The organism is Sporosarcina sp. CAU 1771, assembly GCF_054482775.1.
This window is the reverse complement of sequence record NZ_JBTLRN010000003.1, coordinates 1-57671: the sequence shown is the minus strand read 5'-3', so window position 1 is coordinate 57671 and position 57671 is coordinate 1. Positions and strand designations below refer to the sequence as shown.

Below are 57671 nucleotides of genomic sequence, written 5' to 3'. Positions count from 1 at the left end.
GCTGTCACAACGGCCTGCATACCCGAACCACATAATCGATTTAATGTAAGCGCCGGAACTTCTTGTGGAATTCCTGCATTCAATCCAATATGTCTTGAAAGATAGGATGCATTCTTACCTGTATGAATGACGTTCCCATAAACAACCTGATCTACTTGTTCAGGTTGTACATTGGACCGTTTCATTGCCTCAATAGCTGTCACTGTTCCTAACTCCGTTGCGTCAACCTTTGCAAACGACCCTCCGAATTCAGCGAATGCTGTCCGTGCGCCGTCAATAATATATACATTTTTCATAAACTAATCTCTCCTCCAATTTCACTTTATAAATCTCCCATTTATGAATCGATCCACTAGCTAACTAGTCAAAACTAACTTAATCTACAAACCCTTCTGTGAAAATAGAGCCAGTTTAACAGGGCTCTATTGAAACTCGACTCCTCTCTTATTGTTCTAGTATTAAGGTTTTATTTCATCAAATATGGTTCTACTCTTTGATGACTTTGAAGTCGCGGGACCCTAGTCAATGCACATTTCAGATTCTCGTCGAAACAATTACCTTAATATTCTAAAATTATAGCACATTTCCTATTTTGACACTATTCATCTTCTATTACAATATATGTAGCCTCTACAGGTCCATGTACACCCACAATTAGGTTCATTTCAATATCCGCGCTGTTACTCGGTCCAGAAATAAAGCTAATACAAGAGGGAACGGCTTCTCCTTGTTGGTTCGCATCGTGAATTTGTTTAACAGCTTGTGTCATCCTTGGAACGATTGTGCTTTTCGGGATAATGACTACGTGTACTCTTGGCAATAAACTAATGGAGCGCCCATTGTCTTTATCGTTAAATAAAGTCACAGTCCCTGATTCAGCCAAAGTAACATCGCTAAACGTGATACCGATGTCTGCTCGTTCAGCAAATACTTGGTTCGCCTTACCGATTGATGCATCCCACTGGCGAATGTCAACACCACTCGATTGGAGTTCTTTGTAGATCAAATCGAGTCCAAACTTTGCATTGCGTTGATCGTTCGCTGCAATTACTTTGTTTCCGTCATGCGCTTGAATTACTTCTTTCAGCAGCACAGATAAGTTGGCTAGTGTTGTCCGTTTGAAGTGGGTATGGATAACTTTGCACTGCTTTTCTAGTACGTCTACCAATTCATCTTGGGAGTAATCTTTGTATACATCCCACTGCGGAGACAAACTCCAGGTTGGTCGTTTAACAGGTTCCGTAATCCTGGGACGTCCAAGCCTGCTTGCTAATTTATCCAAAAAAGGATCTCGGTTTTGAATGCTCATTGTGATCCCCCCTCTTTTTGGCGTTCCTTAAACCATGAACGAAAACTTTGCTTGCTAGGTGCTGGAAAATCACGCTGCGCAGTCCACCCTTTTAATGGACCTGGACCGTTTGAAATTGTTTCATTTTTCGTCCAAGGTTTAAGTGCAGTGCGGGCCAATTTTGTGCTTAATTTATAGGCAGCTGGATGTGAGGACCATTTCACAAATCCATCCATCGCAACTTTTTCCATCGACGGCGTAATCTTTTGTTCAACCATAATTTCACGATGGCGAATCAAATGATTATGTAACGGTATTTTCACAGGACAAACGTCTGTGCAAGCAGCACACAAGGTCGATGCATGCGGAAGTTCTTTATGATTTTCATAGCCATCGAGTAACGGAGTGAGCACTGCGCCAATCGGACCCGGATATATGGAACCGTACGCATGGCCACCAATATGCCGATAGACCGGACATACATTTATGCACGCTGCACATCGGATGCAGTGAAGGGCTGATTCGAATTCCGTTCCTAAAATTTTCGAGCGCCCATTGTCTACAATGACTAAATGATACTCCTCTGGACCATCGACTTCCCCTTCCAACCGTGTTCCTGTAATTGCCGTGACGTAGCTTGTTAATTTTTGTCCAACTGCAGCTCGTGTTAATAAACTAACAAGTACGTCGAGTTCTTCCCATGTTGGAACAATGCGTTCCATTCCCATTACTGTAATTTGTGTATCCGGTAACGAAGTTGTTAACCTCGCGTTTCCTTCATTCGTCACAAAAGTGACCGCCCCTGATTCAGCGACCGCAAAGTTGCAGCCCGTAATGCCAATATCAGCCGATAAGAAGTCTTTTCGTAGTTGTTCGCGAGCGAATAAACCCAATTCTTCAGGGGAATTGGATTTCGTATACCCTCTTTCATCTATGAATGTCTGCCGAATTTGGTCTTTATTCAAATGCAAAGCGGGCGTAACAATATGAGATGGTACATCGCCGTCCAATTGCAATATCCATTCGCCTAAATCGGTTTCCACTACTTCAGCGCCGGCTTCTTGCAGGGCTTTATTCAGACCAATTTCTTCAGTTACCATCGATTTCGACTTCACAACTTTTTTTGCATTTTTACTTTTTACAACAGCTTGAATATACGCATTGGCATCCGCGGCTGTTTCCGCAAAATAGACCTTGCCCCCACGTTTAGAAAGGTTATCGCTTAATTGTTGCAAATAATAGTCAAGATGTTGAAGTGTATGTGTACGAATTTCTTCCCCTAATGTACGCCACTCTTCCCAGTTCCCTAATTCTTCCGTTGCAACTTCTTTTCTAGTTCTAAATCGGCCTTGTGCTGAGGCAACCGATTGAAGCATGAAGTCATTTTCGATTGCATCTTGCACTCGGTTATCAAACGAACCGTCTTTAATTTTGATGCTCATCAAGTTCCCTCCTTTTTAACGATGATTTAGGATTTCCGCAAGATGGACTACTTTAATAGTTTGACCTTCCCTCGACAAGCGCCCTCCTATATTCATTAGGCAAGCCATATCTCCACCGACCAAATACTCTGCTTCTGTTTCAACAACATGATTCACTTTTTCTTGTACCATTTCCCCGGAAATAACAGAATTTTGCACCGAAAAGGTTCCACCAAATCCGCAACAATCTTCACTTTGTGGAAGATTGACCAGTTCCACGCCTTTGATTGCTTCCAACAGTTTGCGAGGTGCATCTTTTACACCTAAAAGACGAGTCATGTGACATGATGGATGGTACGTTACCTTACCTTTAAAAGTAGATCCAACATCTACAAGTCCCATCACTTCAACTAAGAACTGAGTAAGTTCAAATGATTTTCTAGCTAACTTTTTTGCTTCTTCTTCCCATACCGGATCGCCCCGAAAAATCGTTTCGTATTCTCTCAACATGGCCACACAAGATCCCGACGGTCCAACGACATATTCTGCATCCTTAAATGTTTTCATCATATGTTGCATCGTCTTTTTCGTGTTTTCTAAATAGCCGCTATTGTATGCCGGCTGGCCACAGCAAGTCTGGGCTTCTGGAAAATCAACCTCACATCCAACTCGCTCTAAAACTTCTACCGTATCTTTTCCGACATTTGATGCAAAAATATCACACATACAAGTGATGAATAAAGAGACTTTCAAATCGATTACCCCCTTCTATTGCAAAACAAAAAAACCTTCGAAGCAGCACTTTTTACAAGTGTACCACTTCGAAGGCCATAAATTATGTTTCAAATCAGTTTATTTCATCATTCTCTTTCAATTGGCATTGTACAGCATCGAAATGAGCCTCCTGATTTGATAATCTCAGAAAAATCGACTTCGATAACGGTGAATCCATGTGCACGCATCGCGTTGTTCACCTTTTTGTTCTGTGGCAGGCTGAATACTTTTTTATTGCCAATCGATAATACATTTGTACCCATCGTAAACTGTTCTTCTTCCGTGACTTCGATAAGCGTGTATTTTGACAGGAGGCTGTCGAGCGTTTTCTGATCAAATGCCTTTGGAAAAATAAGCCCGATTTCTGGTGATAAGATGTTAAAGACACAATCCAAATGAAGGTATTTTTCATCAAAAGGTACTTGGATAACTTCATGTGCAGTTAAATCATCCTTTAATTTACGAACCGCTTCTTTTGAGGTTCGGCTACTGATTCCAACGAATAATTTATCACTGTCTACGATGACATCTCCGCCTTCCACACGATTTGTTGTCGCATGAAAGGGTATTTCTTTTTCTTCTAACCATTCCTCTAGTGCCTTTTCTTCACCTTTACGAATATCACTTGCCATTTCAGCAACAAACATAGATTTCCCAACAGAAAATCCAATGTCCCTAGTGAAAACTTGTTCCGGAAACTGTTCAGATGACGAAAGCTTGATTACTTCTACACCTTGCTCTTTCAGCTTTTTTTCAAATTCTTCATGTTGTGCCATGGCCAATTCGACATTTATATTTTCATCTTCATACTTTTTTTGTACATCATTGATTACTTCTTCAATCGCCATAAATTTAGGTTGGCATAAAATGACGCGTTGCAGCGTATCATACTCTGTGTTGCATTGATTTGTAGCTACTTCTTGTGATGATGCATTCATTCTTTAATATCCTCCCAAAAATTACGTTCTGTTATATGGTATTCCCTAGTCGTTGTTCTTTAAACGTGGAATTTTTGTTAGTATAGAATAGAGGTGATTCTAATGACGCAAAAAGGAATAACTTTATTCACGAAAGAGGATTTATTGGAACGTACGGATTTACCTAATTGGTTATTAAATGAATACAAAACATTTCATGAAATCGTAACGTTGAAAACCTTTCCTTGCTACTTTGGTATGGCAGCAGAATTAGGTGGAGAACTGCGATATGCTTATATAACACAAAAGGATTGGACGAATTTACCTATTGCTTTAGAAGAGTTTTTGAAGCTATTTGACGCTCCTAAACTAAAGAGGCATGGCTTATTTGTATTTGTTGAACCTTTTAAAGAAGAAGGTTCAATTGAAGAGTATCGCGCACAGTTTTGGAATATTTTACAGTATTTACATGATAAAGATCCCATCGAATGGCCCGAAGATAGTCCACGTGATCCGGATCATTATTTATGGGATTTCAGATTTAATGGTGAACCTATTTTTGCTTTCGGGAATGCCCCCGCTTATAAACAACGAAAGACACGTCATTTGGGAAATTCAATGGTTCTTGGCTTTCAACCGCGAAGAATTTTTGAAGGACTATTAGGCACAGAAAAAGGTGGCATTATGTCACGGGAAAAGGTACGTGAACGCGTTGAATTATGGGATGGGTTGCCGAAACATCCTGACATCAGTCATTTTGGTGATCCGACACACAATGAGTGGAAGCAATTTTTCATCGGCGATGATAGTGAGCCCATCGTTGGAAAATGTCCCTTTACACATAAGGAAATGAAGCCAAAAATCGACTAAGAGGTCGATTTTTTTGTTTTCTAGGTGAAGTTATTGGCGTTGTTCTCGTTGCGCTGCGTGTTGCTCCCGTACTGAGTGAGTTGCACCCGCAACCCTCGAGTTTATTGCCGTAACGTGTGAGTTTGCTCCCGCATTGAACGGTTTTATTCCCACAACGCAGATTTTGTCGATTTCCCGGGAAATATAGCACGAAATATCTGAACATATAGTTCGCGAAGGATTAGTTAAGTACATACTGCTCAATTAGATCTCTCGTTACATTAAACCTAGGACTCGTCCTATCTTCACCGTCTGCATTTACACCAATAACAACCGACACGATCCGTTTACCATTAAATACTCCGGTACTCGCAAAACAGGAACCTGCTTCTTTCGTATAGCCCGTTTTTAATCCGTCGATTCCAGGCATAGCATGTGGCATCCCGGCCAACATTTGGTTGGTGCTCCAAAGCCGAATCCCTTCACTCGTTGTGAAGTCCGTCATTTTCGTAAACTCTAGTATTTCGGGGTGATTCAACAGTAGTTGCTGCGCAATCGTTGCTACATCCCTTGCAGAAGAAATATTTGTATACTCTTTTCCTTTACCGATGTAGTTTCCATCAAGACCACTCGCTGTGAAAAACGTAGTATCCATCATACCGAAAGCTTTCGCTTGCTCATTCATCATAGAGACAAAAGATTCTTCAGTCCCACCAACCATTTCAGCTAGCGCACTTGCCGCATCATTTGCTGAGATTACAGTCATAGCAGTGAACATTTCACTTACCGAGTAAGCTTTACTTGGAGACATTCCCAACTTAACAACAGAAGTATTCTGTGTCATTTCTAGAACATGATCACTCGGTCTATACGTTTGCTCCCAAGATAATGCCCCTTTTTCTAAGGCATTTAAAACTAGATATTGCGTCATCAACTTCGACATGCTCGCAATAGGCAACAACTTTTGGCTATCTTCTTCATAAAGTACAGTTCCCGTTTCAGTGTCCATGACGATAGCTGCTCTTACTTCTTTATTCGTGTCGGCTAATTTAGTAACCATTCCTTTATCTTTTACAACGTATGTTACAGCGAACATGCAAACTACCATAATTAATATCCATCTCTTCATTCCTATCACACCTTCTTTAAAATCAATATCGCACTATACCTATCATGCCAGATAGGTATGAAGAATTTCCTAGGATATTTATGAAGGTTTTCTGAAGGTTTTAGTTCTCAAATAAAGAAAAGCCCTTCCAAGTGAATGGAAAGGCATAAGCTATCATTAAAGTTGTGTTCGAACATCCCATAGTTCCGGGAAAAAACGGTGATCCAATACCGACTTTAAATAATCGACACCCGACGAACCACCCGTACCTTTTTTAAATCCGATAATCCGCTCGACCGTCTTCATATGTCGGAAACGCCACTGTTGGTGACTGTCCTCAATATCCACTAACTTTTCGGCTAGTTGATATAAGTCCCAATACGTATCGATATTACGATATACGTTTAGCCAAGCATCGGCGACGGTTTGATCGCCTGTATAGGTTACTGAAAAATCACGCGTCAACAGGTCTGGATTAATCGGTAGCCCTGCTTTTGAGAGTGCGCGGATAGCTACATCGTATATACTTGGTGATTTATAAGCTGCCTCAAGCTCTTTGGACAATTCTTCGTCTTTCTCATAAATCTTCAAAATATGCGGTTGCTTATACCCAAGACCGAACTCGATCATTCGGTTTTGGTACGACTGAAAACCAGAAGACCTGCCCAATTCTTCACGGAACTCCATGTATTCAGCAGGTGTGAGCGTTGCAAGGACATCCCAAGCTTGAATAATCTGGGTTTGAACTCGAGACACACGCGCCAGCATTTTGAACGCTTCTGGCAATTCGCCTTGTTCAATCGCTACGATTGCTGAGTTTACCTCATGCAAAATTAGTTTCATCCAAAGCTCACTCACTTGGTGAATGATGATGAATAGCATTTCGTCATGATGTCCAGATAACCGTGTTTGGCTCGTCAATACTTTATCGAGATTCAAGTATTCACCGTACGTCATTTGTTCTTTAAAGTCTGTGTAAATTCCTTTGTCATCCATTTAGTTCACTCCTTTAATCGGTCGCAACACTGCGCGCACTGGACTTCCATCGCTATCCGCAAGTGCTAAAGGCAGTGCAATTAATTCATAATCACCGGCCTCTATTTCATCCAGAACTAGGTTTTCTAATATATGGACACCATTCGCATGCAATGCATGATGTGCATCCAATGTTTTGCTTTGTTCTGGGTCAACTGACGGTGTATCCACCCCAATTAAGCGAACACCTCGTTCGTTCAATAAAGGTCCAATATCCGCGCGTAAAAATGGAAACACTTCCGGAAAAACAGTCAAATCCGCACGTTTTCCTGTTTTAAGTAAAACACGCTCCGCTCCGCCAAAATCGAGGGCTTCAAGTTCCGCACGGCCGATGCTTTCCTTTCCCGTAACATCAACGACGCGTGCCTTTCCGATATACAAATCAATCGGTAAATCAAGCACCTTCAACCCATCGTTATCGAAATGAAACGGTGCATCAATGTGCGTGCCCATATGTGTACTCGTCGTAATTTTTCCGATATTTACGGATCCGGTCTCTTCTTTACTAAATGCGACTTCATAGGAAAACGGTGTATCTCCAGGCCATTCGGCAATCCCATTTCGCAGAGGTTGTGAAATATCTATCCATGTCATGCGACGACACCTCGCTTATTTTCAAATTGTTCATAGCGTTTTTCATCCATAATGAGTTTCAACTTTTGTACCGTATGCCAAACATCTTCAAATGAATTATACAGTGCAACGGGCGCCAGTCGAACTCCGTTTGGTGCACGAAAGTCTGGAATAACGCCATCTGTTTTAAGCGCTTTACAAATTCGTGCCGCCTCTTGATGTTCAAGTAAGATATGCCCGCCACGTGACTCATCCATTGGATTTCCGATTGAGAATCCACAGTCTGGCAATTCATGTTGAATTAATTCCAAAAAGTAGCTTGTTAGTTGAAGTGACTTTTTACGGATGCGTGCCATACCTGCTTCTTCGAACATTTTGAGCGATCCGATAACAGGTGCTAAACTTAGTAAATTCGGTGTTCCGATTTGATAGGCACCCGCGTCTGAAGCAGGATCCATCGAATGGTCCATATCAAATTGTGTTTCCTTTTTTGAACCAAACCATCCTGCAAGCCCTGGCGCTGTTCCGAAATGTTGTTCATGAACAAACAAGCCACCAACCGAACCGGGTCCTCCGTTCAAATGCTTATACGTACACCAAAATGCGAAATCCACATTCCAATCATGAAGTGCATGTTCAACTGAACCGACCGAATGACATAAGTCGAATCCGATCAAGATCCCACGTTCATGTGCTGCCTTTGTTAACCGCTCCATATCAAGCACTTGACCACTTCGGTACAGAACCCCTGGCAATACAATCAACGCAATATCGTCTGTCATTGCTTCGATCAGGTCTTCTTCTGTTAAACAACTGCCATCGCGACTTTTCACACGAACAAGATGCTCTGCGGGATCATACCCTTTGAGTGCCAATTGGCTCTTCAGCGCATATATATCTGAAGGGAAATTTAGTTCATCCGCAAGGATTTTTGTTCTATTCCCAGCAGGTTTGTAAAATGTCGCAACCAACTGGTGTAAATTCCCCGTTGTCGATCCTGCAGCTATAACTTCCCCTTTTTTACCTCCTACAATTGGAGCCATTTGTTCCCCAACCGACTCCGACAAATAAAACCATGGATTGTCCCCTTCCGTCCAGCCATCAATTCCGAGCGTTTTCCAGGAATTCAACATATCTAACAATGTCTCTTCCGCACGTTTCGATAGCAAACCTAGTGAATTCCCATCCATATATATACTGTTTCCCTTGAGATAAAACTCATTTCTAAAGTCCGAGAGTTCGTCGGTTTCATCTAATTTCTTTGCATAACCCAGTGAATTTTTATTCATCATTCATTCCCCCTTGTACATGTTGAACCGATTCAAGTCAGAAAAAAAGCAAACAGGATTTGGTTAAAATCCTATTTGCCTTTTTATTTAAACCAACCTTTTTCTTTAAAGCGAGAAATTGCTTCGATTCGATTACCAACACCTAGTTTATCAAGAATTGTAGAAATGTAATTCCTGACCGTGCCTGGTGTTAGATAAAGTTCGCCTGCGATTTCCTTCGTCGTTCTTCCTTCGGCAATTAATTCAAGTACTTGGCTTTCACGATCCGTCAGTGGATTTTCAGTAATATCCCCATCTCCATACGCAATATCGACCAATTCAGGTGCATAGATACGTCGTCCATCCATAATCGTTCGTATCGAATTGACAAGATCTTCAATCGGGCTATCTTTTAATAAGTAACCACGGACACCGGCTTTCCGTGCACGTTCAAAATAACCTGCACGTGCGAAGGTTGTTAAAATTATAATTTTGCAGGCAGACGACTGCAACTCTTCAGCCGCATCGAGTCCTGTTTTGACAGGCATTTCAATATCCATAATGCACACATCTGGTTCATGTTCGTTCACTAAATCTACTGCTTCTTGGCCATTTTTTGCACGACCAACGACTTGCATATCATCTTCCATATTCAGCAATGATCCCAGTGCTCCTAGCATCATCCCTTGGTCTTCTGCTATCACAATGCGTATCATATCAATCACTCTCCACAATATGTTTAATAACTGCAGGCACTCGAATCGAAAGTTTTGTTCCTTTCCCACCTTCTACGGTTAAACTTCCGTTGACAAATTCAAGTCGTTCTCGCATTCCTTTTAATCCACTACCCGGCATCGTCTCGCCGCCTCTAGTAATTCCAATTCCATTATCTTCGACGTCTATAACGAATTCATTTGCCAATTGTTCGAATTTCACATGGCAAGTTGTTCCGTAACTATGTTTCACAACATTGGTCACGGCTTCTTTTAAGCACATACTTAGTACATTTTCAACAATTGCCGGTATTTGAGTAAACGAAGGATCTCCCTCTATCGTTACATCCATTTCAGCAGCCTTCAGCATTTGTTTGATTCGTATTAGTTCGTCTTCCAACTTCGTTGCGCGCATGTCTGCAACGAGTTCTCTCACTTCTTTTAGTGCTGTACTTGCTGTCTGTCGAATATCGTGCAACTCTTTTTCGGCTGCTCTCGGATCACGTGATACCAACTTTCCAGCTAAATCACTTTTCAAGCCGATGAGGGATAGTTTTTGCCCTAATGTGTCATGTAAATCTCGAGAAATTCGTTCCCGTTCCTCTAAAATGATCAATTCAGAAATGCGCTCTTCTGCAAACTCCAATTGGCCCTCCAACTTCTCTCTTTTATTTCGATTGTACAAGTTAAACGGTAAAAGGATCGTCCCGATAATCGAAATAATGATGAAGTGAACTTGAGGCAGAAACAAATTTATATCTATAAAAAATCCTGTTACAATTGCACCAATCGAAAAAGCAATGTGCAGCCCATACATTATGAAAAAACCAACTGAATTTCGTATGTTTCCAATAAAAAATGCGGTAAAGATTGATAAGTACACATAGCCAAAAAGCAGCGTCATAATTACGTTAATAACCATTTCGAAACTAAGCCACATATAAACAAGGCCACTTTTTGAGCGAAAGGAAAAAATAAAAGAAAGAAAATATAATAATAATAACGAAATGCCTATAAAAATTTCTAATGGTGAGGATGATCTGAAGATGAAAAAGAACGGCAATAAGCAAAACACGACCCATGCGTAAATACTTAACCATGGATTTTTCGGAAAAATACTGTACCAACTTTGCACGCTATTCATTCACCGCCTATCTGATTGTTCCATTATAACCCTAATTATAGATAAAGGAAAAGCCATTCAACTAGTGTCGAATGGCTTTTCTTTTCCTATTTATAAAGACTTTGACATCCTTGAAGCTCAATTCCAGCTTAGGAACTGGAACTTGCCAGATGCGTATTTTTTCTACGAATTATTTAACATCAAAACTCGTACGCTTTGGTTTCAAATCAATTGAAGTTTTCGGCAGTTTCAAACGGTCCTTAACTTCTTTAAAACTGATGAATCTCTTCTTGTCTTCATCATACAAACGATACTTTAACGATGCTAAACTTGTTTTAATCGTAATTGTCGTTGTGTTGTGAAGTGGTGGCACAGATTCATGTGCTAATTCTAAATTATAGTTTGGCACACGAGGTGATAAGTGATGAACGTGATGGTACCCAATATTACCAGTTGCCCATTGCAATACTTTTGGAAGTTTGTAATATGAACTTCCGTCAATCGCAGCTTTTACATAATCCCACTCGGACTCTTCTTCAAAATACGAATCTTCAAACGTATGTTGAATGTAGAATAACCAAATTCCTAGAGAACCTGCTACAAACATAATCGATCCTTGAACGATTACAAATGCCTGCCATCCAACAAGTAGAATCATTACTGTATAAAGTACAACCAAAATTGCATTGATTAAATGCGTATTGTTGCGCTCTTTTTTACGTGCATCTTTTCTATTAAATCGGCTTGTTATTAAAATAAGGTAAATCGGTCCAAATCCAAAAAGAACGATTGGGCTACGATACACGCGGTAAGCGAAACGTTGCCATTTTGTAGCTGCTACATATTCTTCAACTGTCATAACCCAAATGTCACCAATTCCGCGCTTATCAAGATTTGAACTTGATGCATGGTGAATCGCGTGCTCACGCTTCCACTTTTCATAAGCAAAAAGTGTAAGTACTCCAGTCATTGTACCAACGATATCGTTCAACTTTCTATTTCTGAAAAACGAACCATGTGTACAGTCATGAAAGATAATGAATGTTCGAATTACAAAACCTGCGGCGATAACTGCGAAACCAAGTGTTAGCCAGATGGAGATTGACAAACTTTGATACGCCAGAAACCATAGGATTAGAAATGGTGGAATTGTGTTTATAAGTTGTATTACGCTCTTTTTATTGTCTGACTTTGCAAATGGGGCAACATCTTTGTGCAACTGCTTTGTTTTTTCTTTACTCATGTTATCCTCCCTAGTGGTTGTTCTTATTTTTTATTCATTCGTTATATCTAATAATAGTACCTAGTCACATTTTGCAATAGAGATAAGTGTCATGACTTTCATATGATAACTGTCATGTATTGTGAAGTATTTCACATGCTTACTTATTAGTTTGAGTAAATTTACGATAAAAAAATAAGACTTCCCTTATTTACTAAGGAAAGTCCTATCCACATGTGCATAGTTGAATTAAAGAGTTGTTTACATGTGCATAACTTTTAAATCAAGTTGTCCACATGTTAAGCGAGGTTGTTTTCTGCTAATCCTCTGTTGATTTCAGAAGCTAAGATAACGGTGTGAGATGCATTCCATACTTGTTCACCGTTATTAATGATAAATAGTTGTGGAGATTGATGTTCAACATCTAGTTTTTCGGCCATTTCATTGGAAACTGGACGACTATCTTGTACTGTCAAAAAGTATTTCGGCATTTCAGTCTCATAAGCTTCCACACGGTCATAGGCTCCCGTACTAATCGGACATGTAGTACTATGCTTAAGCACTAGTAAAGGTCCCTTTTTTGATTCTTCTAAAACGTTATTCCATTCTTCGATCGACTGTAGTTCTTTCATTATTAACATCTCTCCTTATTTTATATGTGTGCTTGACAATATTCGTAATACACTAAGCATATTGTACAAATCTTTTTCTGTCACGTGATTGAGACAGGCGATTTGGAATAAATTCCTCTTTTTCAAATAATCGCTTTCATAATGAACATGGAAACCATTCATAAATAAATTATCGCCCAATTTTTTTACTGACATATTTTCAGGCATTTGAATCGTAAGAATAGCTGGTGTTGCAACTTTTTCATCCGCAAGCACAGAAAAACTTATTTCTTCCAAACTTGTACGTATTTTTTTAGCGCGTTCAAAAACTAAATCATAGATTTCACTAGGGTTCCCGTATTTTTGAAGGGCTGTATCTAGTGCTGATAGTAGGTTGGACGATTGCGAGTAAGGGATTCCGTTTGCTTTGACATACGTTCCAAGATCCAAATAACGCGGTAACGTCTCATTTGGAAGTACTTCTTCATTATGAAAAACAAATGAAATTCCCGTATAGCTCATTAACCCTTTCCCACTCACTCCGGATGCAAATAAAACACCTTGAAGATTAACAGGTACGACTCCAATTGCACTTATGCAATCGACAACTAGCGCGATATTGTCCTCTGAACAAGCCTCTTTCAACATCTCTATATCATTCAGTACACCTGTTGACGTTTCGCTTTGAACCGCCCATAGCCAATCATAGGAATTTGTTGAAAGTTGAATTCCAAGTTGTTGCTTATCGAATCCCTTTCCCCATTCAGCTTCTAGTGTTTCAAAATCCAAACCAAAACGAGTTGCGTGATCCGTGAGCCTAGAACCAAATTCGCCATTCACTAAAATTAACCCTTTACCGCCACGAACTTTTAATTGTCCCGCGATTACGTCGTTAGCTAACGTACCTGTTCCATGAAGAATCTGCACGTCTTTTGCCAGGGTTAGTGAAGTCAATTTTGCTTTCACTCGGTTCAATATACTGTTGAACTGGGAAGAACGATGTGAGAAAGGTTGCATCATTATTGTTTGTTGTACTTCTTTTGAAATCGTAACAGGTCCTGGCAAAAAGTTAATAAGCGGTTTTGCAAGTTTTCCAGCAATGCCTTCATCAAATGTTTTTCTAGTTAAATACATCGGTTGGAATGCCGCTTCTTCATTGCCTGTGAGTTCGGCAAATGGTACAAATCCTAAATGATTGTATAGCTTTTGTTCTCGGACAGTACCCGATATGAAAGCTGCGTCATACCCAGCTTTCAAACAGTACTGCACCAATGCTTGTGCAAGCCCCATAAATGCCCGCCCATTTCGATAGTTCTTTTCAATAGAAAGAAGTCGAATTTCAACCGGGTTTTCAATAGTGTGAGTAAAGTAGCTTTCTACCTTCCCAATCTTTCCGTCGAGTGAGAATGGGCGTTGACTTCGAACTGCGGACATCCCTATAACCTTTTCATCTTTTAAACAAATAATATATGTATTTTCATCGTGAAATTTATCCACGAGCGAATGCAATTCATTTTTACCGTGTTGCGGAATTTCTTCAACAAAAGTCTCATAATTTAATCGATGAATTTGTTCGAATTCTGAAGTTGTTTCTGCAATTTTGTATACAAAACCCATAGATCTCACGCCTTTCCTAAACTACGTTTTTCTTTTATGTTCGTACGATGCGCAAAAAGGATGAGCCCTATTAGTACACAAGCTATGAGTACAGTAGGAAGTCCATACGACAATAGAAGTAAACAAATCGGTACGATTGATATTGCCCCCAATCCAGCAATCGTAAAGCTTTTCACAAACGGATAAAGAAGTAAAAATGCTCCAATGAGCGGTCCTATAATGAATGGGTTAATGACAAGAAGCCCCCCAAGAAATGTCGAAACACCTTTCCCACCACGAAATGAAAAGAGAACCGGATAGATATGGCCAACTACTACGGCCAGTAGCACGATAAATTCTAGTAGAGATTCGAATCCTGCTAATCTAACGACGATAATAGGAAGCGCACCTTTTACTGCATCTCCAATGAACGTTAGTATAAAAGCTTTTTTTCCAAACAGTCGCCCAATGTTTCGTGCACCCGGATTACCACTGCCTTCTTCCGTTATTCCTTTTCCCTGAAACAATTGACTTACAAGAGAACCCGTAAGTAGATTGCCTAGAAAATAAGAACCGACAATTAATAGAAAGATCATACGTATCCATTCCTTTTGAAAAACACTTGTTTTGTCCATTTTACCATTACTTGTTTGTGTTCGGTATTCTTTATTATGCCCGCTTTTCGTAATTTACTATATAATTGATACGTATTGGAAAGAGGGAGACAATGAAGAAGTTAAGTACTGTTTTTAGTATTTGTATTGCTTTGGGGATATCCTTTAGTTATTTAGCTATTTCCATTAGCACCCCGACGATAAAAAGGTTTGATTCAACGATCATCAGTTTTGTACAAGCCCTTGAGACGCCATGGTTAACATCTTTACTGAAGTTTTTCACATGGATTGGATCTGGGTTTATTGCTGTTTTATTAGCTTGTATAGTTTCACTCATACTATTTTTTGTCTTCCAATATAAAAACCAGGCTGCTTTACTTCTAGTAGGTATTGCGGGTACCGGTTTGCTCAATATAATTCTCAAACTGTTCTTCAAGCGAGAGCGACCAGAAATTTATAGATTGGCAGATGCAAGTGGATATAGTTTCCCAAGCGGACATACGATGCTAGCTTTTAGCTTGTATATACTTCTTGGCTTCATCGTTTGGAGAAACGTGACAACTCGAGCAAGTCGTGTTCTGTTAGTCATAAGTATTGGCATGATGATAACGCTCATCGCCGGCAGTCGTATTTATTTGGGTGTTCATTATCCAAGTGATATTGCCGGTGGAATTTTAGCAAGTGCCTTGTGGATCGTACCTCTGCTAGTAGCTTATCGAACTTATATAGCTCGCAAGATCGATCGTGTTTAATCTTTTTATAATCAATTCCTATTAGTGAGGTGGCCATTTATTGAACCCGTTTACTGAACGAGTCATTCAAATTATTAAAGGTATTCCAACTGGACATGTAATGTCATACGGACAAATTGCCGCTGCGGCAGGAAGTCCACGTGCAGCGAGACAAGTTGTACGTATACTCCATTCAATGAGTGACAAGTACGAACTCCCTTGGCATCGGGTTATTAATGCACAAGGTGAGATTTCATTTACAGGAAAAGACCAACATGCTTTGCTTGTAGCCGAAGGAATTATATTCAAAGCGAATGGGAAAGTCGATTTCGGAACGTATAGGTGGTTCCCTGTTGAAACTTGGGAAGAGTAAATTTATAAGGGTCAATAATAAAGTGGTTTTGTAATATAGTAAAGCGGGTATGTAATCCAAGATTAAAGTAAAAGGAGTTGGAATCTATGTTAAAAGATTTTAAAGAGTTTGCGTTAAAAGGGAACGTAATGGACCTAGCGATAGCTGTTGTCATTGGGGCTGCGTTTGGTAAAATCGTTAGTTCTCTAGTTGAGAACATTATTACACCACTTGTAGGTATTTTACTTGGTGGAATCGATCTCTCAGGATTGTCAAAAACAATCGGTAATGCGGAAGTAACGTATGGCGTATTCTTGCAATCTATTTTTGATTTTCTTATTATCGCTTTCGTTATTTTCATGTTTGTTCGCTTTCTTGCAAGGTTCAAGAGAAAAGAAGAAGCTGTGGTCGAAGAAGCACCAAAAGTCGATCCTCAAGAAGCACTTCTTGCAGAGATTCGCGACTTGTTGAAAGAACAAAACAAGCACTAATTTTGAGTTGAGGACATTCCGGGTGCGCCGGGATGTCCTTTTTTGATGGATTTATGGATATCGGCGGTTAGGGTCGGTTTATCGGCGTTCAGTTGGGTGATATCGACGCTTGTGCTCTGTTTATCGACGTTCAACGGCTGGATATCGGCGCCTACAACACACTTATCGGCGAATCATTACTTTTGACCCACCAACTTCCTATCCATATCGGTCAATTCCATCCAATACACACGCCCTTTATTCACCCCTTTGGATGAAATCTCCATTCGACCGAGTAATCGCTTCACCATACTCGCATTAGTCGTCTGAAGAAACTCCCGGCACTCGTGATTCGTCAATGTGCCGCCCAGTAACATAAACCGATCTAGAATTGCCTGTTCATGCGCTTGTCGACAAAAATACTCACATCGTTTACAAGCCCATCCCTTAGAAATCCGAATCATTCCAGCAATTCCACATCGTTCGCAAAGGACACCTGTTTGAATCAATTCTGGATTTATCCCATACCTGGCACAAATCGGAAAAGGATTGTACTCACGATGACTCGCAACCAGATCCGAAGCGATTTCCAACACATTGACGGATTTCAGCGGAGTTGAAATCTCATGTAAACTCCTCAAATACCCAGGGACTTCAAGCGGAAAAAGGATCCTCAAATTTTCTCGATCATTTTCAAACTTTTGTCTTGGACTTCCAAAAACAACCGCACCTTGAATCGGCATGGCAATTTGACGCGCGTGCAACCAATCCCCTAGCAGCGACATATTGCGTTCCAATTGAACCGATGGACATTCGAAAACATCCACTTGCCCATTTTCAAGCGTCCGTTCCATTTGCTTTCGATCTTTCGGAAAATAGATTTTCCCCGCAATATTTTTCACCTCTAAAACGAACGCACCACGTGAAGTTAAAAACAAAGTATCGATCTGAAATTTACCCGACGACTGTAAATTCAAGTCATGAAAAACATAATGTTCAAACGGAAATGTATATTTCTCAAAAATAGAAATCAACCTACTTTCACCATTCACACCCGCTTGTGCAATACGTAATTCCTCTTTAATCGCTGTATTCCTCTGTGACTCCTGCATCAGTCTGCGCTCCAGTGCTTGCAACCCAAACACTTTATAAGAAACCCCTTTTTTCTTCATGATCAATATGAACACCCCCTATTGCTGAGCGTACCAAAGAGTTGAATTGAAAACTATAGATTGTCTAACATCTTTAATTTGGGGTCTTTTTGTAGATGAAACCTTAATTTTGCACTGACGCTTTTGAAGTAAAACCATATGCATCAACGGTTTCCACCTTTGACACAATTTCATTATGCATACACTTCAAAAGTCGATTCAATCATTTATATCGGCACAATCTACACGTTTATCGGCGTTCGCTGAATGGATATCGGCGCGCGAACGATGTTTATCGGCGCTACCCACACACTTATCGGCGAATCACTCCCTTCGACCTGCGTACCAATCACATTGCCCACAACCAAGTTAAGTGGTATAATTGAAATAACATTTATCATGAAAGAGGAGTGAATTCCCCATGTGGTTCCTATACATTATGTTTACACTGTTCGCGTTTGTTATTGTAGGTAACATCGCTGGTCTTGCTAGAACGTTCAGCAATCATAAATAAGTAGACAAAAAGCCCTCCATTGAGGGCTTTTTCTATGCAGTAATGTCCCGCTTGATGAATGTTGTATAACTGATTGCCAAGAACACAATTACATAAGCAACTAAAACGGCAATCGAGAACGGCATTGTATTCGTATCCAACACTTTGTAATCTAGCCCGTATTGAGTCAGATCATGCGCAAAAAGAATGAACTTAGCAACAGCATAATCCTGAAGGAACATCACAATCATCGACCCTGTGAAAAACAAGAAGATCGAAACGCCAATCGCCAGTGCAGACGATCTAAAAACAGAACCAATCATGAAAGCCAACGTTGACATAACCCCAACGTAAACAAATGCAAGAAGCACTAAGTAAGCAGATTCACCTAATACAGCTGTCACTGGAATTTCCACTTCGTTAAATAAAACCGAATTTCCTTCTGCCGCCGGATAAAATATATATGCACTCAATACGCTAAAAACGTATGTAATCGCTGTAAGTGTTAAGCCGAATACTAAAACCGTGATGTATTTAGACGTAAGTATCTTCCACCTATTGACCGGTCGGGATAACAACATTTTAATCGTCCCTTGTGAAAACTCCGATGCAACAATCCCTGCCGAAGCAATAATCATCAGAAGCAATACAAATGACATCGTCCCATATGCACTTAATATCGAGTGCTCACGCGTTGTTGGTTTACTCGCTTCGATACTAAAGTTTATATTTTCTTGAACTTCTTCCTGCCTTTGAATTAATTCAAACTTTCTATCCTCTGTTAAATCTGGTGCATTTAGTTCTCCTTCAACTTGAGTAAGTTCCTCCTGCAATGAATCAGTCCAACCTGAGTTATCATCAAGATTTTCCATTAACTTAGACAGACCCGATAATCCTACAATCAAAACTGCAAGGAGGATAACCATTACCCAAGTTCCTTTTTTACTCCACAACTTCATCCATTCATTTTGTATGAGCTTCAGCAATTTGCCCACCTCCTGTCATTTCTAAAAATTCATCTTCAAGCGTTTTACGATGCGGCTGAACAGCGAATAATTGCTGCTTACGAGCTGTAAATTGCTGAATAAGTGCTGGAATCTGTTCTTTTTCGGCATTGATAATAAATCCATCTTTATACGACTCGACACTGAACCCTTCTTCTTTCAGGAAAACTTCAGTCGCATCGAGAGGAAGTGCTTCAATATAATAATGAGACTCTTGTGTTTCCGACATTTCCCGAATATCAATCAGCTTTCCATTTTGAATGACCGCAATCCGGTCACACATCAACTCGATTTCAGACAGCATATGACTCGATACAAATACGGATACCCCTTCCTTCTCTGCAATATTCCGTAAATGCATCCGAAACTCGCGAATCCCCGCTGGATCCAAACCATTCGTCGGTTCATCGAGAATTAAAAACTTCGGTCGATGAAGAAGTGCTTGAGCAAGGCCAAGTCGTTGACGCATTCCTAGCGAATACGTCGAGACTTTCTCATGAATTCGGTTTTGCATACCAACCTGATTGACTACCTCATCGATCCGCTGCTTTGTTACGCCTTCATGCATGCGCGCAAAGTGAAGCAAGTTTTTATAGCCAGTGAGAAACTTATACATCTCCGGGTTTTCTACAATTACTCCGATTTTTGAAAGCCCCCTTTCAAAATCATCCATAAGCGACACACCATCGATAACTACGTCTCCGCTCGTCGGATTCATCAACCCGACCATCATCCGAATCGTCGTCGTTTTCCCTGCCCCGTTCGGACCAAGAAAACCCATAATTTGTCCCGGATATAACGACAAATTCAAATCATCAATAATCTTCTTTTTGCCAATCGTTTTCGATAAGTTTTTTAATTCTACTACTGGTTTTCCACCCATATTAACGCCCCTCTCTAAACAATGACACCATCCACGATGTCGCGTCTTTCCCGTACATATCTCGAATTTCATCCACAGCTTCGTGCGCAATGATTTGTCCGTCCTTTAGTACTACGATTTCATCGAGCAATGGTTCCACTTCTTTTAACTCATGCGTCGACATCAACACCGTTTGCCGCTCCGTATCCGTATATCGAATAAGCCCTTTCGCAATGTCGTCACGTACCATTGGATCCATTCCCGAGAACGGTTCATCCAACAAATAGTACATCGCTTCACGTCCAAGTGTCGCCGCAATTTTTACCCTTCCTCGGTTTCCTTTGGATAAATTCTTTATTTTCGAATCAAGGGACACATTTAAAAACTGTGCAATTTCCTTCGCTTTAATCAAGTCAAAATCGGTAAACTGCGACTCATAGAAATTGAACAACTGATCCACCGTAAAATACGGATAAAATAAGTCCGCATCTGGCATATAGGCGATATTCGATGCAATTCTACGTGTAACTGAATTCCCACCAAACGAGACAGTACCAGAATCTGGTGTCAGTAATCCCGCAATTAATTTCAAAAGCGTTGTCTTCCCACTGCCATTTTCCCCGACAAGTCCAACTATTTTTCCTTGTGGAAGTGTCAACGTAACGTCAATAATTGCTTGCTGCTTTCCATATTTTTTAGTTATGTTTTTTAACTCAATCATTTTTTCTCACCCCTTCCCTGTAAATGTGAAACCATTTCATCTGTTGTAAAGCCAAGTGCTTCAACACTTTGAATGAATGATGTGACCAATTGCTCTTTCATTTCATTGCGTAGTGCGGAGATCTTTTCAACATCTTCCGTCACAAAAGATCCTTGCCCTCTTTTTGTCTCTGTGATTTCCATTAACTCCAGCTCCTTATAGACGCGCTGCATCGTATTTGCATTGACACCGACTTCAACCGCATAATCACGGACCGACAAGAGCTTTTCACCCGGTTGCAATACGCCTCGGATAATATCCCCTGTAATCCGTTCGATGAGCTGCTGGTAAATTGGTTTGTCTGGAAGAAAGTCTATGCTCATCCTTTACAACCTCACTTTCTTTTCGAATAACGTCGCCGCTGCAATAAACAACAAAATAGAAAACAGAACGTTTACTAGAAGATCACCTGTGTAAATAATAGTTTCATCGATAATAAAAAATGAAAATTCATTTCCAACAGTTGAACCATTTTCAACAGGGCTTCCAATCGGTCCGAAAGACGTTAATTTCTTATAGAATTCAGTCTCTACAATTTTCTCAATGCCTTGTAAGGTAAGGAATACAAAAACGAAAAGCACTGGAATCGATGCTACTTTCAAACGTGGTTTGATGACTAAATAGAGCACCCGTACAAATAAAACCATGCACATCATCATTAGTGAAGCCAAGGTAAGCACAAAAACAAATGTGCCGCCAACTTGTAAAGCCTCACCTAATGTATCCCCCATCTCCCTGAAACTTCTTTCGAATTGACCAAAAATTAAAATAGATGCTAGAAGTAAATGTATAAATCCAATTGCTCCTGCAAATACAACTTTTGAACCGAATAATTTAAAAATAGATGCAGGGGAATGCATCCAGACGTCCGGACGATTCGTCTCTCTTCCTAACGAGATTAGTAGTCCAATAAATGGGGCTACCAAGCTAAATAAAACCCAAGCTGCCATAAGTCCGACTCGTATTTCTCCTGCAGACACTTTTAAAATCATTGCAACAATGTAAGGTAGAATCAGGAAAACAGATACGGCAACTCCTAACGTCCCGTAAAACCAGCCTTTCATCAACACCCACTCTTTTTTCATTAACCCATTCCATTGTTTCATCATTTATTTCCTCCTTCACCACTAGCGTATTAGTTACATAGTACACTATTAAAATGATTTTGCAAAGTTTAATTTTTAAATCCATAAAAAAACACCTCATTCCGTTATTCCGGATTAAGGTGTTTATTCAAAAAATACTATTCAAAATGAGTTGGAGAATCAATGCAACTGTAACGACACGCAACAGGATTTTTACATATTTAGGGTTCAACCTTTCAGCAAGACGGACGCCAATTTGTGCACCGGATAAGGATCCGGCCATCAGTGCAAAAGCGATTGGCCAAATGATCTTCCCCATATAAATAAAGCTAATTGCCGCCCCGAAACCACTTGAAAAAGTAGCAAGACGCACAAAACCTATTGCACGAATGTATGCAATTTGTAAATGACTAAACAAATAAAGTAGTAGCGTTCCTTGACCAGGTCCGAACATACCGTCATAAAGTCCAATTCCCACTAAACCAGGTACCGCAACCTTTGTCGGACGAAGTGTTTCTTGACCAGTAAAATCTGCTTTTGATAAAAATGAAGTAATGAATGCAAAGATTAGAAGAATTACTGCAACGGTATACATCGTACTTTCTGTTAGTCGCGTGGCAATAAAACCACCCGTAAATCCCCCTAAAAGGGATGCAGGAATAATCCAAAAGGACTCTCTAAACGTAATTTGCTTCTTAATGAGAACCGTTAAGAATGTCGAGAACGAGCTTACAGTTGTTGAAATTTTACCAGCACCAATAACGGAATGAATTGGAAGTCCCATCAGGAGCATTGCAGGTACGGTAATCAAACCACCACCACCCGCCAATGTCCCTAGCGTCATCGCAATCATTCCAATGAAATACAACAGTATGTAATCCAAACCGTACACCACCTTCTCACTTAGTATACGGCTCTTTCCTCAATTCGGAAATTCAATTGTTTTTAAGCAATTCAATAAGTAATTCTTATAGGTAATGAATAAGCCCATTTATCGAATCATCACGACTCAATAAGTTCCTTCCGCTGCACATCTAATTGCACAAGGCTATGTCCGACTTCATCACGTTTCCTCGCCAGATCGTCTAGAACACGCCTTACATCTTGCAAGACTCGATTCAACTTGCTTTTTGCCTCCGTAATTCGTGAGTGCACCATCCAATCGGAAAAGATATTGTCAAAAAAGATGTCTGTAAACGCAATGAGATCATTTTTATTCACAGTAAATGATTCACTTGCGACGTTCTGAACGTCCATTAGCTCTGTTTGAAAATGCCTTAAAGCCCGCTGTGCACGATGAACATGGTCGTCAGAACTGTTCATTTCTGAATATTTTAGGGCAGTGACAAATATGCCGCCTCCAAGAAATGTATCCCATATGGACATACCTTCAGCTGAACCGAGTTTATCTAGTGCCGCATCTAACGATCGACTAGCTAACACCCCAGCTTCACGTGCTTCATCTATCTCTCTTAACATCGAGTTCAATATGACTCGTTCATCGGCGATTCTTTGAAGCGTACCATATGCAACTGAGTCGTTTCGGCGAATCCATGTTTCTTTTTCTTTCAAAAAGTCTTCCCATTCTTCGTCAATGTATGTAAATTCAGGGTTTTCCATATGCTCTTTTAGGCGCTTTACTTCAGCTTCAAGGTCAATCGCTTTTTTCTCAGCTTCATTAAACTTAAGCTCTGCTTCTGCTGCCTCTTCAATTTCTTTCCCCATTTTTTCATCCCAGGTTCCTGTCCATTCACTGATTTTATTCATAAAAGAAAATTTCCCAAGCTTAACAACATCTTGTTGCTCTTTTGTCAGTTGTTCGTGAAGATGCTTACTTAGCTTGCGTGCTTCTTGTAGTTGAACCTCTGCACCGTCCAAACGTCGTCTCACGCGATTCCGCTCGGTTCGAAGCATGGTCAATCTCATTTGTCGATCATGCATATCTTCTCTCATTTCAACCACCCCTTTGTTTCTTATACGCTAAAGAACAAAAGAAGTTTCAATTCTTGATACGAATTAAGTTCAACCCACTATTAATCGCATAAATTTGCGGTAGCGGTGGCGAAATAGATTAGTGTTTCATCGCTCTTCGTACTCTCCGATTCTCTCTTCGTGCAGGTGCACTTTCCCACAATCTACGTTCTTCGTCAGTTTCAGGAAAAACACCAACTACAGACGTTGAGTTATTGTCTTCGTCCATAGCAACCATCGTTAAGAACGATTCCGTTGTGAGCTTCTTTTGTCCTGTTAATAAGTTCACCGAATGAACCGAAACAAATACTTCCATTGATGTGCGGCCCGTTGAACAAACAATCGCCTCGAGTTCTAAAACGTCCCCAACATAAGCAGAAGATACAAAGTCGACAGAATCTATTGAGGCTGTGACCACAGCATTGTTGGAGTGTTTCATTGCAGTAATAGCGGCTATTTCATCGATATATGATAAAACACGACCCCCAAAAATTGTGTGCAAGTGATTTGTATCTGGTGGAAGTACAAGCTTAGTTTGAATCGTTAGAGAATGGCTCATTGGTCTATTTTCAATCACATTATAAAACCCCTTTTAATTTTCCTATTTCTTTTAATTAATGTTCCAATTGCTTTTTTTAGTTAGGACGATGATCAAGGAAGTTCTGATAAGCAAACCCCTTAACCTCATCTTCACTGAACTTCTTCAAAAGCTCATTAATAAGATTCGGGTGCATGGATGCGTCTTCTAAACCATTTACTTTTACATCAATGCCGTCGAAATCAGAGCCCAATCCGATTTGTTTAATACCACCAAGTGAGCAAAAGTGATCGATGTGCTCAATTAAATCAGAAATTGCAACTTCCCCTTTTTCTTTTACAAAAGGCGGGTAGTAAACAACGTGAATGAGTCCATTTTTCTCAAACAGCGCTTTTGCCTGCTTATCAGAAAGGTTGCGTACATGATCACAAATCGCTTTGGCATTCGAATGGCTTGCAACAGGATATTTCGCCACGTCCATGACATCCCAAAAGGCCTGTTCACATAAGTGAGACACGTCTGTAAATAGTTTATGATCATTATTGAAGTTCACAATTTCTTTACCGAAGCTGGTAAGACCTGCTCCTCGCATTTCTCCTGCGCCGTCTGCCGCTAAGTTGGCATTATTCCAAGTAAGTCCTACTGAACGAACGCCCAGTGATTGTAAAATGGAAAGCTTTTGAATGTCATTGCCAATCGCGTCGACTCCTTCGAGCGTTAACAATGCACCTATTTCATCCTCTTTTAAACGATCTAAATCAGCCCACTCTTTGATCAGCTTCATAGTGGGGTTATTTGCTAGAACGTCAGTATAAAAATAGTGAATCTGATCTAAAGCTACTTGAAATTTTTCATCTGATTTAATTTCGGGTTCTATGAAGATTGCAAAAGCCTGAACTTTTACATTGCCCTTCACTAATTTTTCATAGTTGGCATCTAACTTAGTGGAATCTTTGAATTTCTCTTGTCCCTTTGATTCGTACAACTTCAGCAAAACATCACAGTGCAAATCAATTATCTGCATGAGTAAGTTAGCTCCTTTCCTTCCATCAATTGCTTACTCAACACCCGGTAACACAGTTAGTGTTTTTTCCGATGTATCCAATCGAGCCTCTACACCGAGAGGTACAGCAAAATGAGGTTGACAGTGACCAATCTTAAAGCCACTCAATGCAGGCTTATTCAAATTTCCAAAGTAATGCTGAATCACTTCATCTAATGTAAAAGAAAGTTCTGGGTTTTTAGGTTCAGATTCAGCAAAATCACCTATAACAAATCCAGCGGCATCATCTAACTTACCCGATAACTTCAACTGATTGAACATCCCATCCAATTGATAAGGTTCTTCCCTAACATCTTCTATTAAAAGCAATTTGCCTTTTGTGTCAATTTCATACTTCGTCCCGATTCCACTGACCATCAGTGATAGATTCCCACCAACCAATTCTCCCGTTGCATTACCTTCACTTACAACCGTTAACGGTGAAATCTCCTCAGTATAATGAAGTTCCATCGGTTCAAAAAGTTGTTGGAACATCTTTTTTGAAAGACTTTGGAACCCAGAAGCCCCAACATCTGAAGCAAGCATCGGCCCATGGAATGTTACAAGATTGGAATAGTTTCCAAGTGCCGTATGCAAATAAGTGATATCACTATAGCCCCAAAATATTTTCGGGTTTTCCTTCATCAGCTGAAAATCAATTTTCGAGGTGAATCTAGCCGAACCATAGCCACCCCTACCGCAAATAATCCCTTTAACAGTGTCATCTTCAAACATTTCATGAAAATCCTGTAAACGCTCCTCATCCGTTCCGGCAAGATACCCGTTTACTTTGTCAACATGCTTCCCCATTTTATAATTCAAGCCAAGTTCATCTAGAAATAAAAGAGATTTCTTAAAATTTTCCATATCCAAAGAACTCGATGGTGCAATAATTCCAATCGTATCTCCAACTACTAATCGTTTAGGTCTGATTCTCATTTAATTAACCCCTTTTCCTTTTTCAAATAAATCATAAATACGTATATCTTCATAATACCCCTATCGAACAATAAATTGGAAAAAAACCACTCAAATACTTTTGGTATAACTGAATCCTTTACAGTTCCTATACGTAAATATAGAATCGTTTCGTTACAGATTTACTTTAGGAGGATATTGTCTTGTATGATTTTGTAGACCAACGTAAAGTAGTTAACCTATCTATTGCTATTATATTGTTCATCATGGCCTTTATAACACCCGCAGCCATTATTTATCCGATAAAGAGTGGGTACATAACTAAAGATGCCATCGAGATTGGAACGACTTCCTGGGCTCTTTTAACAGGGGGTCTTGGAATTACCGCATTGGCTTTTATTTTTATTGCATTTGCCGTTTTGGAAAATAAGAAAACAAAAGTTTTTCTTGCGCTCACGCTTGGTATCCTTGCAGTTCTCGGTATTTCTTTTTCCGCAAAAGATTATTATTACATAACACCTAATTATTTTGCTTCAAACGGTCCATTCACTTTTGAAACAAAGGTTTATGAGTGGGATGAGTTTGAACTCGTAGAAGAGCAATTGAGCAAAGTAGATGGAACAACATTTGTTGAAAACGTCAACTTACAAATGAAAAATGGTGATCAGGTAAATTTGTCAGGCAATACAATGCAACGAATGAGTAGAACGATTATTTCAAAAGTAACTGACGCTGGTGGTCAATACATTCGAACCCCGGTGAAACCTTAAAAAAAGCCGATCTCCTTTTAGTTAAAGGAAGATCGACTTTTTCGTATTAGCGACTTGATTTAGGGTTAAAGGCATCTTTCAATCCTTCACCGATAAAGTTAATCGATAAAATTGTTAATGTAATTGCCAGTGCAGGAGGCATCCAAATCCAAGGCTTTCCTTGTAAAACGTCGGGTTCATTTGCGAATGACAGCATATTCCCCCAACTTGGCGTTGCTACAGGCACCCCGAAACCTAAATAACTTAGGCCGGATTCAGCAATAATTAAGCCTGCAAATAGTAACGTAGCTTGTACAATAATCGTTGATAATACGTTTGGAAGTAAATGCTTTATGATTACTTTCGTTGGTGAACAACCAATCGAAATTGCAGCAAGAATATACTCATTTTCTCTTTCTGCGAGAATTTTACTGCGCACAATCCTTGCAACTCCGCCCCAACTTAGTAGACCAATAACTCCAATCAATACCCATAATCCATTTACTTTCCCGTGAAGAATCGTATTCAATGTGATAACGAAAATGAGAAACGGGAAGGTTAAGACAAAGTCTGTAAACCTCATGAGGAGTCCATCCACAAATCCACCAAAGAAGCCGGCGACGGACCCTACAAGTGTCCCTAACAAGATAACGATAAGCGTTGAACTAAAACCAATTAGTAGTGAAATACGTCCACCGTATAAAAGCCTCGTCAAAATATCCCGTCCGCTTTTATCCGTCCCAAGAAGATGCTCACTATTCGGTTCGATACTCATTTTACTAATATTCACTTTTGTAATATCAGGTATCGGCGATATATGAGGAGCCAATACGGAAGCTAAAAGTGAAAAGACAATTACAATTATTAAAAATGCCAAACTAATCATTGCCAATTTATTTTTCAAAAACTTTTTTCTAGCCAATCCCCAAGGAGACAAACTCTTAACGGGTGGTTTTTTCTCCATTGTTGTTGTTCCTGTCGTCATTTTGGTTCCTCCTTTACTTCAATTACGCCTCGGCGTAATTGCGTCCAAATTTTGAATTGGGGCCTACCGGAAGTAGGTCATGTAGTCATTGCGACAGGATGTCGCGAACTTTGACTGCCTTCCTTTGACTCCCTTCAAAATTTGTGACATACACCGTAGGTTTAAGTTAAATAAGCAGGGAGTTTTTCACGGCTTATTTAACTTAAGCGGATTCGTGGATCAACCACACCGTATAGTATATCTGCCAATAAGTTCCCAACAAGAACTAAGAATGAAAGCATCATTGTAATTGCCATCATCGTAGGGAAGTCATTACTTACAACAGAATCTAGGAACAAAAGACCGATTCCTGGATATGTAAAAATCTTCTCCGTGATGATTGCTCCTCCTAGTAATGCCGCAATATCGAATCCTAAAAATGTGACTAAAGGAATAATTGAGTTTCGTAAAATATGCACGTTGTAAACTCTGGACATCGGCGTTCCTTTTGCACGAGCAGTTCGTACATAATCTTTACGGGAGTTTTCAATTAAGTCATTCCGTAAAAATTGCGTATAGGATGCCGTACTGAATATTCCTAGAACAATTGCAGGCATAATAACATGATGCAAGCGACTCAAATAATATTCCAATGTACCTTTCGTTGCTTCAATATCAACGGAACCAGCAAAAGGTATTAAGTTTAACTTAAATGAAAAGAAGTAAATAGCAAACACACCGGCTACAAATGAAGGTATCGCAAGTCCCGTATAGTTAAATCCAGCAATTAGATTATCACCGAGTGAATACGGTTTCCTTCCGGCATACATCCCCATGAAAAATGCCAAGACATAAGTAATAATAAGCGAGACAACCGCAAGAAGTATTGTATTTGGTATCTTTTGAGCAATTAGTGTGGATACATCTATTTTATGGCGACTCGATTTTCCAAAATCACCTTGAACGAATTTAGAAATCCAATTGTAATATTGAACATGTACCGGGTCATAATAACCCGTTTTTTGGCGCATCTCTTCAATGTACTCAGGACTTGTGTTTTGAGGATCGATTTCACCACTAAAAGCATCCCCCGGCATCGCCTTTCCGAGTCCGAATACGACGATTGAAATAAAAAACAACATAGGAATCATTCCAAGAAAACGACGTGCGATCAGTTTAATCATATTTGTACTCTCCTTATCTAGCTCACTCTTAGCTACTTTTCTTAAACACGGCAAGTTGTATTTAGAATTTGAAATACACCTTACCGTGTATAAGAAATCATTCTAAAAAAAATCAGTGATAGACAGACATTGCTGCCTATCACTGTCAACTTACTTATTTTGCGTTCAAGTACCATTCTGCTGGGTTGTTCATACCTGAAACGTCAATTTTAAATCCGCCAACGTTTTCGTTAACACCAACGATTTCCTGTAACTCCGTAATGAAGAGCATTGGAAGTTCTTCGTTGATTAACTGTTGCCATTCAACATAGATCGCTTTACGTGCATCTTTGTCATCACCAAGTGAAGCAACATCTAGAGCTGCTTCAAGAAGCTTGTCTGACTCAGGATTGTTGTAACGTGGGTAGTTCCAAAGTACGTCTGACTTCCAAAGACCTGATGGATCCGGATCTGCTCCAGTACCCCAACCGCCGTAGAATGTTTCCATACCTGGATCATCGTTTTCAATCATATCGTAGTACAAGTTAACTTCTGTCATATCAACTACAGCATCTAGTCCAACTTCTTGCCAATACTGAGCAAGTGCTTGTGAACGTGCTTCAAATGTAGGGTTTCCTGTAGAGTAGTGAGCAAATTTAATAACAAACTTCTCACCATTTGGATCTTCACGCATGCCGTCGCCATCAACATCAACGTAGCCAGCATCGTCAAGAATTTGTTTTGCTTTTTCTGGGTCATATGCATATGTGTTCAAGTCGCTATCATCCGCTGAAATCCAGTGTGATGAAGGAACTGGTTTGTTTACTGGTGTACCATAACCGAAGAAGAATGCGTCAACCCATTCTTGACGGTTAAGTGCATACATCATCGCTTGACGAAGATTTTTATCTGAATACTTTTCTTTTGCTTCAACAATTTCAAGTTTTTCATTATCAAATACACCTAGTTTAAATCCTACGTAGTAATAAGCTAGACCTGGTGCAGTTACAATTTCAACGTTCGTCGCTTCTTTTTCAACGTCAGGTGCAGAAACAGGTTGAAGTTCCATCAAGTGGATATCACTGTTTTTAAGTGCGCCTACCGTTGACGTATTGTCGATTACACGAATAATAATTTTGTCTAGTAATACATCGCCGTTCCAGTAATCTTCGTTACGAACTAATTCTACTGACTCGCCTGGTACAATGTTAGCCACTTTAAATGGTCCTACACCGATTGGGTTTGTACGAACAACTGCAGATGCCGCCATGTCAGCAACTTCAATGCCTTCATATGCTTTTTCTGGTAGTGGGTACGCCCAAATATTTGTTAAGTTGTTCAAACGTGGCTCGTCAAAAGTCACTTTAATTTCATAATCACTTACAACTTCAAGTCCTGAGATGCTGTCTGCTTCACCATTACGGTAAGCTTCTGCTCCTTCAATTGTTGAAACGTTTGTGTAACGTGAACTCTCTGATGCTTTGTTTGCAATTGTTTCAAGTGCGAACACCCAGTCATTAACTGTTAGTTCCTCACCATTGTGCCATTTTACGCCTTCTTTAAATGTAAATGTATAGTGTTGGAAATCTTCTGTTTCCCAATCAGCTAAATTTGGCTGTGGTTCTAGTCCTTCATCATATGTGATTAGGGCTTCGTCGAAAAAGTCCAATACCTGAGCATCTGTCTGGATATTGTAAAATGCAGAACTGAAAATTCCACCTGGCTCAGCGTCGATACCATAAACTAATGTACCGCCTTTAACTGGCCCTTCTTCTTTTGCTTCATCATCTGTTGTTACATCTTCTTTTGGCGTATCTTCTTTCTTGTCTTCTTCTTTCTTGTCATTCCCACAAGCTGCAAGGAACACAGAAAGAACCAACATCATTGCCAAAAGTAAAAATAATGGTTTTTTCTTCATTTTTTCTTACCCCCTAAATATTTTTTACATCTTTGATCAATACAGTACACACGCTACAAAATGTCCCGGTCTCACCTCCTTTAGTGGTGGCTTTTCCTGCGAACAAATTTCTGTCGCTACAGGGCAGCGCGTATGGAACGGGCAGCCTGATGGCGGATTCGCTGGACTCGGTACATCGCCCTCTAATACGATGCGCTCTTTTCTAAGTGCTGGATTCGGTTCAGGAATCGCAGAAATGAGAGCTTGCGTATAGGGGTGCAGCGGTTCTTGATAAAGATCTTTATTTGAAGCAACCTCGACAAGATTGCCCAAATACATTACTCCAATTCGGTCACTCATATGCTTAACGACGCTAAGATCATGCGCGATGAATAAATAAGTTAAACCGAATTCCTTCTGAAGGCTTTTCAGAAGATTTAATACTTGGGATTGCACCGATACATCCAGTGCAGATACAGGTTCATCAGCTACAATAAGTTTTGGATTCAAAGCAAGCGTTCGGGCAATTCCTATCCGCTGGCGCTGACCTCCAGAAAACTCATGTGCATATTTATAATAAGCTTCCTCAGGAAGACCTACCTTCAATAGTAAAGACTTTACAAATTGCTCCAACTCTTTTTTATCTCTTTTTTCATAATTTAAAATTGGTTCAGCTACTATATTTCCAACCATTTGCATTGGATTTAAAGATGCATATGGATCTTGGAATATCATTTGGAAATCTCGTCGGGCTTGTTGTAGTTTGGAACCACTTAAGTTCGTTATGTCTTTCCCGTCAAAGATAATTTTACCGTCTGTTGGCTTCATGAGGCGCAGGATTGTTCGACCTGTAGTCGATTTACCGCATCCTGACTCTCCAACTAACCCCATTGTTTCTCCTTTTTTAATCGCAAAAGTTATATCATCTACTGCCTTTACATTACCCACAACACGTTTAAAAAATCCGCCGTGAATCGGATAATAGGTTTTTAAATTATGGACTTCAAGCAAGTTCTCATTATTTACTACTTCTACTGTATTTTCAGTCAATTCTTTCGATGTCATTGCGCACCCACTCTTTCTCCCTCAGGCCAGCTCTCTTTATGCAAAAGACAAGCCACTTCATGCCCTTCAACAACTTCGCTAAGTTGTGGAGTAATTGTTAAACATTCAGGCATTGCCATCGGACAACGGTTAGCGAATCTACAGCCAACTGTAGGCATGTCCTTAATTGATGGAACAAGGCCTTCGATTGTCGCAAGCTCTTCTACCACTTCATCCATTCTTGGAATAGCTTTCATAAGTAGCTGTGTATAAGGATGTTTAGGCGATTCGAACAACTCATTCACCTTCGCCCGTTCTGCGATTTTCCCCGCGTACATAACGATTACTTCATCACAAATTTCAGCAACCACTCCCAAATCATGAGTTATTAAAATGATTGACATGTCATTCACTTGTTGAATCCCTTTTAAGAGTTCAATGATTTGAGCCTGAACCGTAACATCTAAAGCTGTTGTTGGTTCATCTGCAATCAAAAGTTTTGGTTGGCAAGCAATGGCAATAGCAATCATCACACGCTGTCTCATACCACCTGATAATTGGTGTGGATATTCGTCTACCACTTTATCAGGACGCGATATACCGACGCTATTTAGCAATTCGATAGATTTTGTACGCGCTTCCTTTTTCGATATTTTTTGATGGTTCAACAAGATTTCGTCAATCTGAAAACCAATTGTGAACACAGGGTTCAGGGATGTCATTGGCTCTTGAAAAATCATAGAAATGTCTTTACCACGTAATTTATTCATTTCTTTCTCTTTCAAATGCGAAATGTCTTTACCTTCAAATTTTACTTCTCCACCTCGAATTTTTCCAATTCCAAGGGGCAATAGTTGCATAATTGAGAGGGACATTACACTTTTCCCACAACCTGATTCACCAACAATCCCGACAATTTGGTTGCGATCCACTTTAAATGATACGTTTTCAACTGCATTGTAATATTCACCATCAATTTTAAAACCTGTTTGAAGGTTATTAACTTCAAGCATTGGCGTATCTTTCTTTTTAGTTGAACTAGTCATCATTCGAACACCTCGAAATATAATTTTTCTGTCAATTTACGTTAAAAGTTGTTTCGTTCATTTTCTTAATAAAAACCCGAATTTATGTATTAGCATACAATTAGCAATACTCATTAATTATCTAAGGATAGTAATTTTAAACAGAAACGTATTCGCATCATTCAATATACTATATATCCAAGAATAAGACCAATCCTTTTTAAAGAAACTACGTTTGAACTAATTCTGATTTCAAGATGACTAGATGTGAGGATTGTAATGACGGTATCTTTCACGATTTAACGCAATGTTTCGAATGTTTCGCATCCGGTAACAAGTAATTATACATACAAAAATGGAACCCCACGGTACTTTATCAGGGTTCCTCCTACTATTTTTAATGCGATTGGTAAGTCCATCAATTGTTTGATGAACTTGCTGATGAGGTTGCTGCCATAGCTGCGATTGTTGCCGCCATAACTGCCTGTTGCGCTTGCATAATCAATTCAATAGAAGCAACGAGACTTATTCCGGTTTCTTGAACAGTGTCTGTTAACTCTTGCATATAATATCCAATCGCAATGGATAACGCCATTTCCTTTCTCCACTTAAACGGGGGGGACTGTTCTAAGGAACGAGTAAGCTCAACAATTTTTAATAACTCTTTTTCCTTTGCATTGAACACCGCTAGAAATCCTATCATTGGATAGTGCACAACTCGTACTTTTGTTTCCCGTTTAAAGTATTCCAGCACACTTTTTGCACGAGACACTAAATTTGAATCAAATGTAATATCTAGGTAAGTCAGTACTTGAGACATCCACTGCAATTCATTTCCCGAACGAAACTTTTCCACACGGAGAGCATTATAGTATGCACGCATCGCTTTGGCATGATCCACAGGATTTTCATTTCTTTTACCGAGTAACACAGAATAGGCGTAATCATCATCAGACGTTAGAAAATAATGCTGTTTTTTCATTTCATCGTATAATTTTTTGGCCTGTATTGCTTCATGATCATATAATTCGGGATTCCCAGACATGAGAAGAGCCGCCAAATACGAATGGATTGTATTTCGAAAACCAACACCCCTCAGCACACGTTGCTTCTCGAATAGACAGTCCGTTTCCCGTTCGATATCGACCTGGGGTTTATCAAGAAATGCTGCCAACATTGGAAGAAGATTGCCGCGGAGTGGTGAAAGCCAACTGGATTTGCTTTTCAGGGCATCCATGGCTCTGCTTAAGGTTTCCGCATTGAATTCGCGCTCGGACGTTACATAATAAGAAGTTATTGTTAAGACAACATTCTTATCTACCGTCCAACCCGCTAATGACTTTACTTGTTCATAAGTTGTTTCAACCTCACGTACAATCCCATTCGTATCCAATTTCGGACAACTCCTTTTATATATGTACGGTTGAAATGAAGAAAAGTTTCACACACGCATTGAATTTCAAATCATTCACGCCTGAGCATGACTGGAACCACTTTTTGATGCATTTACCAAGGATGTGACCTTATCAAAGTCTTCTTCATGAAGTGCATTCACAATTGCACTACCAACAATAACCCCGTCGGCCAATGCACCAATCGATTGGACTTGTTCAGGCGTTGAGATTCCGAATCCCGCCATGACTGGTACAGGGCTAATTTCTTTTAACTGCTGAAAATGTGCTGCCAAATTATCGTCAAAGCCATCGCGTACACCCGTTATTCCGTTAACAGTCACTGCATAAATAAAGCCCTCCCCTGAAGCAGTAATTTTTCGGATACGCTCTATAGGACTAGTCAACGAAACTAATGGAATGAGCGCAATATCTGTTCCTTCAAGTTTATCTTGTACTAAAGCACTTTCTTCGAATGGCAAATCCGGAATAATCAATCCGCTGACTCCACTACGCACACACGCTTCTTTGAACTCTTCAATGCCATATCGAATGATTGGATTTAAATACGTCATAATGACTAACGGAACTGTCACTTCATCTTTAAATGATTCGATTTCTTGTAATACTTTACGTAGCGTTACGCCATGGCCAAGTGCCCGTTCTCCGGCAGCTTGAATAGCTGGTCCGTCCGCCACTGGATCTGAAAATGGTATACCAAGTTCAATCGCTGTCACTCCGGCTTCTTGCAGAAATAAGATATTTCTTTTCAATGTTGAAAGACCATCGTCACCTGCCATGATGTACGGAATAAAAGCTTTATCGCCACTCGCTACACAATCAAGAATCGCATTCATCACTTTCTTAGCCATTCAACCCACCGCCTTTAAGCTCATCTCGAACTGTTTGAACATCTTTATCGCCACGACCTGATAGACAAATAACAAGAATTTCGTCTGATTGCATCGTTTGCGCTAACTCGTATGCATACTGAACTGCATGTGCACTTTCTAAAGCCGGAATGATCCCCTCTGTTTTCGATAACAATTGAAGACCTTCTAAAGCACCGGCGTCGGTCATTGATGTGTACTTCACACGACCAATATCATGTAAATAACAATGTTCAGGCCCTACAGCTGGATAATCTAGCCCCGCTGAAATCGAATGTGCCTCCTGGATAAGTCCATCTTCATCTTGCAAAATATACATATAAGCGCCATGAAGAACGCCTTCTTTACCTCCTGCAAGTGCCGCTGCATGAAGTCCGGTTTCAATTCCACTACCCGCAGCTTCTACGCCATACAATGCAACGCCTTCATCTTCCACAAAAGGATGGAACATGCCGATCGCATTACTTCCACCGCCGATACATGCGACAACTGCATCCGGTAAGCGATTTTCTTTTTCTAGAATTTGCTGCCTAGTTTCTACACCTATCACTCGTTGAAAATCACGAACAATTCTTGGGAACGGGTGTGGGCCAAGTGCTGATCCTAAAATATAATGCGTATCTTCTACATTCGAAACCCAGTAACGAAGCGCTTCGTTCACAGCATCTTTTAACGTTCCTGCACCTTGATCGACCGAAACAACTTTCGCCCCTAATAATTCCATTCGGAAAACGTTCAGTTCCTGTCTACGAACATCTTCCTTTCCCATAAAAATCGTACATTCTAAATCGAAGAGAGCACAGACCGTTGCAGTCGCTACACCGTGTTGACCCGCACCTGTTTCAGCAACAATTTTCTTTTTACCCATTCGTACAGCAAGCAGTGCTTGACCAACTGTATTATTTATTTTATGTGCGCCAGTATGGTTTAAATCTTCTCGTTTTAGATAGATTTTTGCTCCACCGGCTAATTTTGTTAACCGTTCTGCAAAGTAAAGAGGTGTTTCACGACCCACGAATTCTTTTAAATAATAATTCACTTCATCGGTGAATGTTTGGTCAGCAATTGCCTCATCATACGCTGTTTCAAGTTCAAGTAATGCCGTCATTAACGTTTCAGGGACGTACTGCCCTCCAAATTTTCCGTATCTTCCTGCTACTTGTTGTTCTCCCATCACTTATCTCTCCTTATCTTTCACTGCATGAATAAACGCTTGGATTCGTTGTGGATCCTTTCTTTTACCTGTTTCTACACCACTCGATACATCAACCATAAAAGGTTTCACTCTTCGAATCGCTTCTTTTACATTTTCAACGTTCAATCCGCCTGCAAGAATGATTTTATCCGAAGGAACATCCGAGTCGTTGAGCAATTCCCAATCAAATGGCACTCCGCTTCCACCTTTATATATCGTCCCAGGTGTGTCAAACAAATAATATTCGGCGGGATATACCTTCGCTTGTAGTACATCGTCTGTACTTTTAACCGCTACGACTTTAATGGAAGGAAGCCCAATATTCTTTATGTATTCGGCACTTTCATCGCCATGAAATTGAACGTAATCTAAGGGCACTTCGTTATATGCTTGCTCGATTTCTTCTACGGAAGCATTGACAAAAACCCCTATTTTCAACACTCCTGGAGGTATGTGACGGGCAAGTTCTTTCGCTTCACCTATCGATACACGTCGACTACTTGGAGCAAATACAAATCCAATTGCATCAGCTCCTGAATCAACCGCCACTTTTACATGTTCACTTTCCATCAGCCCACAAATTTTCACCTTAGTCATTTTCCTGAACCTACTGCGCGAACTTGCATCGCATGGATGGCTGCTTGAACGTCGCCACTTCGCATTAGGGTTTCTCCGACTAATACAGCTTTTACACCCGCTCTGGCCACACGCATAGCATCTTCTGTTCCGATCAATCCACTTTCACTAATAAGTACACGATCTTCACCAAAAGGGAAAACAGCTGCAACTTCCTCTGTTCGAGCTAAATCTACCTCAAACGTATGCAAGTCTCGGTTATTTACACCGATTAGTTTCGCATCTATCGCTAACGCTCTTTGAAGTTCTGTCGTATCGTGAACTTCAACAAGTACTTCAAGTCCTTGATTTGTTGCATATGCATATAAATTCGTTAGTTCGTCGTCTGTAAGTGCGGCAACAATTAATAAAATAATTGATGCACCCGACTGTTTTGCTTTATCAATTTGGACTGGATGAACCATAAAATCTTTACATAAAAGTGGGAGTGGAACAGCTTCCGCTACTGCTTGTAAATCAGCAAATGATCCTTTGAAAAAGGAGGAATCTGTTAGGACAGAAACACATGCCGCCCCAGACTGATAATATGCAGTTGCCTGTGCTACAGGATCTGTCCCTTCAGCAATCATTCCTTTAGAAGGTGAAGCCCGTTTCATCTCCGCAATTACATGAATATGATTCGACTCTTTCAGTACTTTGAATAAAGAAGGGCGTTCTATGACATTGGTAGGTTGTATTGGATTTTCAGCTAACATCCGCTCCACTTCAAGACGTTTTTCTACTATGATTTCATCCAAAATAGTCATTTTGTTAACTCCTTTTGTTCAACTTTTTTACTGAACGCAATAACAGCCTCAAGCTTTTGCAAGGCACGCCCTGATACTATACTTTCTATTGCTTGTTGAACGCCTTCGTTAATTGTCTCGGCTTGCCCATTAGCAAATAAACCAATACCTGCATTAAAAACGACCGTATCGAAATGTGGTCCGCGATTGCCTTGTAAAACTGCCCTTAAAATGTCGGCATTTTCATTAGCATCTCCTCCGCGAATTGCTGACAAAGGCGCACTTGTTAAGCCAACGTCTTCCGCAGTCAACGTAAACGGAATTAAATCTCCTTGATCGAGTAGGACAAATGAATTTTGTCCTGCAAGGGATGCTTCATCCATTCCTCCTGCCCCCGAAACAACAACAGCACGCTCTCTTCCAAGCATATGAAGGACGGATGCGTATTCCATCGTGAAATCGAGTTTACTAATCCCTGCAAATTGAGTAGCCAATGGGACTGGATTTGTTAAAGGTCCGACGAGATTAAATATGGTTCGCTTTCCAATCTTTTGTCGAATGCCACCAATTCTTTTCATCTTAGGATGCACATTCGGTGCATAGAGGAACGTAATTCCTTCTTGGCGTAACAGTTCCGTTGTTTCTTCTGTTGTAAAATCAAGTCGAACACCAAGAGCTTCCAATACATCAGCACTTCCTGCCGCACTTGATATTTTTCGGTTCCCGTGTTTCGCAACCTGCGCGCCCGCACCTGCAAGAACAAATGCAGTTGTCGTACTAATATTGAAGCTATTGACTCCGTCTCCACCCGTACCGCAATTATCCATAAATAAGCCTTCGGGAATCTTCACATAATTTGCAAAGGACCTCATAACAGATGCTAACGCAGCAATTTCTAGCGCCGTTTCCCCTTTTTCAGATAAGGCTATTAGAAATTCTTCAATTTCGCCTGCATCTGTCTCTTCATTAAATAAAACGTTCGATGCTTCTTTCATTTCATCATACGTCAAATGCGTTTGTGCCTTTACTTTATCTATATACTCTCTCAACTCAATCTCTCCTATGCTCAGCTCATTTTCTCTTCTCCTAGAGATTTCTTACATTAGTTCTAGAAGAGAGCGTGCTTTATTCACTGTTTCCATATACTCTGTTTCAGGAACCGAACCTTCAACAATTCCTGCTCCCGCCTGGACATACGCTTTACCATCTTTGATAATCAACGTCCGTATTGTTAAGGCAAAGTCCATGTTTCCGTTAAATCCGATATATCCAATTGCACCCCCATAAATTCCGCGGTGGACATTTTCTAACTCGTCGATTAACTCCATTGCGCGCTTTTTAGGAGCTCCGGACACTGTTCCAGCAGGTAGGCAAGCAGAAAGTGCATCGAGTGCATGCATCGAATGAGCAAGCTCACCCTCTACTTCTGAAACGATATGCATTACATGCTGATACCGAACAATTTCTTTATACTTCGTCACATTTACCGTTCCTGGAAGGCAAACCTTTCCGATATCTTCTTTTCCGAGGTCTACGAGCATCTCGTGTTCTGCAAGCTCTTTCGGATCTGCTAGCAACTCTTTTTCAAGCATCTCATCTTCTGCTCGGTCATTTCCACGTCTTCGTGTACCTGCTATTGGATTCGTCATTACAACCCCATTCGATACACCAACTAGGCTTTCCGGAGAGGCACCAACTACCGTATGATCCCCAAACTCCATATAATACATATACGGTGAAGGATTTCGTTTACGAAGTTTCCGGTAGAGTGCAAATGAATCCCCCTTAAAATTAGATTCTAGCCTTCTAGACACAACTATTTGAGATACTTCACCCGCTGCGATATATTCTTTTGATTTTCGGACGATATTTTCAAATTCCTCTTTGGATAAAGAAGACTCAAAATTGGATAACTCATATTCTCCGTTTTCTTCCTCGGAACCATTCGTGATTTGTTCGATTAACTCATCTAAATCATATCGGCTCCGTTCTGCACCTATTTCTGTTCTTAAAAGAGATACTTCGTGCAAGACGTGATCATAAATAATAATCGTTTCATAAATATTAAAATTGACGTCTGGTAATCCAATCGTATCCACTGGACTATTTTCAGAACTTTGAGCTGTTCCGTAACCAAAGTATCCAACAGCCCCGCCTGTAAATGGAAAATCCACATTATCTATAATTCGAGGCATCAATCTTTTCAGCAAGCCAACTACATCACCTGTGTGCGTATATGTTTTTCCCGTTGCATACACGAATTCTTCTAGCTCATTCCCTCGCCCACGATAAGACTTTCGGGGATCCATCCCCATAAACGAGTATCGCCCTGACCCTTCATGCATTGAAGAACTTTCAAGTAAAAACTTCTGATTTCCTCGCATTCTTCTAAAAATTAGGATTGGTGTGAGTGAATCCCCATCTATTTTTTTCATCATTGTTCGTAATCCTGACTTCCCTCTATTCATATCTTCACTCCTTAGCTATTTGTTTATGAAAATAAAAAAACCCCCTGTAAAAGGACAGTTTTGTCCGATTACAGAGGACGGAAATTACCGCGTTGCCACCTCTAATTGAAGCATTTCTGCTTCCACTTAGCGTACCCACATCCGCTGAATGAAGATGGGTACATCCCGTAACGTGGGATTCTACGTTTCTCTTGAATAACGATTCAAAAGAACTCTCATAAGTCCATTCACACCGGTCGCAAATCAGTTTCCACCAACCACTGACTCTCTGTCCTTACAAACGAGTGCTACTCTTCTTATTCAATAATTTCTCAACTATTCTCATCTCTACTAAACTAATCCGTGGGCGATACCGCTATCGATACCTTCTGCCCTTCTTGTTTTTCATCACGCTTAGCTGCAAGCAAGATGATAAAAAAGTTATTCATATCATAGTACGAGAAGATTTAATTGTCAACCTTTTCTGTTTTTAGGTTAAACTCCGTTAAATAATAATGTTGATAAAGCATATTACACATTAGTGCTGTTGGTTTCTGTTTCAGACCCTAAAAGCGGAAAGATAAAGTTCAATCTTTCCCTGAAAAGCGGAAAGATGAAGTGCGATCTTTCCCTGAAGTGTTCCGGGGGTAGGCGGTGGACCAACCCACTGTTGTTACACCTGACCCGCTGTCCTCCCGGAGTCGCCGTCTTCCACTTCAATCAACTAGGAGTGTACAAAAATCTCTTGCCACACTCCCCCCACGCCACTAACCTTGAATCCAAAAAATCCAGCGCAGAAGCGACAAGTGTGAGCCGAAGTAGTAAGACTGACAGTGAACTTTCTGACGGGCTTACTACGGGAGGCCATCACCAAGCGACGAAGCGATTCTACAAATACTTTATCAACTATCAACAGAGTTAGTTAACATAGCTATAAATTAAAGCAAGTAGACTTGAATCTAATTTAGTTCACCTTTTTGAATATCGATAGCAAAAGCGCTACAATGAAAGAAAGATTCTTTCGAAAAGGTGACTTAACTAATGAGAATTAATAAATATTTAAGCGAAGCAGGGATTGTTTCAAGGCGTGGGGCTGACAAATGGATAGAAGCCGGACGTGTATTGATTAATGGAAAAGTTGCGGAGTTGGGCAGTAGAGTTGGTGAAACCGATGATGTACAAGTAGACGGAAAACCGGTAAAAACAGAAGAGCAAATCGTTTATATCGCACTCAATAAACCCGTAGGCATTACGAGTACGACCGAACGTCATATAGAAGGCAATGTCGTAGACTTTATCAATCACCCTTTACGTATTTTTCACATCGGACGATTGGACAAAGATTCCAACGGCCTTCTTTTAATGACCAACGACGGCGACATAGTGAATGAAATTTTAAGAGAAGAACACGGTCACGAGAAGGAATATATCGTAACTGTAGATCGTCCATTAACGAAAGAATTCATTCAACAAATGGAGTCGGGGGTTCGTATTTTAGGAACGACTACGAAACCATGTAAAGTAAAGCAACTCGGTCCAAGAAAATTCAACATCACACTAACACAAGGATTGAATCGCCAAATTCGTCGTATGTGTTCAGCGCTTGGCTATAACGTTCGTAGCTTACAACGGACGCGTATTTTGAATATTCACCTTGGTAATTTACCGAATGGACAGTGGCGCGACTTAACTGCATCCGAGTTGACAGAGATGTTTGCGATGATGAATTATACACCAAAACGCTAAAAAGGTGATCCACGTTCACATAACGTGGATCACCTTTTTATTTTCGATAGTGAACGAGCCATCCGCTTTCACTTTCAGCGATTCCGACTCCGCGCCAACCTTCAGAAAGAAGTTTCTGTTGCGCTTGTGTATCTTGCATTGGAATCGATTGTTCGCGTTTATATTCTTTTGGAGCAACGTGTAAATTCCGTACAAATACATATCGGAGCATACCGCCATATTTTGGTTTAAGCGCTGCAACTTCCATTTGCTGTGCAAACTTGTCTTTCAAGCTGGCTATATTGAACGGTGCAACTGTTGAACATACATAGGTATATTCTTCTCGTAACTGGTCCATCAAAACCGTTGCCATCTTCTGTTGAAGACGATTGCCCCGGTAGGAAGGGAGCACGTTTGTGATTTCCTGGTAGACGATGGATGAATGTTCCGAAGCATCTAGTCCGATATCATACCCCAAGTGTTCTTCATCGTTATCAGGAGCAAGGGTAGCACGAAATGCGATGAGTCTGTCATCTGCAAATACTCCGACTACCAGTCCCGCGCCAGAAAACATATGTGTAAACTCCTCTTTCGATAACGGTTCTAAAAACTCTTTATTGGCAAGGGTACCGATGACTTCTTTTTGTATTTCTAAAATTGCATCGATGTCGACCAACTGCAGTTTCCGAATGGAATACGGAACTCCTTCTTTTAAATAACCTTCACTTAAAATACCCATCTCCACACCACCATTCGCTTTTCGTACCCCTACTATATCATTATCATTCTTCGTTTCATCAGACGAGCTCTGCAACTCGCTCTCGCATCGTTCCATTTTGCATTAAATTCGTATGCCAAGAAAAAGCTTTTTCCAATACATGTGGTGTGTGGCCGCCTCTTTCAAGAGCTTCCTCATTGTACGCACGTAGTTGCTCACGATACATTGGATGCGCACAATTTTCGATAATTAAGTCAACACGTTCTCTCGGCGCAAGCCCTCGTAAATCTGCATATCCTTGTTCTGTCACAATAACGTCAACGTCATGCTCTGTATGATCGACATGAGAAACAAATGGAACGATGCTTGAAATGTCGCCGCCTTTTGCAATCGATTTTGTAACAAAAATTGCAAGGCGTGCGTTTCGAGCAAAATCGCCAGATCCACCAATGCCGTTCATCATTTTCGTACCCGTTACATGTGTTGAATTGACATTGCCGTAAATATCTAACTCAAGAGCGGTATTGATTGAGATCAAGCCCAGACGACGGATGATTTCTGGATGATTTGAAATTTCCTGAGGACGCATAATTAACTTATCTCGGTACTTTTCAAAGTTGTTGAATACATGGTCCATCTTCTTTTCAGATAAGGTAATTGCCGAACTGGATGCAAACTTAACTTTTCCTGCATCTATCAAATCAAAAACAGCATCTTGCAACACTTCGGAATACACTTCTAGGTCCTCGAATTCCGAATTTAACATTCCGTGAAGTACGGCATTCGCAACGGAGCCAATTCCTGATTGCAAAGGTGCAAGTCGTTCTGTCAATCTCCCCGCCTGAACTTCTGAACGTAAAAATGTTAATAGATGTTCTGCCATAATTTCCGTTTCGTGATCAGGCTCTTCAATTGTAGACGGTGAATCCAACTGGTTTGTGAAAACAATCCCGCGAACTTTTTCAACGTCAATCGGTATCCCAATCGTACCAATGCGGTCGACCGCTTTCATCATAGGTATCGGTTCCCGCTCTCCTTGTTTCCCCGGAGCATACAAGTCGTGTAACCCTTCTAACTCCGTCGAATGGGCAGTGTTAATTTCTATGACAATATTTTTTGCGTGCTGTGCAAATAGCATTGAATTACCAACAGAGGTCGTTGGTATAATCATTCCGTCTTCCGTTATTGAAACCGCTTCCACTATAGCGAAGTCAATTGCTTCGATAACTTCTCCTCGTATGAGTTCTGCCACATGGGACAAATGAAGGTCGACAAATAGATGTTCACCTGCGTTAATTTTGTTTCGCATTGTACGATCGGCTTGAAATGGCAGTCTTTTATTAATAATCCCAGCCTCTGCAAACAATCGGTCCACATCTGATCCTAAAGATGCACCAGTGAAAACGTTTACTTTGAATCGCTCTGTTTCTGCACGTTTTACCAATGCGAGTGGAACTGCTTTTGCGTCTCCTGCACGTGTAAACCCGCTTAACCCCAATGTCATTCCGTCTTCAATCCAAGAAGCGGCCTTTTCAGGAGTAACAACTAAGTCTTTTAACTCCGTGTGTCTAATTCTGTCCATTTCAATCCCCATGTCCAATTCCCCTTTTCCTAACTTTTAACTAATCGTATCCCAAGATTTTAGAAAAAAGAGAAATCGGGGATTGATTAAGGAATTGTTGACTGAACCAGCACATTCGGTGTCTAAAGCAGAATGAATTAATACCCTAAAAGTCTTCGAAAATAACTGGAATACGATTGACTGACTGGGATTCGCGTTTCATCGTCCATTGCCAATACGAATGTTGAATGCGTATCCGGGTAAATCTCACGAATATGATGGACGTTCACAATAAATGAACGGTGGCAGCGTATAAATGTTTCTCGAGGCAATATATACTCAAATTCTTGTAACGTGTGTTTATGTGTGCCTTGAAAATTATTAGCTATGATATGCGTTTTTCGATCCTTTACTTCAATGTATTTGACATCTGCAAAAGGTGTAGGAATCCAACCGTCTTGTGTTTTTATAGTGACAACAGATTTCCCATCTGTAAATGCAGGGTGAATGGCTAGTACGCAACCTTCCAACTTTCCTTCATGTTCGAAAGGAACTGCCATTCCGTGATAGGGCACGCCAAATACGTCCCGATTCATAAACTCCGACACCTTGTGATTCTCAGCCAACGCTTTAAATGCAATTGTTCCCTCTTTTACAGGATCGCCTGGCTTTATTTTCAAGTCAATTCGCTTACTTGGGCGATAATATATATATTCTGTTGTATTTGAAACAGCAATTGATATTTCATCCGAAAACAGCTCTCCTATAACATCTAACAGAGATACAATGGTTAACCTCTCCACAAGAAAACTCCTTTCAATTTAGCATTATGAAAAATAGCTTGTATTGTTATCTTCTACCTTCTCCCTTATAATATAGTATAATCGTAATCGAAAAATTTCGATAATACGAATTGTAAGGGGGAGAATGTATGTATGTAAGAGATTTGTATTTGGAAAAACATGAAGTGGTAAGCGTTAACAACGAACAAAGTGTTTCTGAAGTACTTGAAATCATTAAAGAAAGTGGTTATCGATGCATTCCTGTCGTGGATAAAAACGACATGTACAAAGGAATGATTTACAAAGTCCACTTAATGGAAGATCTTTATGAAAATAACGGGGATAAAGATGCGACGATTGACCACTTATTGGAACATCAAACTATCTTTATTCATAAAATGTCATCTTTCTTAAGTGCTTTAGTTAAAATCAAAGCGTTACCGTTTGTTAGTGTTGTGGAAGATGGAAAACTCATCGGTATTTTAACACACAACAAAGTTGAAAGTGTTTTAGAAGATGCTTTCGGCCTTAATACTGGTGGTATAAACATTACACTTTCCTCAATTGAAGCAAAAGGAATGATTGAGAAATTAACGAAAACACTCCGGGGTGAAAATATCGAGGGAATGTTCACACTCGACAACGGTTCTGTCATTGCTCGACGAGTCGTTATCACTTTAGAGAGCGATCGCTCTGAAGAAGATATTGAAGTCTTGAGAGAAAAACTCGAGAAAAACGGTTTTAGAATCCTTCACATCGATAACATTGAAAAATTAAAGAGTTAACGAAAAACGAGGACGCATCTGCGTCCCCGTTTTTTTGTCTATTAAATTGGATCTACTTCTGGTTCAGGTACAAATTTGAGAACGGTGATTCCGATAATAAACAAAATAACTAGACTAAATACCCCATACGATGTATTTCCTGTCACTTGTGCGGTTACACCAACTAATAACGGTCCCATGACAGAGGCGAATTTCCCGAAGATATTATAAAACCCGAAAAACTCATTGGATTTCTCTTTGGGTACAAGTTTTGCAAAATACGAACGACTCAAAGCTTGAATTCCGCCTTGGGAAGTTGCAACAAGCATCGCTAAGATCCAAAAGTCAGTTTCTGTTTTCATAAAAAATGCATAAATACAAACAATTATATAAACTATGATTCCTACGTAAAGCATCTTTTTCCCTGTAAATCTTTGAGACAAGCGTCCGTAAATAATTGCAAAGGGTGCTGCCACGATTTGTGTTACCAATAAAATAATAAGCAGCGATGTTGCTCCAATCCCTAAATCAGTTCCGTAAGCAGTGGACATCGAAATAATTGTTCCTACACCATCAATATAAAAGAAATAGGCAATTAGAAACAAAAACACATGTCGATACTTTCGTATATCTTTAAATGTTGCACCTAGCCTTTTAAAACTTCCCCCCAATATACTTGAATCTCGAGGAACCGAGTGGATTTGAACAACATTTCTTAGCATCGGGATTGTAAATACAAACCACCAGACACCTGTAAGTACAAAGGCTAACCTTGTTGCTATAGCCATCGAAATTGGGATAATTTCATTTTCCGCCAATAAAATAAGGGCAATACTAATAATAAAGGGGACGGCTCCACCAATATATCCGATTCCAAAACCCCTTGCAGAAACGGTATGCATTCGTTTGGTAGGGGTCACATCTACCAAAAATGCATCGTAAAATATATTGGCTCCGTGAAATCCTACGGCTGTAACCGAATAAATCATTAATAACAAAATCCAATTCCCGTCTGGAACGAATGCCAAAGAAACCGTTGAGACAGATCCTAACGCAAAAAAGAAAAAGAAAAACCTCTTTTTTAATCCGTCATAATCCGCAATTGCCCCTAAGATTGGCCCAATCATTGCCAATATAAAAGTTGCTGCGGCGACGGCATACCCTAAATACGCAGTAGAATCTGCATTCGCAACACCAGCGCTTGTTGCTACGGATTTATAGAAAATCGGAAATACGGCGGTCGTAATAATAATTGAATACGCTGAGTTTGCCCAATCGTAAAGCATCCAACTATTCTCTAATTTACTAAACTTCCTCATACCCTTCCCCCTTTCATCTAACTGTCTTTCTTTTAGTTTACATTAAATTCAGTTAGTATATATGCATCTAAAGAAATATTATTCAGTTAATAACTCTTCAACTATTCTTCCATCTGTATTTCCTAAATTGAGTCCTAGTAACCGTGCAAAGGTCGGCCCCTCGTCAATTAACCGCATCGATTGAATAGCCAGATTAGGATTTATCCCCTTGCCTTTTGCTACAAAAACTGTTGAATAGGAATCTTTAGTCGGTGAATATCCGTGAGAGGCATGTGTGTACTTACCGGATACTACATCATTTTCTGTAATCACATCGATTGCATCACCCTCTATATGTTCTGTGAAATAGTAACCACGCCTTGCTTCTACCATAAAAGCGGCTTGGTCATCCGCACCTAATTGACCTACTTCTTCACTAGTAAATACATGTTCTATTCCATTTTCTTCATTCATCATAAGCGAGTGAAGTAATGCGCCTACACGCTCTTTCGTTCGACGATCCTCTTTGTTCTTCAAGTAAATATATGCCGAGCCATCATTGCTTTTGCAATAAGCTTGCCAATCCTTTACTTTTCCGCGTTTATTAACTTGAATGAGTCCACTTTCTCTTAAAAGTACGTTTAACTTCACAGCATGGGAATGATCCAATGCACTATGATCACCAAGTGCTACAACCGTTGAATTGTCATAAATTCCACTTTCTTTCAATGCAGCAATGATTTTCCCCAATCGAGCATCGTGACGTTTCAGTGCATTATGCGCTTCTTTCGAATTGAATCCATGTGCATGACGCATCGAGTCTAAATCCACAAGATGAATTAACATTAGATCTGGTTTCTTCGTTTTTATCGTGTGAACAGTGGATTCCGTAACAAAGTCATCCAATTCCGGTTGGGCAATACCATTTCGAAGATGACCAAACCTTTTATTCATATCCAATTGATACATTTTACTTCCATTCATTAGAGAAACAGCAATTTGGTGGTGCCAAGGTCTATTTGCAAAAATCTCCGGTATGTGAAAATCAATTTTTGCCTTTGCCGTCACAGGCCATAGCAACGCAGCAGTAGTCATACTCGCTTTCCTGGCTTCATCATACAAGGTTGTCCCTTTGATATGATTGCGTTGCCAGTACCAATCCGGAGAGGACTTGCGGGGCTCTAGCAATGTGTTTGCTACAATACCGTGACGCTTTGGGCTGTTCCCCGTTATTATACTAGCGTGACATGGGTATGTTACTGATGGATAGACAGTCTCGACACTTTTACAAATGGCAGCATCTCTAAACAACTCTTGAAAATGTGGTAGCTCCTCTAGTGTTGGTAAATCTAGTGTCGACAAGCAATCGAATGAAATGACAATTAAGTGATCGGTTAAGCGTGGCATATCGTCCCTCCCTAATCGTATTAAACTTAGACGTATCTTTATTCCATTTCCGTATTGTTAAACCTTTAATCCTTAGCTCTGTTAAATAATAATGTTGATAAAACTTAGTACACTATAGTGCTCATGTGAGTGTAATCTAACACGTCGATTTCCGTTTCAGACCCGGAAAGATAAAGTCCGATCTTTTCCTGACGCATTCCGGAGGGCAGGCGGTGGACCAACCCGTTGTTGTTTCACCTGACCCGCTTGTCCTCCCGGAGTCGCCGTCTTCCACTTCAATCAACTAGGAGTGTACAAATCGTATAATTGCACCACTCTTAGTACTGCAATAACCATGAGGTAAATGGAACTAGCGCAGAAGCGACAAGTGTGAGCCGAAGTAGTAAGACCGACAGAGAACTTTCTGACGGGCTTACTACGGGAGGCCATCACCAAGCGCCTAAGCGATATTTCCACCCCTCCCATTCTACAAGGAGTGTACAAATAATTTATCAACTATCAACAGAGTTATTTAACATAGCCTAAACCTTTAATCCTTTTAGAGATTTTGATTACTTCTAATAATATCAACAAATCGGGTTGCCGCTCGTGATAATGGGACATTCTTCAAATAGCACACTCCTATGCTTCTTTTGGGGATTTCGTCGATTAATTGAACTTGATGGACGATTCCTTTTTGTAAGTATTCCTGCGAAAATTCTTTTGTAACGCACGCAATCCCTAAATTTATTTTTGCAAATTCCAACAATAGGTCATGCGAACCTAGTTCGAATTCTGGAGAAATCTTTATTCCTTTAGAAAGAATGTATTCTTCTACATACTTTCTTGAATTCGATTTGGATTCTAGAAATATTAGTCGCATTTGTACCAATTCTTCCAAAGAAATAGGTTTTGATAACCTTCTTTTATACTTTTCTCCACATACAAAAACATCGTGAACATCCATACATGGCAGTAATTCTAACGAAGGGTCCTCAAGTGGAAAGTTACAAATAACGATATCAACGTCCCCCGCTTTTAAAGATGTACATAGTTCCGTCGTTGTGCCGTTTACAATCTTAAAACTGATATTTGGATATCCATTGTGGAATGCTTCTAAATAAGGGAGTAAGTAATGCCTTGAAATCGTATCCCCTACGCCGATTTTTAATTCTCCTGAAGTTAAGTTTTTTAACTCCAGCATCTTTTCTTCTCCGGCATGGAGTATTTGAATGGCTGAATTTGCATATTCAAACAACAGAGTTCCTTCATGTGTCAAAGAAACTCCTTTGGATGTCCGGTTAAACAGACGTGTATCCAATTCTTTTTCTAACTGCATGATCGCCTGACTGACGGCTGGTTGTGTCATATAAAGGACTTTAGCCGCTTCCGAAAAACTTACGCTTTTTCCTACCTGACAAAATATTTTATATAAATCAAGTTTACTAATCATATAAGCCCACCTTATACCCATCATTCAATATATTAATTTTACTTATACCACTAATATGGTGTATATTACAAGTAGATCTTTAAAGAATTCAACTTAAATTTGCTAATCATAAGGAGCGATATTAATGGAAAGAGTTGTTGGAACAGTTGCTAGGGGTCTTCGTTGCCCAATCATCAATCGTGGAGATAACGTAGAACAAATCGTTGTTGATAGCGTACTAAAAGCTTCAGAAGTTGAAGGTTTTACAATTAATGATAAAGATATTGTTTCCATAACAGAATCCATTGTTGCACGTGCTCAAGACAATTATGCAACAATCGATCACATCGCCAAGGATATTGAAGCCAAATTCGGAGACGATACAATCGGTGTCATTTTCCCAATTTTAAGTCGAAACCGCTTTGCAAATTGTCTTCGCGGAATTGCTAAAGGTGCTAAAAAAGTAGTAATTATGCTTAGTTATCCATCTGATGAAGTGGGCAACCATTTAATCAGCTTAGATTCTTTGGATGAAAAAGGCATTAATCCATGGACAGATGTACTAACAGAAAAAGAGTTCCGTGAGCTCTTTGGTTACCAAAAACATACCTTCACAGGTGTCGACTATATCGAATACTACAGGTCGTTGGTAGAGGAGTTTGGAGTTGAATGTGAAATCATTTTCTCTCAAAAACCGAAAACGATTTTGAAATATACGAAAAATGTCTTAACTTGTGATATTCATACACGTCTTCGTACAAAGCGCATTTTAGAAGAAAATGGTGCTGAAAAAGTATTTACATTAGATGATATTTTATCCGAATCTATTGATGGCAGTGGCTATAACGAGGAATACGGTCTTTTAGGTTCAAATAAAGCGACCGAAGATAGCGTTAAACTTTTCCCGCGTAATTGCCAACCTATCGTCGATAATATCCAACGTATGTTGTTTGAGAAAACAGGAAAAGTTCTTGAAGTCATGGTCTACGGAGATGGTGCTTTTAAAGACCCTATCGGAAAGATCTGGGAACTTGCGGATCCTGTTGTCTCACCTGCTTTTACACCAGGACTCGTCGGTAAACCTAACGAAATCAAATTAAAATACCTTGCAGATAATAACTTTTCTGAGCTGCGCGGGGACGAACTAAAAAATGCTGTTTCTGAGTTTATTGATAGCAAAGGCGAAGACTTAGTTGGTTCAATGGAAGCACAAGGTACAACGCCACGTAACCTAACAGACTTAGTTGGTTCTCTCTCCGATTTAACATCTGGTAGCGGAGACAAAGGAACACCTATTGTCTTCATCCAAGGTTACTTTGATAATTTTACAAATTAATTTAAAATTAAACAATGCCCTTAATCGATTGATTCGATTAAGGGCATTGTTATTTCTATTAAATCACTTGATACATACGGACTGCTAGTTAATGTACCGATTTAGAAATTCATTCAATTTCACTTTGTACTTTTCTTCATCCATCGCAAAGGATTCACCATGATTGGCATTGGCTATAATTAGAATTTCTTTATCACTCGTCGTCTGCATATATAACTTCTTTGCCATCTCTGTCGGAACAAACGTGTCGCTATCCCCGTGAATATAAAGGACTGGAACGTTCGTTTTTTCAACTGCCCTCAATGTACTCGCTTCTCTAAATGAATAACCTGCTCTTATTTTCGTTAACAAACTTGTGCTGTCTAGTAACGGAAATGCAGGTAAGTTAAACATTCGATTCATTTGATATTTGAATAATTGATAGACAGACCCATACGGACTGTCCGCTATTATTGCTTTAACTTGGCTTGGCAATTCCTCCCCACTAGCCATTAATACAGTTGCTGCTCCCATCGATAAACCATGATAGGCCACTTCAACATCGTCCCCTAATTTCTCCACCAAAAGATTGGTCCAGTCAATCAAATCCAGTCGTTCTGGCCAACCAAAGCCATAATAAGTTCCTTCACTTCTTCCATGGCCGCGTGCATCAGGCATAAATATATTGTAATCTAAGTCCTCATAATAATGCTGTCCGTACAAGCCCATTTGTTTTGCATGCCCTAAATAACCATGTGTTAAGATTACTAATTTATTTGTCGGCTTTGTTGCTTGTAAATAGTAGCCCGACAATTTCAAACCATCATGTGATGTTAGCGCGAGTTGTTCAAATTCTTGATCTGCTACCCAATCTATCCAGCTTCCATTCAAAAAAAGTTCCATCGTCTCTTCTGCTACTTCTAAATCTGCATTCTTCTCAAGGAATTCTTTCGGTCCTCGTTTGATAGCAAGATCATAAAAAAAGAAGCTTCCTATAATTTGAATCAATAAGAAGACTGCGAGAGCAAGAAAAAGAACTTTTTTCCAATTGAATTTAATTGTACTCATTCCCCTTTTTTCTCTACTTTTACTACTAAGATGTATATGACCAGTATAGTAGAAAAGCAGAAAGAAAAGAAAGGAAAACTGTTGATTTCATGAAATTACCAACTAGTTTGAATGAAAAAATAAGACCAGACACTTAAATTACGATGAATCGATTGTGAGGCTGGCCTTATTTATTAGTTAGTATATATTTTCACTTCCAATAATTGTTTGCTGCGGCAACAGTTTGATAGTGAATTGCAATTACTTGCGATGCCATTGTAAGACTATCTGCATTTTCCTCATATTCCGGACGAAGCTTTTTTCGAATTTCCGCCGATGGTTGCGTATATCCCACACCTTTTCGAGCTAGCGTTATTGCTAATTCAAATCCCTCTTGCGGTGTTTTTGTTTGTAAACTCGTTAGCCATTCACTCATAAAAATTGCCTCCTCTATTTATATATGTTGTATTAAAAATATAACAAAAACGGTCTGAAAAGTCCAAATATTTTGAGGTTAGATTCCGAAGAGGAATGAACGTTCAAACTGACCCCTACAATTCATTACCAATTGACACTTTTAAAGATACCAAGCATTTGATAAAGTTATCACTAATAACCAACTAGATTAGGGAGGCTTTTCAATGACCGTACACAAACTAGAACTACCATCTACAAAAACACGCACGTTAGATTTAGTAATTACTTCTATGTTAATCGCATTAATATTTGTCGCAACCATGTTATTAAATATTAAGTTGCCCATTACTGCTAACGGTGGTTTAGTCCACCTTGGGACTGCTATGCTCTTTATCATTGCGGTTTTGTTTGGTCCAAAGAAAGCTGCAATTGCAGGTGCTGTCGGGATGGGATTATTTGATTTAATCGCGGGATGGACACTTTGGGCACCTTTCACATTTGTGATACGTGGTTTTCAAGGGTATCTTGTTGGTAGGATTGCCTGGGCAGGTGGAAGAAACGGAAGAAGTACCGGGTTCAACTTATTAGCTATGATCGTTTCAATTCCTTTTATGATTGCCGGCTATTACATCTGTGAAATGATCCTTTTTAATAGTTTAATTATTCCTCTAGCTTCAATACCTGGAGATGTCGTACAAAACGTTATTGGAATTGCTGTAGCTATTCCTGCTGCTATCGTCTTGAAAAAAATTCGCTTCTTTAAATAAACCAAGTCAATAGAATGATCTTCAGCTAACGGGTTCGGTTGACGGAGAGAAAAACGCAATTAACAATGGAAGTATCATACTAACCAACATTATTTTCAACACCGAATTGACAATACAAGTGGTAAGAAAAAAACGCTCATCTGAGCGTTTTTTGACGTGTATTTTACTATCCTTATTTAACCAAAGCACCTGAGCAGTCTATATAACACGTTGATTTCCGTTCCAGACCCTAAGTGCGGAAAGTTAAAGTTCAATCTTTCCCTAGTGCGGAAAGTTAAAGTTCAATCTTTCCCTAACGCGTTCTGGAGGGCGGGCGGTGGACCAACCCGTCCGCTTCGCTCCCGATGGTTGTTTCACCTGTCTCGCTGATCCTCCCAGAGTCGCCGTCTTGCACTCCAATCAACTATGTGCTAACAAATAAATCTTACTTCACAATCGGGCGCCCGTTTACTAAATACTATGGCAAGTAAATTCTATCCGTATGAATATCATTAACAAACTCTACTCTAATATCATTGTCATAAATTCTTACCCTTTTATCGTCAACTTTTGCCCCACTTTGCGCATTACGTGCGATTTCCACTGCATACTGCGTTCCGTCTAATCTGATTTACTCTTTATATCCAATTACGATTCCTTTAATTTGTTCAATCGGCAATGTTCCATAATCACGGCTATCAATCCCTCTCCACCATTGATCAACCAAAACGAACACCGTATTTTCTTGGACTGTTACGTCATCCATATTTGTATTGAAATAATCCCTCGTCCCTTGTTCATCTTCAATAACGATTGAATCAACTGCTTTGAAGTACTCTTCTTCACCTAAACCGTGCATTGTTGCTTTTCCATAAAATGTATCAAGTAGCTGATTGTCGATATATACTTGCCCATTTTTAATTTCAACGGTTTCGCCAGGCAGTCCGACTACTCTTCCGATATCCATGTCAGGTATTGTAGCATCTTTATTTTTAAGTTGGACAGGAAGTGTGTGATAATATATGACCTGGCCACGTTTTAATTCATTAATATCTTGTGTAACGACAAGTTTGCTATGGTAAGCTGTATCAAAATCATGATTCCCTCTGTCCATTGAATCAGCCCCCCAATCGATTAAAAATGTATCAACCGTTTGTGGAACCACAGTAAGTCTTTCAGGTGTAGATGGATCAGTGATGGAATTGAGAGAAGGATTTCCTGAACTAGTCTCAATCTTATTTTGTAGAAGCGGTATTACACCGACTACGACAGAGAACAACACTACTATCGAAATAATCGATGGTAGCCATTTATTTACTTTGAATCCCTGCTTTATTGGCTCATTCTTAAATAGATGCTTTTTCATCTTTTCCTTTTGCGTAGAAGATAGTTGGATAGGTAGGTCTAGCCTCTCCAACTCTCTTGTTAACTCGTCGTCAGATAAATGTTTCACTTGTAATCCCTCCCCTTTCCAATTCTCTTTTAAATGAAGAAAGCGCCCTCGATAGCCGCATTTTCACTGTACCTTCCGAGCATGATAAAACAGTCGCTGTCTCTTTTGTTGAAAACCCTTTAATTTTTCGTAAAATGATGATTTGCGCATAACTAGGTTTTAATGAATTAAGTGCAACATAAAATTGCTTATGCTGTAAATTAAGCAGCATAATCTCTTCAGGAGAAGAAGCTATGTTGGAATCCATATTACTTGTACGTAAATGATGCATTTGTCGTTTATTTTTACGGTAATAACTCATTGTTGTTGTGTAGGCAATCCTAAAAATCCATGTTTTAATGGAAGACTGTCCTTTAAATCTATGTTCATTTGCAATGACCTTCAAAAATGTTTCCTGCGTTAAGTCCTCTGCGATATGCAAATCTCTAACAATTAATAAAATATAGCTATAAATTGCATCTGAATAGTCATCGAACCACTTTTCACTCGACATCTACCTCACCTCCCTTTCACCCTACACTACTTAGACGCAACGAATCAAAATCGGTAACGGAATTCAAAATGAAAGTTGCTTATTATGTATGGAACAATCGTGATAGTTTAAACAAGCACGAATTTCGATATGATAAAATTAGACTTTTACATTTTTAAATTCTGCTCTTGGCACAAGTAATCTTTTATAGAGGCTGATACAAATACTTAATATAACGAAAAAACCGCGTGAAACCTATTTACAATCTTGGTTTCACGCGGTTTTAATTTTCACCTTTAGTTCTTTACACAAGGTTTTCTATATGAGTTACACATTGGGCTGCTTAAATGATCTGGTAGCAATCGTTTATAATAGTGATAGGAAAGCCTTTGAAGTTATCGCCAGCTTTTCCCCCACTTCACACCTTACGTGAGACTTTCACCTCATACGGCGTTCCAACTAATCCAGATCAATTCAATCATCAACACTTTATGTGTCTCAAGTCTTCCGTTTCAATAAGTCGGTGCCTTCCGTGGAAGGTGAACCTCTATTAGTCTCACAAGAACCTTATTAATCGTATAAGAACTGTCTTGCATGGTTGAAAGAATCTTTCATTAGTCTAGTGGCTATCCCTCCACGTTCATTACACGCTTCGACGGTACTGTGCCACCACTTTCACTGATATGAAAAAAAGTTATACAGTCGCTAGTCTCACGACTATTTTCCTTTTCAACGTTTCACCAGGAGTAAGCCCTCCACGTTATCAGCTTACAACGTTGAATTATATCTATTATAGAACAAACTTAGGTGCTTCCTATGAGCCTGTTAGCATTGCATGTGCCTGTAACACAAGATGGACTTTCATATTCTCGATTCTTACTCATCCACAGCTAACCCTACATTTGGTAGTAAATACATTTCTATATAACGTGCGTCTAGACCCGTACATTCAGAAGTTCGTCAGCAATACAGTATTTTATTGTATTTACATTGCATTCTCACCATATTTGTTCAACCCAAGCATCATGATTCACACCACCCCATCGGGTAGGCTTTCGTCAGCCAAACTGTTACGGTGAATTCTCACGCCTATTAGCCGAGCTTATAACACGCTTTTCCTTACTAATTAGCGGCTACTCGACGCAGGGGAAGCCTTTCAGAGCGTTACCTCCTCATTCGACTTCTCGATATAACCCTTTAATTTTAGAAATCTAAAACTACCTGATCTTTACCGAAATTGTGTGACCACATTTCATTTGAACCAGGAACGTTTCGCACCTGCAAACGCACCCTTTTGCAGAAGAAAATTGAACCAATATCATAAATATTATCACATAGAATTGCTTAATTACTTTGAGATTACATCTATCTTTTCTATTCCACGTTGAGGAGGATCAGAGTCCGCTTGATTTCCGTTCCAATATACAATAACGTGGGTTCCCACCTCTAATTCTTCGTACTTACCTGTTTCGAAACCATAATACGCTCCATCTTTTTCTTGAGCTATTTTTATTAACTCATCATCATTTTTATCGGAAATATCATCTTCACTGATATTTGGTACAACTAATATTTGGCTCCGCCCATCTTGATTCTCTTTTATATCCACAATAATGCCTTCTTGTTGTTCAAAAGAACCGCTCTTATTATCCGTGTTATTTGTTTGGTCTTGCCCACAACCAACTACTAGAAAAATCAATACAACAGATAATGCAAGTAATTTTTTCATTGCTTTCCCCTCCTATTGCATTAGACTTTGTTTTCACTGTTTAGTTACAAAGAGTTTTAAACAATCGTAGCAATAGGTAAGCCTTTGAAGTTATCTCCAACTTTTCCCCTGCTCCGCACGGAACGTGCCAGTTTCCAAGCATTCCGCGTTCCATCTAACGATGGTTTTATTAATTATAAGTTTCAAGTTACTCTTCTTGATTTGGGTTATT

The 57671-nt window shown here is 39.8% G+C and carries 58 protein-coding genes and 1 other annotated feature (1 of these 59 running past the window's edge); of the genes, 9 read left to right on the top strand and 49 right to left on the bottom strand.

Annotated features, from left to right (window positions below):
• From ACXYMX_RS04205 to ACXYMX_RS04185, 5 genes are all read right to left on the bottom strand, one after another.
• A protein-coding gene (locus tag ACXYMX_RS04205) for an acetyl-CoA C-acetyltransferase (protein WP_459042987.1) crosses the window boundary here: on the bottom strand, positions 1-296 show its 5' end (the start). The gene continues 886 nt to the left of window position 1, outside the view; the window shows 296 of its 1182 coding nt (coding positions 1-296); the start codon lies at positions 294-296; its stop codon lies beyond the left edge, outside the window.
• A gap of 302 nt (positions 297-598) precedes the next feature.
• Positions 599-1309, bottom strand: a complete 711-nt coding sequence (locus ACXYMX_RS04200; protein WP_459042986.1) for a LutC/YkgG family protein — start codon at positions 1307-1309, stop codon at positions 599-601.
• Positions 1306-2730 carry a LutB/LldF family L-lactate oxidation iron-sulfur protein gene (locus tag ACXYMX_RS04195; RefSeq protein ID WP_459042985.1) on the bottom strand — a complete coding sequence of 475 codons (1425 nt, stop codon included), beginning with the start codon at positions 2728-2730 and terminating at the stop codon, positions 1306-1308. Before ACXYMX_RS04195 ends, ACXYMX_RS04200 begins: the two co-directional genes overlap by 4 nt.
• 15 nt (positions 2731-2745) lie before the next feature.
• On the bottom strand, positions 2746-3462 hold the full coding sequence (locus ACXYMX_RS04190) for a (Fe-S)-binding protein (protein ID WP_459042984.1): 717 nt from the start codon (positions 3460-3462) through the stop codon (positions 2746-2748).
• A 107-nt stretch (positions 3463-3569) separates the two neighbouring features.
• On the bottom strand, positions 3570-4421 hold the full coding sequence (locus tag ACXYMX_RS04185; protein WP_459042983.1) for a dimethylarginine dimethylaminohydrolase family protein: 852 nt from the start codon (positions 4419-4421) through the stop codon (positions 3570-3572).
• Positions 4422-4523: 102 nt separating this feature from the next.
• Here ACXYMX_RS04185 and ACXYMX_RS04180 point away from each other — a divergent pair, with 102 nt between their 5' ends.
• A complete protein-coding gene (locus tag ACXYMX_RS04180; protein WP_459042982.1) occupies positions 4524-5270 on the top strand; it encodes a YqcI/YcgG family protein in 747 nt (248 codons plus the stop codon).
• Positions 5271-5490: 220 nt separating this feature from the next.
• On the opposite strand, the gene ACXYMX_RS04175 is transcribed toward ACXYMX_RS04180, so the two are convergent.
• The 10 genes from ACXYMX_RS04175 to ACXYMX_RS04130 all read right to left on the bottom strand — a co-directional run bounded on the left by ACXYMX_RS04175 (position 5491) and on the right by ACXYMX_RS04130 (position 15094).
• Positions 5491-6378: a D-alanyl-D-alanine carboxypeptidase family protein gene (locus tag ACXYMX_RS04175; RefSeq protein ID WP_459042981.1), complete on the bottom strand. Its 888-nt coding sequence runs from the start codon at positions 6376-6378 to the stop codon at positions 5491-5493.
• Positions 6379-6534: 156 nt separating this feature from the next.
• Complete coding sequence (kynA, locus tag ACXYMX_RS04170) at positions 6535-7353, bottom strand: tryptophan 2,3-dioxygenase (protein WP_459042980.1); 819 nt, start codon at positions 7351-7353, stop codon at positions 6535-6537.
• Positions 7354-7986, bottom strand: a complete 633-nt coding sequence (gene kynB, locus ACXYMX_RS04165) for an arylformamidase (RefSeq protein ID WP_459042979.1) — start codon at positions 7984-7986, stop codon at positions 7354-7356.
• Complete coding sequence (kynU, locus tag ACXYMX_RS04160) at positions 7983-9254, bottom strand: kynureninase (protein ID WP_459042978.1); 1272 nt, start codon at positions 9252-9254, stop codon at positions 7983-7985. Before kynU ends, kynB begins: the two co-directional genes overlap by 4 nt.
• 83 nt (positions 9255-9337) lie before the next feature.
• A complete protein-coding gene (locus tag ACXYMX_RS04155; protein WP_459042977.1) occupies positions 9338-9949 on the bottom strand; it encodes a response regulator in 612 nt (203 codons plus the stop codon).
• A 1-nt stretch (position 9950) separates the two neighbouring features.
• Positions 9951-11081 carry a sensor histidine kinase gene (locus tag ACXYMX_RS04150; RefSeq protein ID WP_459043166.1) on the bottom strand — a complete coding sequence of 377 codons (1131 nt, stop codon included), beginning with the start codon at positions 11079-11081 and terminating at the stop codon, positions 9951-9953.
• A 178-nt stretch (positions 11082-11259) separates the two neighbouring features.
• Positions 11260-12312, bottom strand: a complete 1053-nt coding sequence (gene desA, locus ACXYMX_RS04145) for a Delta(5) desaturase DesA (RefSeq protein ID WP_459042976.1) — start codon at positions 12310-12312, stop codon at positions 11260-11262.
• A 278-nt stretch (positions 12313-12590) separates the two neighbouring features.
• Positions 12591-12923, bottom strand: coding sequence for a bacillithiol system redox-active protein YtxJ (ytxJ, locus tag ACXYMX_RS04140; protein ID WP_459042975.1), 333 nt, complete (start codon positions 12921-12923; stop codon positions 12591-12593).
• A gap of 15 nt (positions 12924-12938) precedes the next feature.
• Entirely contained in the window at positions 12939-14519 is a 1581-nt protein-coding gene (locus tag ACXYMX_RS04135) for an aminotransferase class V-fold PLP-dependent enzyme (protein ID WP_459042974.1), read from the bottom strand.
• Between the two features lie 5 nt (positions 14520-14524).
• The gene (locus ACXYMX_RS04130) at positions 14525-15094 is read right to left on the bottom strand and encodes a glycerol-3-phosphate acyltransferase (protein WP_459042973.1); all 570 of its coding nucleotides are present in this window, start codon (positions 15092-15094) and stop codon (positions 14525-14527) included.
• 131 nt (positions 15095-15225) lie between these two features.
• On the opposite strand from ACXYMX_RS04130, the gene ACXYMX_RS04125 reads away from it, so the two are divergent.
• The 3 genes from ACXYMX_RS04125 to mscL all read left to right on the top strand — a co-directional run bounded on the left by ACXYMX_RS04125 (position 15226) and on the right by mscL (position 16686).
• Positions 15226-15864 (top strand): phosphatase PAP2 family protein, encoded by a 639-nt coding sequence (locus tag ACXYMX_RS04125; RefSeq protein WP_459042972.1) that lies wholly within the window; start codon positions 15226-15228, stop codon positions 15862-15864.
• A 40-nt stretch (positions 15865-15904) separates the two neighbouring features.
• Positions 15905-16216, top strand: coding sequence for an MGMT family protein (locus tag ACXYMX_RS04120; protein WP_459042971.1), 312 nt, complete (start codon positions 15905-15907; stop codon positions 16214-16216).
• 86 nt (positions 16217-16302) lie between these two features.
• The gene (gene mscL, locus ACXYMX_RS04115; protein WP_459042970.1) at positions 16303-16686 is read left to right on the top strand and encodes a large conductance mechanosensitive channel protein MscL; all 384 of its coding nucleotides are present in this window, start codon (positions 16303-16305) and stop codon (positions 16684-16686) included.
• Positions 16687-16862: 176 nt separating this feature from the next.
• Here mscL and ACXYMX_RS04110 read toward each other — a convergent pair whose 3' ends face one another.
• From ACXYMX_RS04110 to ACXYMX_RS04060, 11 genes are all read right to left on the bottom strand, one after another.
• Positions 16863-17837, bottom strand: a complete 975-nt coding sequence (locus tag ACXYMX_RS04110) for a nuclease-related domain-containing protein (protein ID WP_459043165.1) — start codon at positions 17835-17837, stop codon at positions 16863-16865.
• A gap of 525 nt (positions 17838-18362) precedes the next feature.
• Complete coding sequence (locus ACXYMX_RS04105) at positions 18363-19295, bottom strand: ABC transporter permease (protein ID WP_459042969.1); 933 nt, start codon at positions 19293-19295, stop codon at positions 18363-18365.
• The gene (locus ACXYMX_RS04100; RefSeq protein ID WP_459042968.1) at positions 19273-20196 is read right to left on the bottom strand and encodes an ABC transporter ATP-binding protein; all 924 of its coding nucleotides are present in this window, start codon (positions 20194-20196) and stop codon (positions 19273-19275) included. The genes ACXYMX_RS04105 and ACXYMX_RS04100 overlap by 23 nt, the downstream gene beginning before the upstream one ends.
• 1 nt (position 20197) lies before the next feature.
• Positions 20198-20896 (bottom strand): ABC transporter ATP-binding protein, encoded by a 699-nt coding sequence (locus tag ACXYMX_RS04095; protein WP_459042967.1) that lies wholly within the window; start codon positions 20894-20896, stop codon positions 20198-20200.
• Positions 20893-21258: a GntR family transcriptional regulator gene (locus ACXYMX_RS04090; protein WP_459042966.1), complete on the bottom strand. Its 366-nt coding sequence runs from the start codon at positions 21256-21258 to the stop codon at positions 20893-20895. The genes ACXYMX_RS04095 and ACXYMX_RS04090 overlap by 4 nt, the downstream gene beginning before the upstream one ends.
• Positions 21259-21261: 3 nt before the next feature.
• Complete coding sequence (locus tag ACXYMX_RS04085; protein WP_459042965.1) at positions 21262-22044, bottom strand: hypothetical protein; 783 nt, start codon at positions 22042-22044, stop codon at positions 21262-21264.
• Positions 22045-22168: 124 nt separating this feature from the next.
• On the bottom strand, positions 22169-22903 hold the full coding sequence (locus ACXYMX_RS04080; protein ID WP_459042964.1) for a sulfite exporter TauE/SafE family protein: 735 nt from the start codon (positions 22901-22903) through the stop codon (positions 22169-22171).
• Between the two features lie 119 nt (positions 22904-23022).
• Entirely contained in the window at positions 23023-23973 is a 951-nt protein-coding gene (locus ACXYMX_RS04075; protein ID WP_459042963.1) for a hypothetical protein, read from the bottom strand.
• Between the two features lie 118 nt (positions 23974-24091).
• On the bottom strand, positions 24092-24550 hold the full coding sequence (locus ACXYMX_RS04070; RefSeq protein WP_459043164.1) for an acyl-CoA thioesterase: 459 nt from the start codon (positions 24548-24550) through the stop codon (positions 24092-24094).
• A 76-nt stretch (positions 24551-24626) separates the two neighbouring features.
• Positions 24627-25553, bottom strand: coding sequence for a dipeptidase (locus ACXYMX_RS04065; protein ID WP_459042962.1), 927 nt, complete (start codon positions 25551-25553; stop codon positions 24627-24629).
• A gap of 33 nt (positions 25554-25586) precedes the next feature.
• Positions 25587-26510 carry a S66 peptidase family protein gene (locus ACXYMX_RS04060; RefSeq protein WP_459042961.1) on the bottom strand — a complete coding sequence of 308 codons (924 nt, stop codon included), beginning with the start codon at positions 26508-26510 and terminating at the stop codon, positions 25587-25589.
• Between the two features lie 182 nt (positions 26511-26692).
• On the opposite strand from ACXYMX_RS04060, the gene ACXYMX_RS04055 reads away from it, so the two are divergent.
• Entirely contained in the window at positions 26693-27259 is a 567-nt protein-coding gene (locus tag ACXYMX_RS04055) for a hypothetical protein (protein WP_459042960.1), read from the top strand.
• Positions 27260-27305: 46 nt separating this feature from the next.
• On the opposite strand, the gene opp4C is transcribed toward ACXYMX_RS04055, so the two are convergent.
• The 12 genes from opp4C to trpE all read right to left on the bottom strand — a co-directional run bounded on the left by opp4C (position 27306) and on the right by trpE (position 40636).
• Positions 27306-28223, bottom strand: coding sequence for an oligopeptide ABC transporter permease (opp4C, locus tag ACXYMX_RS04050; RefSeq protein ID WP_459042959.1), 918 nt, complete (start codon positions 28221-28223; stop codon positions 27306-27308).
• A 197-nt stretch (positions 28224-28420) separates the two neighbouring features.
• Complete coding sequence (gene opp4B, locus ACXYMX_RS04045) at positions 28421-29386, bottom strand: oligopeptide ABC transporter permease (RefSeq protein WP_459042958.1); 966 nt, start codon at positions 29384-29386, stop codon at positions 28421-28423.
• A 154-nt stretch (positions 29387-29540) separates the two neighbouring features.
• Positions 29541-31283, bottom strand: a complete 1743-nt coding sequence (opp4A, locus tag ACXYMX_RS04040) for an oligopeptide ABC transporter substrate-binding protein (RefSeq protein WP_459042957.1) — start codon at positions 31281-31283, stop codon at positions 29541-29543.
• A gap of 36 nt (positions 31284-31319) precedes the next feature.
• Entirely contained in the window at positions 31320-32327 is a 1008-nt protein-coding gene (locus ACXYMX_RS04035; RefSeq protein WP_459042956.1) for an ABC transporter ATP-binding protein, read from the bottom strand.
• Positions 32324-33355, bottom strand: a complete 1032-nt coding sequence (locus ACXYMX_RS04030; protein WP_459042955.1) for an ABC transporter ATP-binding protein — start codon at positions 33353-33355, stop codon at positions 32324-32326. Before ACXYMX_RS04030 ends, ACXYMX_RS04035 begins: the two co-directional genes overlap by 4 nt.
• A 394-nt stretch (positions 33356-33749) precedes the next feature.
• Positions 33750-34724, bottom strand: a complete 975-nt coding sequence (locus tag ACXYMX_RS04025) for a DUF4003 family protein (protein ID WP_459042954.1) — start codon at positions 34722-34724, stop codon at positions 33750-33752.
• Between the two features lie 75 nt (positions 34725-34799).
• Entirely contained in the window at positions 34800-35594 is a 795-nt protein-coding gene (gene trpA / locus ACXYMX_RS04020; RefSeq protein ID WP_459042953.1) for a tryptophan synthase subunit alpha, read from the bottom strand.
• Positions 35587-36786 (bottom strand): tryptophan synthase subunit beta, encoded by a 1200-nt coding sequence (trpB, locus tag ACXYMX_RS04015; protein ID WP_459042952.1) that lies wholly within the window; start codon positions 36784-36786, stop codon positions 35587-35589. The genes trpA and trpB overlap by 8 nt, the downstream gene beginning before the upstream one ends.
• A 3-nt stretch (positions 36787-36789) precedes the next feature.
• The gene (locus ACXYMX_RS04010) at positions 36790-37404 is read right to left on the bottom strand and encodes a phosphoribosylanthranilate isomerase (RefSeq protein WP_459042951.1); all 615 of its coding nucleotides are present in this window, start codon (positions 37402-37404) and stop codon (positions 36790-36792) included.
• Positions 37401-38189, bottom strand: a complete 789-nt coding sequence (gene trpC / locus ACXYMX_RS04005; RefSeq protein WP_459042950.1) for an indole-3-glycerol phosphate synthase TrpC — start codon at positions 38187-38189, stop codon at positions 37401-37403. The genes ACXYMX_RS04010 and trpC overlap by 4 nt, the downstream gene beginning before the upstream one ends.
• Positions 38186-39223, bottom strand: a complete 1038-nt coding sequence (gene trpD / locus ACXYMX_RS04000; protein WP_459043163.1) for an anthranilate phosphoribosyltransferase — start codon at positions 39221-39223, stop codon at positions 38186-38188. The genes trpC and trpD overlap by 4 nt, the downstream gene beginning before the upstream one ends.
• Before the next feature lie 42 nt (positions 39224-39265).
• Positions 39266-40636, bottom strand: coding sequence for an anthranilate synthase component I (gene trpE, locus ACXYMX_RS03995; RefSeq protein ID WP_459042949.1), 1371 nt, complete (start codon positions 40634-40636; stop codon positions 39266-39268).
• 70 nt (positions 40637-40706) lie between these two features.
• Positions 40707-40949 (bottom strand) — a binding site (T-box leader).
• Positions 40950-41656: 707 nt separating this feature from the next.
• Here trpE and rluF point away from each other — a divergent pair.
• Positions 41657-42361: a 23S rRNA pseudouridine(2604) synthase RluF gene (rluF, locus tag ACXYMX_RS03990; RefSeq protein ID WP_459042948.1), complete on the top strand. Its 705-nt coding sequence runs from the start codon at positions 41657-41659 to the stop codon at positions 42359-42361.
• Positions 42362-42398: 37 nt separating this feature from the next.
• On the opposite strand, the gene ACXYMX_RS03985 is transcribed toward rluF, so the two are convergent.
• From ACXYMX_RS03985 to ACXYMX_RS03975, 3 genes are all read right to left on the bottom strand, one after another.
• Positions 42399-43079: a GNAT family N-acetyltransferase gene (locus ACXYMX_RS03985; protein WP_459042947.1), complete on the bottom strand. Its 681-nt coding sequence runs from the start codon at positions 43077-43079 to the stop codon at positions 42399-42401.
• 58 nt (positions 43080-43137) lie between these two features.
• Positions 43138-44652, bottom strand: coding sequence for an acetyl-CoA hydrolase/transferase family protein (locus ACXYMX_RS03980; protein WP_459042946.1), 1515 nt, complete (start codon positions 44650-44652; stop codon positions 43138-43140).
• Between the two features lie 125 nt (positions 44653-44777).
• The gene (locus ACXYMX_RS03975) at positions 44778-45422 is read right to left on the bottom strand and encodes a LytTR family DNA-binding domain-containing protein (protein ID WP_459042945.1); all 645 of its coding nucleotides are present in this window, start codon (positions 45420-45422) and stop codon (positions 44778-44780) included.
• A gap of 128 nt (positions 45423-45550) precedes the next feature.
• Between ACXYMX_RS03975 and ACXYMX_RS03970 the strand changes: the two genes are divergently transcribed.
• On the top strand, positions 45551-46186 hold the full coding sequence (locus tag ACXYMX_RS03970) for a CBS domain-containing protein (RefSeq protein WP_459042944.1): 636 nt from the start codon (positions 45551-45553) through the stop codon (positions 46184-46186).
• Positions 46187-46227: 41 nt separating this feature from the next.
• On the opposite strand, the gene ACXYMX_RS03965 is transcribed toward ACXYMX_RS03970, so the two are convergent.
• The 3 genes from ACXYMX_RS03965 to ACXYMX_RS03955 form a co-directional block, all read right to left on the bottom strand.
• Positions 46228-47484 (bottom strand): MFS transporter, encoded by a 1257-nt coding sequence (locus tag ACXYMX_RS03965; RefSeq protein ID WP_459042943.1) that lies wholly within the window; start codon positions 47482-47484, stop codon positions 46228-46230.
• A gap of 78 nt (positions 47485-47562) precedes the next feature.
• Positions 47563-48870 carry an alkaline phosphatase family protein gene (locus ACXYMX_RS03960; protein WP_459042942.1) on the bottom strand — a complete coding sequence of 436 codons (1308 nt, stop codon included), beginning with the start codon at positions 48868-48870 and terminating at the stop codon, positions 47563-47565.
• A gap of 538 nt (positions 48871-49408) precedes the next feature.
• On the bottom strand, positions 49409-50302 hold the full coding sequence (locus tag ACXYMX_RS03955) for a LysR family transcriptional regulator (protein WP_459042941.1): 894 nt from the start codon (positions 50300-50302) through the stop codon (positions 49409-49411).
• 124 nt (positions 50303-50426) lie between these two features.
• Between ACXYMX_RS03955 and ACXYMX_RS03950 the strand changes: the two genes are divergently transcribed.
• Positions 50427-51617, top strand: coding sequence for a coenzyme F420-0:L-glutamate ligase (locus tag ACXYMX_RS03950; protein WP_459042940.1), 1191 nt, complete (start codon positions 50427-50429; stop codon positions 51615-51617).
• Between the two features lie 84 nt (positions 51618-51701).
• On the opposite strand, the gene ACXYMX_RS03945 is transcribed toward ACXYMX_RS03950, so the two are convergent.
• Positions 51702-52664: an alpha/beta hydrolase gene (locus ACXYMX_RS03945; protein ID WP_459042939.1), complete on the bottom strand. Its 963-nt coding sequence runs from the start codon at positions 52662-52664 to the stop codon at positions 51702-51704.
• A 190-nt stretch (positions 52665-52854) separates the two neighbouring features.
• A complete protein-coding gene (locus ACXYMX_RS03940; protein ID WP_459042938.1) occupies positions 52855-53079 on the bottom strand; it encodes a hexameric tyrosine-coordinated heme protein in 225 nt (74 codons plus the stop codon).
• 205 nt (positions 53080-53284) lie between these two features.
• Here ACXYMX_RS03940 and ACXYMX_RS03935 point away from each other — a divergent pair, with 205 nt between their 5' ends.
• Positions 53285-53827, top strand: a complete 543-nt coding sequence (locus ACXYMX_RS03935; RefSeq protein WP_459042937.1) for an ECF transporter S component — start codon at positions 53285-53287, stop codon at positions 53825-53827.
• A 610-nt stretch (positions 53828-54437) separates the two neighbouring features.
• On the opposite strand, the gene lepB is transcribed toward ACXYMX_RS03935, so the two are convergent.
• The 3 genes from lepB to ACXYMX_RS03920 all read right to left on the bottom strand — a co-directional run bounded on the left by lepB (position 54438) and on the right by ACXYMX_RS03920 (position 57460).
• Positions 54438-55259: a signal peptidase I gene (gene lepB, locus ACXYMX_RS03930; protein WP_459042936.1), complete on the bottom strand. Its 822-nt coding sequence runs from the start codon at positions 55257-55259 to the stop codon at positions 54438-54440.
• The gene (locus ACXYMX_RS03925; RefSeq protein ID WP_459042935.1) at positions 55243-55752 is read right to left on the bottom strand and encodes an RNA polymerase sigma factor; all 510 of its coding nucleotides are present in this window, start codon (positions 55750-55752) and stop codon (positions 55243-55245) included. The genes lepB and ACXYMX_RS03925 overlap by 17 nt, the downstream gene beginning before the upstream one ends.
• Before the next feature lie 1327 nt (positions 55753-57079).
• Positions 57080-57460 (bottom strand): DUF3221 domain-containing protein, encoded by a 381-nt coding sequence (locus tag ACXYMX_RS03920; protein WP_459042934.1) that lies wholly within the window; start codon positions 57458-57460, stop codon positions 57080-57082.
• Positions 57461-57671 lie beyond the last annotated feature (211 nt).

Coding starts and splice junctions, on each gene's coding strand:
- ACXYMX_RS03950 (WP_459042940.1), top strand. CDS start 50,427: ATGGAAAGAGTTGTTGGAACAGTTGCTAGGGGTCTTCGTTGCCCAATC.
- ACXYMX_RS04155 (WP_459042977.1), bottom strand. CDS start 9,949: ATGATACGCATTGTGATAGCAGAAGACCAAGGGATGATGCTAGGAGCA.
- ACXYMX_RS03945 (WP_459042939.1), bottom strand. CDS start 52,664: ATGAGTACAATTAAATTCAATTGGAAAAAAGTTCTTTTTCTTGCTCTC.
- ACXYMX_RS04035 (WP_459042956.1), bottom strand. CDS start 32,327: ATGACATCGAAAGAATTGACTGAAAATACAGTAGAAGTAGTAAATAAT.
- desA (WP_459042976.1), bottom strand. CDS start 12,312: ATGAGTAAAGAAAAAACAAAGCAGTTGCACAAAGATGTTGCCCCATTT.
- trpA (WP_459042953.1), bottom strand. CDS start 35,594: ATGGCTAAGAAAGTGATGAATGCGATTCTTGATTGTGTAGCGAGTGGC.
- ACXYMX_RS04090 (WP_459042966.1), bottom strand. CDS start 21,258: ATGAGCATAGACTTTCTTCCAGACAAACCAATTTACCAGCAGCTCATC.
- trpB (WP_459042952.1), bottom strand. CDS start 36,786: ATGGGAGAACAACAAGTAGCAGGAAGATACGGAAAATTTGGAGGGCAG.
- ACXYMX_RS04200 (WP_459042986.1), bottom strand. CDS start 1,309: ATGAGCATTCAAAACCGAGATCCTTTTTTGGATAAATTAGCAAGCAGG.
- ACXYMX_RS04125 (WP_459042972.1), top strand. CDS start 15,226: ATGAAGAAGTTAAGTACTGTTTTTAGTATTTGTATTGCTTTGGGGATA.
- ACXYMX_RS04195 (WP_459042985.1), bottom strand. CDS start 2,730: ATGAGCATCAAAATTAAAGACGGTTCGTTTGATAACCGAGTGCAAGAT.
- ACXYMX_RS04060 (WP_459042961.1), bottom strand. CDS start 26,510: ATGAGAATCAGACCTAAACGATTAGTAGTTGGAGATACGATTGGAATT.
- ACXYMX_RS04010 (WP_459042951.1), bottom strand. CDS start 37,404: ATGACTAAGGTGAAAATTTGTGGGCTGATGGAAAGTGAACATGTAAAA.
- ACXYMX_RS04095 (WP_459042967.1), bottom strand. CDS start 20,896: ATGATTGAGTTAAAAAACATAACTAAAAAATATGGAAAGCAGCAAGCA.
- trpC (WP_459042950.1), bottom strand. CDS start 38,189: ATGACTATTTTGGATGAAATCATAGTAGAAAAACGTCTTGAAGTGGAG.
- ACXYMX_RS03940 (WP_459042938.1), bottom strand. CDS start 53,079: ATGAGTGAATGGCTAACGAGTTTACAAACAAAAACACCGCAAGAGGGA.
- ACXYMX_RS04130 (WP_459042973.1), bottom strand. CDS start 15,094: ATGATCTTTCTATTAATTGTCGGTTCTTATTTTCTAGGCAATCTACTT.
- ACXYMX_RS03970 (WP_459042944.1), top strand. CDS start 45,551: ATGTATGTAAGAGATTTGTATTTGGAAAAACATGAAGTGGTAAGCGTT.
- ACXYMX_RS03955 (WP_459042941.1), bottom strand. CDS start 50,302: ATGATTAGTAAACTTGATTTATATAAAATATTTTGTCAGGTAGGAAAA.
- rluF (WP_459042948.1), top strand. CDS start 41,657: ATGAGAATTAATAAATATTTAAGCGAAGCAGGGATTGTTTCAAGGCGT.
- ACXYMX_RS03965 (WP_459042943.1), bottom strand. CDS start 47,484: ATGAGGAAGTTTAGTAAATTAGAGAATAGTTGGATGCTTTACGATTGG.
- ACXYMX_RS04185 (WP_459042983.1), bottom strand. CDS start 4,421: ATGAATGCATCATCACAAGAAGTAGCTACAAATCAATGCAACACAGAG.
- ACXYMX_RS04075 (WP_459042963.1), bottom strand. CDS start 23,973: ATGAGAGAAGATATGCATGATCGACAAATGAGATTGACCATGCTTCGA.
- ACXYMX_RS04030 (WP_459042955.1), bottom strand. CDS start 33,355: ATGATGACTAGTTCAACTAAAAAGAAAGATACGCCAATGCTTGAAGTT.
- ACXYMX_RS04065 (WP_459042962.1), bottom strand. CDS start 25,553: ATGCAGATAATTGATTTGCACTGTGATGTTTTGCTGAAGTTGTACGAA.
- kynU (WP_459042978.1), bottom strand. CDS start 9,254: ATGAATAAAAATTCACTGGGTTATGCAAAGAAATTAGATGAAACCGAC.
- opp4C (WP_459042959.1), bottom strand. CDS start 28,223: ATGACGACAGGAACAACAACAATGGAGAAAAAACCACCCGTTAAGAGT.
- ACXYMX_RS03920 (WP_459042934.1), bottom strand. CDS start 57,460: ATGAAAAAATTACTTGCATTATCTGTTGTATTGATTTTTCTAGTAGTT.
- ACXYMX_RS04135 (WP_459042974.1), bottom strand. CDS start 14,519: ATGGGTTTTGTATACAAAATTGCAGAAACAACTTCAGAATTCGAACAA.
- opp4B (WP_459042958.1), bottom strand. CDS start 29,386: ATGATTAAACTGATCGCACGTCGTTTTCTTGGAATGATTCCTATGTTG.
- ACXYMX_RS04175 (WP_459042981.1), bottom strand. CDS start 6,378: ATGAAGAGATGGATATTAATTATGGTAGTTTGCATGTTCGCTGTAACA.
- opp4A (WP_459042957.1), bottom strand. CDS start 31,283: ATGAAGAAAAAACCATTATTTTTACTTTTGGCAATGATGTTGGTTCTT.
- ACXYMX_RS04100 (WP_459042968.1), bottom strand. CDS start 20,196: ATGGGTGGAAAACCAGTAGTAGAATTAAAAAACTTATCGAAAACGATT.
- trpE (WP_459042949.1), bottom strand. CDS start 40,636: ATGAATAGAGGGAAGTCAGGATTACGAACAATGATGAAAAAAATAGAT.
- ACXYMX_RS03985 (WP_459042947.1), bottom strand. CDS start 43,079: ATGGGTATTTTAAGTGAAGGTTATTTAAAAGAAGGAGTTCCGTATTCC.
- ACXYMX_RS03980 (WP_459042946.1), bottom strand. CDS start 44,652: ATGGGGATTGAAATGGACAGAATTAGACACACGGAGTTAAAAGACTTA.
- ACXYMX_RS03935 (WP_459042937.1), top strand. CDS start 53,285: ATGACCGTACACAAACTAGAACTACCATCTACAAAAACACGCACGTTA.
- kynB (WP_459042979.1), bottom strand. CDS start 7,986: ATGACATGGATAGATATTTCACAACCTCTGCGAAATGGGATTGCCGAA.
- mscL (WP_459042970.1), top strand. CDS start 16,303: ATGTTAAAAGATTTTAAAGAGTTTGCGTTAAAAGGGAACGTAATGGAC.
- ACXYMX_RS04085 (WP_459042965.1), bottom strand. CDS start 22,044: ATGATGAAACAATGGAATGGGTTAATGAAAAAAGAGTGGGTGTTGATG.
- ACXYMX_RS04180 (WP_459042982.1), top strand. CDS start 4,524: ATGACGCAAAAAGGAATAACTTTATTCACGAAAGAGGATTTATTGGAA.
- ytxJ (WP_459042975.1), bottom strand. CDS start 12,923: ATGAAAGAACTACAGTCGATCGAAGAATGGAATAACGTTTTAGAAGAA.
- kynA (WP_459042980.1), bottom strand. CDS start 7,353: ATGGATGACAAAGGAATTTACACAGACTTTAAAGAACAAATGACGTAC.
- ACXYMX_RS03925 (WP_459042935.1), bottom strand. CDS start 55,752: ATGTCGAGTGAAAAGTGGTTCGATGACTATTCAGATGCAATTTATAGC.
- ACXYMX_RS04110 (WP_459043165.1), bottom strand. CDS start 17,837: ATGAAGAAAAAAGGGGTTTCTTATAAAGTGTTTGGGTTGCAAGCACTG.
- ACXYMX_RS03960 (WP_459042942.1), bottom strand. CDS start 48,870: ATGCCACGCTTAACCGATCACTTAATTGTCATTTCATTCGATTGCTTG.
- ACXYMX_RS04070 (WP_459043164.1), bottom strand. CDS start 24,550: ATGAGCCATTCTCTAACGATTCAAACTAAGCTTGTACTTCCACCAGAT.